This window comes from Thalassotalea hakodatensis, assembly GCF_030295995.1.
Taxonomy (GTDB): Bacteria; Pseudomonadota; Gammaproteobacteria; order Enterobacterales; family Alteromonadaceae; genus Thalassotalea_C; species Thalassotalea_C hakodatensis.
In genome coordinates, this window is record NZ_AP027365.1 from 1 (window position 1) to 57,671 (window position 57,671).

General features: G+C 39.2%; 46 protein-coding genes, 2 tRNA genes and 3 rRNA genes (1 of these 51 running past the window's edge). 33 read left to right on the forward strand and 18 right to left on the reverse strand.

Annotated elements, in window-relative coordinates; genetic code table 11:
* Positions 1 to 300: 300 nt before the first annotated feature.
* From dnaA to glyS, 6 genes are all read left to right on the forward strand, one after another.
* Complete coding sequence (gene dnaA / locus QUE72_RS00005) at positions 301 to 1,668, forward strand: chromosomal replication initiator protein DnaA (protein ID WP_074496263.1); 1,368 nt, start codon at positions 301 to 303, stop codon at positions 1,666 to 1,668.
* A gap of 29 nt (positions 1,669 to 1,697) precedes the next feature.
* Positions 1,698 to 2,801 (forward strand): DNA polymerase III subunit beta, encoded by a 1,104-nt coding sequence (dnaN, locus tag QUE72_RS00010; protein ID WP_074496264.1) that lies wholly within the window; start codon positions 1,698 to 1,700, stop codon positions 2,799 to 2,801.
* A complete protein-coding gene (gene recF / locus QUE72_RS00015; protein WP_074496265.1) occupies positions 2,801 to 3,886 on the forward strand; it encodes a DNA replication/repair protein RecF in 1,086 nt (361 codons plus the stop codon). The genes dnaN and recF overlap by 1 nt, the downstream gene beginning before the upstream one ends.
* A 9-nt stretch (positions 3,887 to 3,895) precedes the next feature.
* Positions 3,896 to 6,331, forward strand: coding sequence for a DNA topoisomerase (ATP-hydrolyzing) subunit B (gyrB, locus tag QUE72_RS00020; protein ID WP_286270743.1), 2,436 nt, complete (start codon positions 3,896 to 3,898; stop codon positions 6,329 to 6,331).
* A gap of 717 nt (positions 6,332 to 7,048) precedes the next feature.
* Entirely contained in the window at positions 7,049 to 7,963 is a 915-nt protein-coding gene (gene glyQ / locus QUE72_RS00025; RefSeq protein ID WP_286270745.1) for a glycine--tRNA ligase subunit alpha, read from the forward strand.
* Positions 7,964 to 7,966: 3 nt separating this feature from the next.
* Entirely contained in the window at positions 7,967 to 10,036 is a 2,070-nt protein-coding gene (gene glyS / locus QUE72_RS00030) for a glycine--tRNA ligase subunit beta (protein ID WP_074496268.1), read from the forward strand.
* A 76-nt stretch (positions 10,037 to 10,112) separates the two neighbouring features.
* Here the strand turns inward: glyS and tusA are convergent, their stop codons facing one another.
* Together tusA and QUE72_RS00040 are read right to left on the reverse strand one after the other, a co-directional pair.
* On the reverse strand, positions 10,113 to 10,355 hold the full coding sequence (gene tusA, locus QUE72_RS00035; protein ID WP_286270748.1) for a sulfurtransferase TusA: 243 nt from the start codon (positions 10,353 to 10,355) through the stop codon (positions 10,113 to 10,115).
* 13 nt (positions 10,356 to 10,368) lie between these two features.
* Positions 10,369 to 11,181: an SPOR domain-containing protein gene (locus QUE72_RS00040; protein WP_286270749.1), complete on the reverse strand. Its 813-nt coding sequence runs from the start codon at positions 11,179 to 11,181 to the stop codon at positions 10,369 to 10,371.
* A 153-nt stretch (positions 11,182 to 11,334) separates the two neighbouring features.
* Between QUE72_RS00040 and QUE72_RS00045 the strand changes: the two genes are divergently transcribed.
* From QUE72_RS00045 to QUE72_RS00060, 4 genes are read left to right on the forward strand one after another with little or no spacing between them, the layout of a single operon-like run.
* Entirely contained in the window at positions 11,335 to 13,245 is a 1,911-nt protein-coding gene (locus QUE72_RS00045) for a transglycosylase SLT domain-containing protein (protein ID WP_286270751.1), read from the forward strand.
* A 45-nt stretch (positions 13,246 to 13,290) separates the two neighbouring features.
* The gene (gene pepQ, locus QUE72_RS00050) at positions 13,291 to 14,610 is read left to right on the forward strand and encodes a Xaa-Pro dipeptidase (RefSeq protein WP_074496271.1); all 1,320 of its coding nucleotides are present in this window, start codon (positions 13,291 to 13,293) and stop codon (positions 14,608 to 14,610) included.
* Between the two features lie 5 nt (positions 14,611 to 14,615).
* A complete protein-coding gene (locus tag QUE72_RS00055) occupies positions 14,616 to 15,233 on the forward strand; it encodes a YigZ family protein (RefSeq protein WP_074496272.1) in 618 nt (205 codons plus the stop codon).
* Between the two features lie 12 nt (positions 15,234 to 15,245).
* Positions 15,246 to 16,697, forward strand: a complete 1,452-nt coding sequence (locus tag QUE72_RS00060; RefSeq protein WP_074496273.1) for a TrkH family potassium uptake protein — start codon at positions 15,246 to 15,248, stop codon at positions 16,695 to 16,697.
* A 16-nt stretch (positions 16,698 to 16,713) separates the two neighbouring features.
* On the opposite strand, the gene trkA is transcribed toward QUE72_RS00060, so the two are convergent.
* The 4 genes from trkA to def are packed head-to-tail and all read right to left on the reverse strand — an operon-like array spanning position 16,714 to position 20,915.
* Positions 16,714 to 18,093: a Trk system potassium transporter TrkA gene (trkA, locus tag QUE72_RS00065; protein WP_074496274.1), complete on the reverse strand. Its 1,380-nt coding sequence runs from the start codon at positions 18,091 to 18,093 to the stop codon at positions 16,714 to 16,716.
* A 19-nt stretch (positions 18,094 to 18,112) separates the two neighbouring features.
* Entirely contained in the window at positions 18,113 to 19,405 is a 1,293-nt protein-coding gene (rsmB, locus tag QUE72_RS00070) for a 16S rRNA (cytosine(967)-C(5))-methyltransferase RsmB (protein ID WP_286270753.1), read from the reverse strand.
* Positions 19,402 to 20,382 carry a methionyl-tRNA formyltransferase gene (gene fmt, locus QUE72_RS00075; RefSeq protein ID WP_286270755.1) on the reverse strand — a complete coding sequence of 327 codons (981 nt, stop codon included), beginning with the start codon at positions 20,380 to 20,382 and terminating at the stop codon, positions 19,402 to 19,404. Before fmt ends, rsmB begins: the two co-directional genes overlap by 4 nt.
* Before the next feature lie 20 nt (positions 20,383 to 20,402).
* A complete protein-coding gene (gene def, locus QUE72_RS00080) occupies positions 20,403 to 20,915 on the reverse strand; it encodes a peptide deformylase (RefSeq protein WP_074496277.1) in 513 nt (170 codons plus the stop codon).
* A gap of 116 nt (positions 20,916 to 21,031) precedes the next feature.
* On the opposite strand from def, the gene QUE72_RS00085 reads away from it, so the two are divergent.
* The 6 genes from QUE72_RS00085 (at position 21,032) to QUE72_RS00110 (ending at position 25,746) form a co-directional block, all read left to right on the forward strand.
* Positions 21,032 to 22,114 carry a LysM peptidoglycan-binding domain-containing protein gene (locus QUE72_RS00085; protein WP_286270758.1) on the forward strand — a complete coding sequence of 361 codons (1,083 nt, stop codon included), beginning with the start codon at positions 21,032 to 21,034 and terminating at the stop codon, positions 22,112 to 22,114.
* Between the two features lie 37 nt (positions 22,115 to 22,151).
* The gene (dprA, locus tag QUE72_RS00090) at positions 22,152 to 23,285 is read left to right on the forward strand and encodes a DNA-processing protein DprA (RefSeq protein WP_074496279.1); all 1,134 of its coding nucleotides are present in this window, start codon (positions 22,152 to 22,154) and stop codon (positions 23,283 to 23,285) included.
* A gap of 12 nt (positions 23,286 to 23,297) precedes the next feature.
* Positions 23,298 to 23,771: a DUF494 family protein gene (locus tag QUE72_RS00095; RefSeq protein WP_074496280.1), complete on the forward strand. Its 474-nt coding sequence runs from the start codon at positions 23,298 to 23,300 to the stop codon at positions 23,769 to 23,771.
* A gap of 192 nt (positions 23,772 to 23,963) precedes the next feature.
* Positions 23,964 to 24,377 (forward strand): alternative ribosome rescue aminoacyl-tRNA hydrolase ArfB, encoded by a 414-nt coding sequence (arfB, locus tag QUE72_RS00100; RefSeq protein WP_286270761.1) that lies wholly within the window; start codon positions 23,964 to 23,966, stop codon positions 24,375 to 24,377.
* Positions 24,378 to 24,780: 403 nt separating this feature from the next.
* Entirely contained in the window at positions 24,781 to 25,044 is a 264-nt protein-coding gene (locus QUE72_RS00105; RefSeq protein ID WP_286270763.1) for a hypothetical protein, read from the forward strand.
* 147 nt (positions 25,045 to 25,191) lie between these two features.
* Positions 25,192 to 25,746 (forward strand): DNA topoisomerase family protein, encoded by a 555-nt coding sequence (locus tag QUE72_RS00110; protein ID WP_407704940.1) that lies wholly within the window; start codon positions 25,192 to 25,194, stop codon positions 25,744 to 25,746.
* Between the two features lie 46 nt (positions 25,747 to 25,792).
* On the opposite strand, the gene QUE72_RS00115 is transcribed toward QUE72_RS00110, so the two are convergent.
* Positions 25,793 to 26,950, reverse strand: a complete 1,158-nt coding sequence (locus tag QUE72_RS00115; protein ID WP_286270765.1) for a 5-(carboxyamino)imidazole ribonucleotide synthase — start codon at positions 26,948 to 26,950, stop codon at positions 25,793 to 25,795.
* An 11-nt stretch (positions 26,951 to 26,961) separates the two neighbouring features.
* Positions 26,962 to 27,444: a 5-(carboxyamino)imidazole ribonucleotide mutase gene (purE, locus tag QUE72_RS00120; protein ID WP_286270767.1), complete on the reverse strand. Its 483-nt coding sequence runs from the start codon at positions 27,442 to 27,444 to the stop codon at positions 26,962 to 26,964.
* Between the two features lie 278 nt (positions 27,445 to 27,722).
* On the opposite strand from purE, the gene QUE72_RS00125 reads away from it, so the two are divergent.
* From QUE72_RS00125 to QUE72_RS00135, 3 genes are read left to right on the forward strand one after another with little or no spacing between them, the layout of a single operon-like run.
* Positions 27,723 to 28,268 carry an L-threonylcarbamoyladenylate synthase gene (locus QUE72_RS00125; RefSeq protein ID WP_074498527.1) on the forward strand — a complete coding sequence of 182 codons (546 nt, stop codon included), beginning with the start codon at positions 27,723 to 27,725 and terminating at the stop codon, positions 28,266 to 28,268.
* Positions 28,265 to 29,176, forward strand: a complete 912-nt coding sequence (gene hemF, locus QUE72_RS00130) for an oxygen-dependent coproporphyrinogen oxidase (protein WP_286270768.1) — start codon at positions 28,265 to 28,267, stop codon at positions 29,174 to 29,176. The genes QUE72_RS00125 and hemF overlap by 4 nt, the downstream gene beginning before the upstream one ends.
* Positions 29,177 to 29,180: 4 nt before the next feature.
* On the forward strand, positions 29,181 to 29,552 hold the full coding sequence (locus QUE72_RS00135) for a diacylglycerol kinase (RefSeq protein ID WP_074498529.1): 372 nt from the start codon (positions 29,181 to 29,183) through the stop codon (positions 29,550 to 29,552).
* 32 nt (positions 29,553 to 29,584) lie between these two features.
* Here the strand turns inward: QUE72_RS00135 and QUE72_RS00140 are convergent, their stop codons facing one another.
* A complete protein-coding gene (locus QUE72_RS00140) occupies positions 29,585 to 30,574 on the reverse strand; it encodes a GGDEF domain-containing protein (RefSeq protein ID WP_286270772.1) in 990 nt (329 codons plus the stop codon).
* Between the two features lie 231 nt (positions 30,575 to 30,805).
* Here QUE72_RS00140 and QUE72_RS00145 point away from each other — a divergent pair, with 231 nt between their 5' ends.
* Positions 30,806 to 31,507 carry an OmpW/AlkL family protein gene (locus tag QUE72_RS00145; RefSeq protein WP_286270773.1) on the forward strand — a complete coding sequence of 234 codons (702 nt, stop codon included), beginning with the start codon at positions 30,806 to 30,808 and terminating at the stop codon, positions 31,505 to 31,507.
* Positions 31,508 to 31,636: 129 nt separating this feature from the next.
* Here QUE72_RS00145 and QUE72_RS00150 read toward each other — a convergent pair whose 3' ends face one another.
* On the reverse strand, positions 31,637 to 32,068 hold the full coding sequence (locus QUE72_RS00150; protein WP_286270776.1) for a group II truncated hemoglobin: 432 nt from the start codon (positions 32,066 to 32,068) through the stop codon (positions 31,637 to 31,639).
* Positions 32,069 to 32,091: 23 nt separating this feature from the next.
* Here QUE72_RS00150 and aroE point away from each other — a divergent pair, with 23 nt between their 5' ends.
* Positions 32,092 to 32,910, forward strand: coding sequence for a shikimate dehydrogenase (gene aroE, locus QUE72_RS00155; RefSeq protein ID WP_286270778.1), 819 nt, complete (start codon positions 32,092 to 32,094; stop codon positions 32,908 to 32,910).
* 3 nt (positions 32,911 to 32,913) lie between these two features.
* On the forward strand, positions 32,914 to 33,147 hold the full coding sequence (locus QUE72_RS00160; protein WP_286270779.1) for a hypothetical protein: 234 nt from the start codon (positions 32,914 to 32,916) through the stop codon (positions 33,145 to 33,147).
* An 8-nt stretch (positions 33,148 to 33,155) separates the two neighbouring features.
* Here QUE72_RS00160 and QUE72_RS00165 read toward each other — a convergent pair whose 3' ends face one another.
* The gene (locus QUE72_RS00165; protein ID WP_074498534.1) at positions 33,156 to 33,692 is read right to left on the reverse strand and encodes a gamma carbonic anhydrase family protein; all 537 of its coding nucleotides are present in this window, start codon (positions 33,690 to 33,692) and stop codon (positions 33,156 to 33,158) included.
* A gap of 738 nt (positions 33,693 to 34,430) precedes the next feature.
* On the opposite strand from QUE72_RS00165, the gene QUE72_RS00170 reads away from it, so the two are divergent.
* The 5 genes from QUE72_RS00170 to QUE72_RS00190 all read left to right on the forward strand — a co-directional run bounded on the left by QUE72_RS00170 (position 34,431) and on the right by QUE72_RS00190 (position 39,821).
* A 16S ribosomal RNA gene (locus tag QUE72_RS00170) occupies positions 34,431 to 35,973 on the forward strand.
* 87 nt (positions 35,974 to 36,060) lie between these two features.
* Positions 36,061 to 36,136, forward strand: a tRNA-Ala gene (locus tag QUE72_RS00175).
* 442 nt (positions 36,137 to 36,578) lie between these two features.
* A 23S ribosomal RNA gene (locus tag QUE72_RS00180) occupies positions 36,579 to 39,458 on the forward strand.
* A 120-nt stretch (positions 39,459 to 39,578) separates the two neighbouring features.
* Positions 39,579 to 39,693, forward strand: a 5S ribosomal RNA gene (gene rrf / locus QUE72_RS00185).
* The 16S, 23S and 5S rRNA genes sit together here with 2 tRNA genes alongside, the layout of an rRNA operon.
* Before the next feature lie 43 nt (positions 39,694 to 39,736).
* Positions 39,737 to 39,821 (forward strand) — tRNA-Tyr (locus QUE72_RS00190).
* A 199-nt stretch (positions 39,822 to 40,020) separates the two neighbouring features.
* Here QUE72_RS00190 and QUE72_RS00195 read toward each other — a convergent pair.
* Positions 40,021 to 41,658, reverse strand: a complete 1,638-nt coding sequence (locus tag QUE72_RS00195) for a tetratricopeptide repeat-containing response regulator (RefSeq protein ID WP_286270781.1) — start codon at positions 41,656 to 41,658, stop codon at positions 40,021 to 40,023.
* A 270-nt stretch (positions 41,659 to 41,928) separates the two neighbouring features.
* Here QUE72_RS00195 and QUE72_RS00200 point away from each other — a divergent pair, with 270 nt between their 5' ends.
* Positions 41,929 to 43,293 carry a DEAD/DEAH box helicase gene (locus QUE72_RS00200; RefSeq protein WP_286270784.1) on the forward strand — a complete coding sequence of 455 codons (1,365 nt, stop codon included), beginning with the start codon at positions 41,929 to 41,931 and terminating at the stop codon, positions 43,291 to 43,293.
* On the opposite strand, the gene QUE72_RS00205 is transcribed toward QUE72_RS00200, so the two are convergent.
* Entirely contained in the window at positions 43,283 to 43,732 is a 450-nt protein-coding gene (locus tag QUE72_RS00205) for a YaiI/YqxD family protein (RefSeq protein WP_074495102.1), read from the reverse strand. The two genes, QUE72_RS00200 and QUE72_RS00205, sit on opposite strands and share 11 nt — an antisense overlap.
* Positions 43,733 to 43,827: 95 nt before the next feature.
* On the opposite strand from QUE72_RS00205, the gene QUE72_RS00210 reads away from it, so the two are divergent.
* Positions 43,828 to 44,304 (forward strand): acyl-CoA thioesterase, encoded by a 477-nt coding sequence (locus QUE72_RS00210; RefSeq protein ID WP_074495104.1) that lies wholly within the window; start codon positions 43,828 to 43,830, stop codon positions 44,302 to 44,304.
* A 56-nt stretch (positions 44,305 to 44,360) separates the two neighbouring features.
* Here QUE72_RS00210 and QUE72_RS00215 read toward each other — a convergent pair whose 3' ends face one another.
* The gene (locus QUE72_RS00215; protein ID WP_074495107.1) at positions 44,361 to 44,996 is read right to left on the reverse strand and encodes a thiol:disulfide interchange protein DsbA/DsbL; all 636 of its coding nucleotides are present in this window, start codon (positions 44,994 to 44,996) and stop codon (positions 44,361 to 44,363) included.
* 185 nt (positions 44,997 to 45,181) lie between these two features.
* On the opposite strand from QUE72_RS00215, the gene QUE72_RS00220 reads away from it, so the two are divergent.
* Complete coding sequence (locus tag QUE72_RS00220) at positions 45,182 to 45,928, forward strand: TIGR00266 family protein (RefSeq protein ID WP_286270791.1); 747 nt, start codon at positions 45,182 to 45,184, stop codon at positions 45,926 to 45,928.
* 25 nt (positions 45,929 to 45,953) lie between these two features.
* Here QUE72_RS00220 and QUE72_RS00225 read toward each other — a convergent pair whose 3' ends face one another.
* From QUE72_RS00225 to QUE72_RS00240, 4 genes are read right to left on the reverse strand one after another with little or no spacing between them, the layout of a single operon-like run.
* Positions 45,954 to 46,721 (reverse strand): sugar-binding protein, encoded by a 768-nt coding sequence (locus QUE72_RS00225; protein ID WP_074495112.1) that lies wholly within the window; start codon positions 46,719 to 46,721, stop codon positions 45,954 to 45,956.
* 1 nt (position 46,722) lies between these two features.
* Positions 46,723 to 47,232 carry a gluconokinase gene (locus tag QUE72_RS00230; protein WP_286270792.1) on the reverse strand — a complete coding sequence of 170 codons (510 nt, stop codon included), beginning with the start codon at positions 47,230 to 47,232 and terminating at the stop codon, positions 46,723 to 46,725.
* Positions 47,229 to 49,604 (reverse strand): GH36-type glycosyl hydrolase domain-containing protein, encoded by a 2,376-nt coding sequence (locus QUE72_RS00235; RefSeq protein ID WP_286270793.1) that lies wholly within the window; start codon positions 49,602 to 49,604, stop codon positions 47,229 to 47,231. Before QUE72_RS00235 ends, QUE72_RS00230 begins: the two co-directional genes overlap by 4 nt.
* 19 nt (positions 49,605 to 49,623) lie before the next feature.
* The gene (locus QUE72_RS00240; protein ID WP_286270795.1) at positions 49,624 to 50,958 is read right to left on the reverse strand and encodes an MFS transporter; all 1,335 of its coding nucleotides are present in this window, start codon (positions 50,956 to 50,958) and stop codon (positions 49,624 to 49,626) included.
* Between the two features lie 340 nt (positions 50,959 to 51,298).
* Between QUE72_RS00240 and QUE72_RS00245 the strand changes: the two genes are divergently transcribed.
* The 3 genes from QUE72_RS00245 to QUE72_RS00255 all read left to right on the forward strand — a co-directional run.
* Entirely contained in the window at positions 51,299 to 54,460 is a 3,162-nt protein-coding gene (locus tag QUE72_RS00245; protein ID WP_286270797.1) for a TonB-dependent receptor domain-containing protein, read from the forward strand.
* Positions 54,461 to 54,694: 234 nt separating this feature from the next.
* Positions 54,695 to 56,869, forward strand: a complete 2,175-nt coding sequence (locus tag QUE72_RS00250; RefSeq protein ID WP_286270800.1) for a putative bifunctional diguanylate cyclase/phosphodiesterase — start codon at positions 54,695 to 54,697, stop codon at positions 56,867 to 56,869.
* 225 nt (positions 56,870 to 57,094) lie between these two features.
* Positions 57,095 to 57,671 carry the beginning of a GH1 family beta-glucosidase gene (locus QUE72_RS00255; RefSeq protein WP_286270802.1) on the forward strand. It continues 758 nt past the right edge of the window, so the window shows 577 of its 1,335 coding nt (coding positions 1–577); its start codon is at positions 57,095 to 57,097; its stop codon lies beyond the right edge, outside the window.

Sequence of the window (57,671 nt, forward strand, 5' to 3'; positions counted from 1 at the left end):
TTTTTATCGATCCTGTACATATCCACAGTTTTCTAACATTTACGATTGTAATTCCATCTTTCTATCCCTTGTTTGCGTTTTTTCTGATGTTAATTTCTGCTCTTTTCAAGTGATAAATAAAAAATCAAGCCATTAAATAGCTGACTTTAACGATTATTTTTACTTTTTTGTAAAATAGTCAAAAGTCAATATTGAAGTTGTGGATAAGTAGAGGGATAATGCTTGGATATTATAAAAAAGATAAACAGGTTTATCCCTTTATTCTAATTTTAAAGTGGTAGATCAGCTAGGAGCCTATCGTTGGATCATTCTTTGTGGCAACGCTGCTTGTCAGTATTACAAGAAGAGTTGCCTGCTCAGCAGTTTAGTATGTGGATTAGACCGCTTCAATGTGTCGTAGATAATAATGTCATGACGTTGTATGCGCCAAATCGTTTTGTACTAGACTGGGTTCGTGATAAATATGTTAATCGTATTAATGAATTAGTCAGCTTGGAAGAAAGTGGCAATCCGCCTTTATTGCGTTTTGATGTTGGTAGTATTCCTAAAGTTAAGGTTAGTAGTAATAATACTGCTTCCATGCCTTCCGCGACGCTTAGTCAACCGAAAGCTCCGAATAACCAGGTTCCAGAATCAAACTTACCGAAAAAAACGAATGTTAGAGTTAATTATACCTTTGATAACTTTGTAGAAGGTAAGTCTAATCAATTAGCACGAGCGGCTGCCTCTCAAGTAGCTGATAACCCAGGCTCTGCTTATAACCCCTTGTTTATATATGGTGGAACTGGTTTAGGTAAAACGCATTTGTTACATGCAGTTGGTAACGGTATTTTGTTGAATAAACCTGATGCAAAAATAGCTTATATGCATTCAGAGCGTTTTGTTCAAGATATGGTTCGTGCATTACAAAATAATGCGATTGAAAAATTTAAGCAGTACTACCGTTCTGTTGATGCCTTATTGATAGATGACATTCAATTCTTTGCTAATAAAGAGCGTACACAAGAAGAGTTTTTTCATACCTTTAATGCGTTATTAGAAGGTAATCAACAAATTATTTTAACCAGTGACCGCTATCCAAAAGAAATTGATGGTGTAGAAGATAGATTAAAATCTCGCTTCGGCTGGGGGTTAACCATTGCGATTGAACCGCCGGAGCTTGAAACGCGTGTTGCGATATTAAAAAGAAAGGCACAAGAGAGTCACGTCAATCTCGCTGATGAAGTTGCTTTTTTCATTGCTAAGCGTTTAAGGTCAAACGTTAGGGAATTAGAAGGTGCACTTAATCGTGTAATCGCTAATGCTAATTTTACTGGCAGAGCAATTAATATTGATTTTGTTAAAGAAGCACTAAGAGATTTACTTGCCTTACAGGATAAGTTAGTTACTATCGATAACATACAGAAAACTGTTGCTGAATATTATAAAATCAAAGTATCAGATTTATTATCAAAAAGACGTAATCGTTCGGTAGCAAGACCAAGACAGATAGCAATGGCTTTATCGAAAGATCTCACCAATCATAGCTTACCTGAAATAGGCGAAGCGTTTGGTGGAAAAGACCATACAACGGTATTACATGCTTGTCGGAAAGTAAAAGCATTACGTGAAGAATCTCATGATATTAAAGAAGATTATTCAAATTTAAATAGAACGTTATCTTCCTAACAAAAAGAGTAATAAAGAGTAGGTAAAAAATGAAGTTTTCCTTAAATAGAGAATTATTGTTAAAACCATTGCTATTGGTATCCGGAGCGGTTGAACGTAAAAGTACCTTACCTATTCTTGGTAATGTGTTAATCGAAGTTAGTGAGCAGTCACTTACTTTGACTGCCACAGATTTAGAGTTGGAAATGGTTGCTTATGCAGATATCGATAATGCCGAAGCCAACGGTAAATTAACAATACCAGCACGTAAGCTTTTAGATATTTGTAAAAGCTTACCTGATGGAGCCTTGATTAGCTTCGAATCTACAGAAGATACTGTCACTATTTCTTCCGGTCGAAGTAAGTATTCATTATCTACTTTACCTGCAACAGATTTTCCTAATATTGAAGAGTGGAAAGGCGACGTTGAATTTAAATTAAGTAAAGCTCAGTTATTACGCCTCATTGAAAGTACCCACTTTTCCATGGCTAACCAAGATGTTCGTTATTACTTAAATGGAATGTCTATTGAAACAGAAGCTAATGAAATTCGCTCTGTTGCAACTGACGGTCATCGTTTAGCTATTTGTAAAATTTCAAATGATGAATTACAACTGCCAAATCGGCAGGTGATTGTACCTAGAAAAGGTATTTTAGAAATCATCCGTTTACTTGACCCAGTCGATGAAGAAGTTCAAGTCTTTTTAGGTTCTAATCATATTCGTATTATTGATACTGAATTTTCTTTTACCAGTAAATTAGTTGATGGTCGTTTTCCTGATTATCGCCGAGTTCTTCCGCGCAATGGTGACAAAATACTAAATGCAGACAAAGATCAACTTAAACAAGTTTTATCTAGAGCTTCAATTTTGTCGAATGAAAAATTCAAAGGTGTACGTCTGAATTTTGCTGACAGTGAATTAAAAATTACTGCAAATAATCCTGAACAAGAACAAGCAGAGGAAATTTTAGAAGTGAACTTTCCTTATGAAGATGTCGAGATTGGTTTTAATGTAAACTATGTACTTGATGTACTAAATGCAATTAAAGAGCAAGGGGTTAAATTTACTTTAGCTGATGCTAACAGTAGTGTTGTTATCGAAGGGCAGGATTCAAACGAAGCGTTATATGTTGTGATGCCTATGCGTTTGTAATGAGTATTAAAGATTTAAATGCATATCAATTTAGAAATTTAGTAGACGGAAAAGTTTCGCTTCATTCTGAATTTAATTTTATTCTGGGTGATAATGGTAGTGGAAAAAGTAGTCTTTTAGAAAGTATTTATTATCTTAGTCATGGAAAGTCGTTTAGAACAACGAATGTTAGTAATTTAGTTCGCAATGAGTCACAACGTTTTGTGTTAAGCGCTAAAACATCTACCGATCAAATGTTAGGCATTGAATATTCTCTAACGGGTGAAAAACGAATTAAAATAGACGGTGAACGCCAAACAAAACTTTCTGAGCTTGCAAGAAATTTAGCGGTACAAGTTGTTACACCAGAGAGTTTTAAGTTGTTTATTGGTGGGCCAAGAGAACGTAGAAAGTTTATCGATTTAGGATTGTTTCACGTGAAACATTCTTTTCCTGAAGTTTGGCGACAGTTTAATAAAACATTAAAACAACGAAATGCATGTTTAAAACAACGATTGAGTGATCAGCAATTACACTATTGGACAGATCAATTCTGCCAACTTTCAGAAACAATTGCCGCATTAAGATCGGAGTATATAAAAGAATTATCAACAGAAGTCACCAATTGGTTATCGGTGTTATTACCAGAAATTAACGATGCCATTAAACTTCAATATTTACAGGGATGGCACAGTAAAAAAGAGTTATTTGACGTGCTAAGTCAAAATAAAGAGAAAGAGCGTGAACGTGGCCATTCACTTTTTGGTGCTCATAAATTTGATGTTAGATTTCAATTTAATACACTATCGTTAGAGCAAAGACTCTCAAGAGGCCAACAAAAGTTGTTTTTACTCGCGTTAACTTTTGCACAAACAAAGTTAATTGAAAAAGTTAAACGAGTAAAGCCAATTTTATTAATTGATGATATTGGTGCTGAATTAGACATAAGTTCTAGAACAGCAATGTCTGTGGCAAATCAGTTATTGAATTGTCAATCAATAATAACCGCAATTGATAAAAGTGCAGTGGAACCATTGGTTCCGAAAAACAAAAATTATAAAATGTTTCACGTGAAACATGGCAATATTTCTTTAATGAGTGAGTAGGCTAAAGCTATGAGTGTAGAAAATGAATATGGCTCAGACAGTATCAAGGTTTTAAAAGGGCTGGACGCTGTAAGAAAAAGACCGGGTATGTATATTGGTGACACAGATGATGGCACAGGTTTACATCACATGGTTTTTGAGGTGTTAGATAATTCAATAGATGAAGCACTTGCAGGTCACTGTAGTGATATAGTTGTAACTATTCACCTTGATGGTTCTGTATCTGTAAAAGATGATGGCCGTGGTATACCAACGGATATTCACCCAGAAGAAGGTGTTTCTGCAGCAGAAGTTATCATGACGGTATTACATGCGGGTGGTAAATTTGGCGGTGAAGACTCTGGTTATAAAGTTTCAGGTGGTTTACATGGTGTAGGTGTTTCTGTAGTTAATGCATTAAGCCATAAACTAACACTTACTATTCGTAGGAACGGTGAACTTCACGAACAAGAATATAAATTAGGAGAGCCGCAAGCACCGTTAGCACTCGTTGGTGAAACAGATCAAACAGGTACTGAGTTAAGGTTTTGGCCAAGCGAAGAAACATTCACTGATGTAGAGTTTCATTATGACATTCTGGTAAAACGTATCCGTGAACTATCTTTCCTAAATTCAGGTGTCTCAATAAAACTCATTGATGAACGTGAAGAAGGTAAAGAAGAACATTTCTTTTATGAAGGCGGTATTCAAGCGTTTGTTGATTATTTAAATACAAATAAAACAGCGGTAAATGAAGAGATATTTTATTTTGACTTAGAACGTGAAGATGGAATTGCTGTTGAAGTAGCAATGCAATGGAATGATGGTTTCCAAGAAAATATACATTGTTTTACCAATAATATACCTCAACGTGATGGTGGAACGCATTTAAGTGGTTTCAGAGCGGCGTTAACTCGTACCATAAATAGCTACATGGTAAAAGAAGGGTTAAATAAATCTAAAAAAGGTGAAACAAATCCATCTGGTGATGATGCCCGTGAAGGATTAACAGCGGTTATTTCTGTTAAAGTCCCAGACCCAAAGTTTTCATCGCAAACTAAAGATAAGCTAGTTTCTTCTGAAGTAAAAACTGCGGTAGAACAAGCGATGGGTGAAAAGCTTGGGGAATATCTATTAGAGAATCCGGGTACTGCAAAAACAGTAATCATGAAAATTGTTGATGCCGCTAGAGCAAGGGAAGCTGCTCGTAAAGCGCGTGAGATGACAAGAAGAAAAGGTGTACTTGATATCGCGGGTTTACCTGGAAAGCTTGCTGATTGCCAAGAAAAAGATCCAGCGTTATCTGAAATATACATAGTGGAGGGTGACTCTGCGGGTGGTTCAGCTAAACAAGGTCGCAATCGTAAAAACCAAGCAATCTTGCCACTTAAGGGTAAAATATTAAACGTAGAAAAAGCACGCTTTGATAAAATGATTGCTTCGGTAGAAGTAGGTACATTAATTACGGCATTGGGTACAGGTATTGGCCGTGATGAATATGATCCTGAAAAGCTTCGTTATCATTCAATCATAATTATGACCGATGCTGATGTTGATGGTTCTCATATTCGTACTTTGTTATTAACATTCTTCTATCGTCAAATGCCAGAAATTATGGAACGCGGTCATGTTTTTATTGCCCAACCACCACTATATAAAGTTAAGAAAGGTAAACAAGAACGTTATATTAAAGATGACGATGCATTAATTGAATACCTCACAACACTAGCGTTAGAAAATGCCTCATTACATGTAAATGAATCGGCACCTGCAATTTTAGGCTTGGCATTAGAAAAATTAGTAAATCAATTTAGAAGAGCATATAACACGATTAAACGTGTTTCTCGCCAAATACCAGAAGATATTCTCATTAAGATGATCTATTCATCGACAATAAATATCGAAGATTTTTCAGATGAAGGGAAAGTTACGGCTTGGAAAGATAACCTGTTAAAGCAACTTCATGATCAAGATGGCAATGGTTCAATTTATACAGCTTCGGTAGAGCAAGATAAAGAGCGTAACATTTATTATCCTCGATTCAATGTTAGAAAACATGGAATTGATAAGGTATATAACTGTGGTTATGAATTTATACATTCTAAAGAGTTTAAAGAGTTAATTGACCTTAACGTTGCAATAAATGGCCTTATTGAAGAAGGCGGCTATGTAAAACGCAATGAGAAAATAAAGCCAGTTTCAACCTTTGATGAAGCGTTAACATGGTTAATGGCTGAATCAAAACGAGGGCAGTATATCCAACGTTATAAAGGTTTGGGTGAAATGAACCCAGATCAACTGTGGGAAACAACGATGGACCCAGAAACAAGGCGTATGTTGAAAGTAACGATTGAAGACGCCATTGCAGCAGATCAACTATTTAATACGTTAATGGGTGATCATGTTGAACCTCGTAGACATTTTATTGAAGAAAATGCGTTGAAAGTAGAAAACTTAGATGTTTAGTTTTAGATAAAAAAGTCAATACCGATCAATTAAGCAATTGATCGGTGGGAATAAAACGCTTATACGACCATAGCCCTATCTTTATGATAGGGCTATTTTTTTATGTAATTGATGTGGCTAGATGATGTGAAAACATTTGTGGTGCCTAAAGCGGATAAGTTTTTCAAAGGAGCTTACCGCTCCACAAACGGTAATAGTATTTTGGGGTATTGATTACTTATAAGTCCGGTTAGGTTGAGATAAGCGAGGTAGCTAAAGTGACAAATGAACCTGCGTTGTGGATCAGTTTCACTATGGTCTGCGTTATGTTCAAGGTAAGATACTCTGGTGTGCACAGACAGGGTAAAAAAGGTTGTAATGCCTAAAAAGCAAAAACAGGCCAAATCAAGGACCATTAGAATGTCAAAAAACAAACTATGCCTGCGAATGAAAACAACCTTAACGGAATGGTTTAACTTTTAATACCAACTCAATTAAATATTTAATAGAATTGGTATAAGTAGCTTTATATAACTGGCTTTATATACAGCAAGGAGAAGTATCCATTTGAAATAATGACCGGTCATGAAATATACGGTTTTATCAAAGATATAAATAAAAAGTTAAAATATTCGAGTTTTTGCTCAATTTATCACTGCTGTAAACTAGGCGAATAAACAGACAAACGTTATACTAGCGCCAGCAAATTAAAATTTTATATTATAAATACAGGCACGCATGAGTACGTTTAATAGCAAAACATTCCAAGGATTGATTTTACAACTACAAGATTACTGGTCTCGACAGGGTTGTGTCATTGTACAGCCTTTAGATTTAGAAGTTGGTGCTGGTACCTTTCATCCCATGACATTTTTGCGTGCGGTAGGACCTGAGCCTATCAGTAGCGCATATGTACAACCTTGTCGAAGACCAACAGATGGTCGTTACGGGGAAAACCCAAACCGCTTACAGCATTATTATCAATTTCAAGTGATGTTAAAGCCTTCTCCGAAGAATATACAAGAGTTATATTTAAACTCACTGAAAGAGCTTGGTATAGATCCTTTAGTACATGATATCCGTTTTGTTGAAGATAACTGGGAGTCGCCAACACTTGGAGCTTGGGGATTAGGTTGGGAAATTTGGCTAAACGGAATGGAAATCACTCAATTTACTTATTTTCAACAAGTCGGTGGTTTAGAGTGTGCTCCTGTAACAGGCGAAATCACTTACGGTTTAGAACGTTTAGCAATGTATATTCAAAATGTAGATAGTATTTATGACTTAGTGTGGACAGATGGCCCGATGGGTAAAGTCCTCTATGGAGATGTGTTCCATCAAAATGAATTAGAGCAATCGGCATATAACTTTGAGCATGCAGATGTAAAAGCGCTATTCGGCCAATTTGATCAGTGTGAAAAAGACAGTGAAAAGTTAATTGAAAAAGGCTTAGCATTACCAGCTTATGAACAAGTGATGAAAGCTTCACATGCCTTTAACTTATTAGATGCACGCCATGCAATTTCAGTGACAGAAAGACAGCGCTATATTTTACGTGTACGGGCATTATCCAAAGCGTGTGCAGAGGTTTACTATGCGACGAGAGAACAATTAGGCTTCCCACTGTGTGGTGATAAAAAGGTGGGAGAATAAAAAATGATTAAAGAAACATTATTAATAGAGTTAGGTACCGAAGAACTACCACCGAAAGCGTTACAAAAATTAGCGACCACTTTCTACAATCAAATAACGACACAATTGGAACAAGCCGAACTAGGTTTTGAACAAGCCTCTTGGTTTGCTTCTCCAAGACGTTTAGCCGTGCAAATTACACAATTAATCGAAAAGCAAGCTGATAAAGAAATTGAAAAACGTGGGCCTGCTATAAATGTAGCGTTTGATGAAGAAGGTAACCCGAGTAAGGCCGCCTTAGGTTGGGCAAAATCGAATGGTATCACTATTGAACAAGCACAACGTTTAAAAACCGATAAAGGCGAATGGTTACTACACAAAGCATTACAACCAGGGAAAACAATTCAGGAATTGATTCCTGAAATGGTTAATAAAGCAATTGCAAAGCTACCAATTCCAAAACCAATGCGTTGGGGTAGCTCAAGAACACAATTTATTCGTCCAATTCATACGTTAACACTAATGTTTGGTGAACACATTATAAAAGGTGAAGCGTTAGGTATTGAGTCAAACAACGTGCTACAAGGTCATAGATTCCATCATCAAGGTTTAGTTTCACTTGAGCATGCAAATGATTATGTTGCAACGTTAAAACAAGCGTATGTTGTTGCAGATTATCAAGAAAGAAAGCAATTAATCGTTGATCAGATTAAAAAAGCTGAGCAAGAGCTAAATGCTGTGGCATTAATTGATGAAGAATTGTTAGAAGAAGTTACCTCAATTGTTGAGTGGCCAGTTACTTTAATCGGTAGCTTTGATAAAGAATTTTTAGATGTACCACCAGAGCCATTAATCTATTCAATGAAAGATCACCAAAAATATTTTCCAGTTGAGGATAAGCAGGGAAAATTATTAAACAAATTTATTTTTGTTGCTAACATTGAAAGTAAAGATGCTAACCAGGTTATCTTCGGTAATGAAAAAGTAATACGTCCACGATTAGCGGACGCCGAGTTTTTCTTTAAAACAGATAAAAAGCAAACACTTGAATCAAGGCTTGCTAGTTTAGAGTCCGTTTTGTTCCAAAAACAATTAGGAACGTTAAAAACGAAGTCAGAACGAATTGCGTCGCTAAGTGAATATATTGCTGAAAAAATCAATCAATCACCTAAACTGGCATACCGTGCAGGCCTATTAAGTAAAACAGACTTAATGACAGAAATGGTATTAGAATTTCCTCAAGTGCAAGGCACCATGGGTAAATACTATGCGCAGCATGATGGCGAAGACGTTGAGGTAGCACAAGCATTAGAAGATCAATATCGACCAAGATATTCTGGCGATAGTATTCCTAAAGGTGTTATTGGTTGTGCGGTAGCTATTGCTGACAAAATTGACACTTTGGTTGGAATATTTGGTATAAACCAACCTCCAAAAGGCGATAAAGATCCATTTGCGCTACGTAGAGCTGCCATTGGCATGATTCGCATAATTATTGAAAAACAGCTTGATTTAGACATTGCTGATCTAGTGTCACGAAGTGTGAACTTATACGGTGAAGTGTTAACGAATGACAGTACAACCCAACAAGTGATTGATTTTGTGCTTGGTCGATTTAAAGCACACTATCAAGAGCAAAAAATTAGTGTTGATGTCATTCAGGCTGTTTTAGCTAACTCACCAACGGCACCACTAGACTTTGAAAAGCGAGTATTAGCTGTAAATCATTTTAAAACAATGGAAGCAGCACAAACATTGGCAGCTGCAAACAAACGAGTAGGTAATATTTTAGCCAAGTTTGATGGTCAATTATTTTCTACTTTTAATACTGACTATGCTACTGATGACAATGAAACAGAATTGGCTAATACTTTTGCAAAAGTAAAAGAAAAGATTCAACCATTAGTTGCAGCTCAAGACTACCAGCAGGCATTAGCTGAACTTGCCAACATTAAGCAACCCATTGATAACTTTTTTGATAATGTCATGGTAATGGCTGATGATGAACAAGTGAAAGTGAATCGTTTAACCCTGTTAAATGAAATACGTAATCGCTTTTTAGATATTGCTGATATTTCGGTATTACAAAATTAAACCATGTTGATTTAATTGTTAAAATAGAAACGCGATAATTAAGCAAAGCTATATTAAAAAGGGTAGTTGTTAACAATTACCCTTTTTTGATCACATATTGAAAAGGGAGGACATCGGTTTGTGAAGCAATAAGTTCGTGTTCCATAAAGCGACAAAAACTTGGAATATCACGGGCCGTAGAAGGGTCATCGGCAATAACCAATAAGGTTTCACCGGCACTTATTTTTCTTATATTCATCCTAATCATCATCACAGGCTCAGGACAGCGAAGCCCCAACGCATCTAGTGTATGATCGGTATTATTGAAAAGATTTTGCATAGATATATTCAGTCTATTTAACTTGACGAAGAAAACCAGATAAAGAATATTGAGATTTTAACATGTTGAGAAGTTGTTCTGCATTGGCTTTTTCTAAAAAATGCTGACTTACCACACGGTGAAGCTTTTTTTGGTAGATAATGCTCCAATGTTTTTGACCTATTTTTGTTTTTATCTTAGCTAATAATACTTCTGCATAGCTTTTTTGAGCAAAAGCACCTAATTGAACTTGCCACTGCGAACTGGTATTAATCGCTATTCGTTTTAGAGGTGTTTCTAACGGTTGCTTGAGCGTTCTTTTTGTCGATGGGGACTTAATAGTGGCAGATTTCGAGTCAGAAAAAAGCCAGGTTACTTGTGCATAAAGGTTGTGATTGGCATTTAATGTTGAGTGATCAAAATAACTAGTTTGTCCAAACTCAACTGCGAGCTGGTTGGTAAAGCGAAATTGAGTTGCCAAGTTAAGATAAGAAGAGACACTGTCCTTATTAATTAACGAAGGTTTATCAGAATGAATTAGATACCCAAAACCTGTGCCTGCTTTAATAGTGAGTTGATTATTTATTTGACGAATAAAGTTTACGCCAACCATTGCACGTTTAAGCTTGATGGCTTGTTGTTGAGCGTTTGTTTGTATCATGATTGTTCTATGATCAACAAAACGACTTTCTATAGCGAAGTTTTCGGAAAATTGCCATTGATAACTAAGATGAACACCGTTAGAAGAAGATTGCTGGTGATGATAGTCAACACCGAAACTAAGGCTATGTTCTTGAGCAAAACAAGATAGGCTTAAAAGTAAAGAAAGTAGCAAATAAGTACGCATTAGCACATAGAATAAAAGATTATGTAGATATACTACCAGTGGTTTATTAGTAACACTATTTTCTCTTTGAATTAGTGTAAATTCCTCATAACTACTTGCTTTGTAATGCTAGCCTGAATACTCTTAAACAGAATGTTTTTCTCAGGGTTATTTATGTTGCGTTTTTGTGTCTTCTTTTTCTGTTGGTTTAGTCTTTTTACTCAAGTCGCATTTGCTTTCGATAATGCGCAGATGCGTGATACGTTTTTAAAAGCTGAACGTCAATTATGGAAAACTGACTCGTCAACGTATCTTAACTTATATAAGCAATTACATTATTACCCACTACAACCGTACCTAGATCAACGCCGGCTGATGATTAAAATGCGTTTAACATCGGCAAAAGAAATTGAGCAATTCTTAACAAAATATGAAGGGAGCCCACTTGACTGGCCATTGAGGAAAAAATGGTTAGAGTATTTAATAAAGAGGAACAGGCAAACGTTGTTTATGGCGTTTTTTAAACCAACGTCTGATGTCAATTTAACCTGTCATTACTATCAATATAAACTCAATAGTGGGGCGGAAGAACAGCAAATATTGAAAAATATTGATCGCTTGTGGGTTGTCGGTAAATCACAGCCTAAGTCTTGTGATCCATTATTTGCGAAGTGGCAAAAAGCAGGCTTACGTACACAGAGTCATGTATGGCAGCGTTTAGTAAAGGCTGCTGATGGTGGCAAACATACCTTAATTCCATACTTGACCTCATTAATGCCAAAAAAGCAGCAATATCTAGGCAAGCTTTGGCATAAAGTAAGAAGAAACCCTGCCTATATTACGAAACTGAGTCGCTTTCCGACTAAGTCTAAGAAAGAAACTGAGATCTTCATTTACGGTATTAAACGGTTAATATGGCGAAGTCCAGACAATGCAATTGCTACATTCAACAAAGCGGCAAAAGTATTTCCAATCACAGATGACCAGTTGCAACAAGTGGCACTTAAGTTTTCATTAGCGCTTGCTAGTAAAAAACATCGTGCAGCAAAAACCTGGTTAGCAAAAGTAGCAGACCAGCACTTAACATCGAACATCGTACAGTGGAAAATCGCTGATGTATTACGCCAACAAGATTGGCATGCGATAAAGCAAGTGTTGTCAGCACTACCGAAAAACCAGCAAAGTACTTATCAGTGGCGGTATTGGTATGGTAGAAGTTTAATTGAAACAGGTGATGAAACTGCGGGTAAGGCACAGCTGAAAAGCCTTGCAGATCAACGACATTATTACGGTTTTTTAGCTGCAAGTTATTTGCAGCAGCCGATGAACTTACAGCATAACCCATTAGTGTTTTCTGAACTAGAAAAGCAATCACTATTTGAAAACTCCGCAGGTAAAAGGGCGTTTGAATTGTTTCGACTTGGTCGCTTTTATCATGCACGAAAAGAATGGAACTATTGGGTGTCGACACTTGATAAACGACAAAGGTTAGGGGCGGCGAAGTTAGCAAATGAAATAGGTTGGTATGATCGCGCTATTTTTGCGTTATCACGAGTTGGGTATTTAGACGATGTAGATTTACGATTTCCTCTAGCGTTTAATGAACAAATTACAACGTATTCAGATCAACATAAAATACCATCGGCATGGGCATTTGCCATCGCTCGTCGAGAAAGTTCATTTATGTCAGATGCAAACTCAGCTGTTGGCGCGAAGGGTTTAATGCAGGTAATGCCTGGCACAGCAAAACAATTAACTCGCAAGAAAAAAATATCAAACAGTTATTTATTTGATAGTGGAAACAATATTCGCTTAGGTACTAAATATTTAAAGAATTTGCTAGATAGATATGACGGTAATCAAATATTAGCAACAGCTTCCTATAATGCTGGGCCTTACCGAGTGAAAAAGTGGTTAGCCGCAATTGATAGCATGCCAGCTGATATTTGGATAGAAACAATTCCTTTTAAAGAAACGCGTGAATATGTCAAAAGCGTATTGGCTTATCAGCAAATTTATCAACAAAAAGTAGGCCAGCCAACACCATTATTTGAGCAATTACACCGGATGAATATAACGCGATGACTTACCATGTGTTAAGATCAAACTATGATACATTTGGACATGAAAATGATGACACTAGCAAGCTTATATCCTGCACATATTGATGAGTTACAACAACGCACTAAGCAAGTTTTAGCAAGAGAAAACTTGCAAGGGCTTGTGATTCATTCAGGCCAAGAGTTAAAAGCCTTTTTAGACGATACGGGTTACCCTTTTAAAGTAAACCCTCATTTTAAACATTGGTTGCCAATCATTGATGTGCCAAACAGTTGGCTTTTGCTTAATGGCGAAGATAAACCAACATTGATTTATTATCAGCCAGTAGATTTTTGGCATAAAGTAATCGCATTACCAGAAGATTATTGGAATGAGCATTTCAATATTAAAATGCTAAGTAAAGCAACAGATGTTGATAAATTATTGCCGTATGATAAAAAAGGTTACGCATACATTGGCGCGCATATTGAAGTAGCGCAAGCTCTTGGTTTCGAAACGATTAATCCTGAAAACGTGCTTAATTATATTCACTATCATAGAGCCTATAAAACTGCCTATGAGCAAGAGTGTTTAAGGCGCTCAAATGCCTTAGCTGTAATCGGTCATAAAGCCGCTGAACAAGCATTTTTAGCAGGGGCTAGTGAGTATGAAATAATGCAAGCCTATTTATTTGCTATGCAATATGGTGAAAATGAAACCCCTTACGGTAGTATTGTCTGTGTAAATGAAAATGCATCAATTTTACATTACACCATGCTTGATAAAGCGAAACCTGATGCCCATCGTTCCTTTTTGATTGATGCGGGCGCTAACTATCACGGCTACGCATCTGATATTACTCGAACCTATGCCTTTGAAAATAATCGATTTGCAGAACTTATTGCGCGTATGGATCGCTTAATGCTAACAACTGTGGATGGGCTAAAGCCTGGGGCAAGTTACGTTGATCTGCATATAGCAACACACTTACAAATTGCTCAAGTATTGAGTGAGTTTTCATTTATTAATGTAACTCCTGAGTCAGCATTAGAAGCAGGCATTGTTTCTACCTTCTTTCCTCATGGTTTGGGTCACCACTTAGGGTTACAAGTACATGATGTGGGTGGTTTTATGGCAGACGAGCGTGGTACTCATGTCAATACCCCTGATAATCATCCGTTCTTACGCACTTCGAGAATGGTTGAAGCAAACCAAGTGTTTACTATTGAACCAGGTATGTATTTTATTGACTCATTGCTAGCTGATTTAAAAAAATCAGCTAATGGTAGTATGATTAACTGGTCAAAAGTCGATGAAATGAGGCCATTTGGTGGCATTCGTATTGAAGATAATATTATTGTTCATCAATCACACAATGAAAATATGACACGAGAAAATGGCTTAGACTAACGCTTGTGGAACCTTATAATATTGCAGCGAGTAACATTATTGATGAAATCGAGGTTACTCGCAGTCGATTTATCTGTTATTTATCACCTTGTGATTCAACAACTGCGTTTAAACAATTGCTAAATGACGTGCAGCAACTCCACCCTCAAGCCAATCATCATTGTTATGCATTTGTTGCTGGGCATCCACAAGACAGTCAATGTTATGGTTTTTCTGATGATGGAGAACCCTCAGGAACGGCTGGAAAACCAATGTTGGCTGTTTTACAGGGCAGTGAAGTAGGAGAAGTAGCGGCCATTGTGGTTCGTTATTTTGGTGGCACGAAACTAGGTACTGGTGGTTTACAACGAGCTTATAGTGCAAGTGTAAGAAGTGCGTTGTCGTTGCTTGATGTAGCAACTAAAATCCCTAAGGTCTACAAAAGCTTAGCTTGTCAATATGCACAGGTCGATGACATACTGCACTTAGTGAAGCAAGCAGGTGCAGACATTTTGGCTCAAGATTTTACCGAAAGAGTTGATTTGACCTTGGCTATTCCTGAACAAGGTGTAGAATTGTTAGCGGAACAGTTAAAAACGATGTCTTCCGGACAGTTAACGCTGAATAAAATTAACAAAAAATAATAAGAATGCACAGTGCAGTATAAGAATATACTTAGAATTTTAGGGCTGTTAGTAACATTGCTGAGCGTTACTATGCTTCCGCCTGCGCTAATTTCATTACTCTACCGCGATGGTGGTGGTGTCGCTTTCATCCTTTCTTTTTTATTCTGTTTATTTAGCGGACTTATTACTTGGTATCCTCTTCGTAAAGAAAAAGGCGAATTAAGAGCACGAGAAGGCTTTTTGATTGTTGTGCTATTCTGGACTGTTTTGGCCAGCTTCTCTGCAGTGCCATTAATGCTGTTAGAAATGCCTAATTTAACCATTACAGATGCTTTTTTTGAAGCATTCTCAGGGCTTACTACAACTGGGGCTACGATCTTATCGCAAATTGATGGCTTACCACATGCTGTATTATGGTATCGCCAACAATTACAGTGGTTAGGTGGTATGGGTATCATCGTATTAGCAGTAGCTGTGTTACCTATGTTAGGTATTGGTGGAATGCAGTTATATCGTGCAGAAACGCCTGGACCTGTCAAAGATTCTAAAATGACCCCCAGAATCGCCGATACCGCAAAACACTTATGGTATATTTATTTATCGCTTACCGTGGCTTGCTCATTAAGTTATTGGGCAGCTGGTATGACGGTATTTGATGCCATTTGTCATGCATTTTCAACCATCGCAATTGGTGGCTTTTCTACCCATGATTTAAGTATGGGGTATTTTGATAGTCCATTAATAAATGCTGTATGTGTACTGTTTTTATTAATTGCGGGGGTTAACTTTGCCTTACATTTTGCGGTGCTTCATAGTAAATCGTTACGCGCTTATTTTTACGACCCCGAGTTCAAAGTATTCATTGCTATCCAATTGGTTTTAACATTGATTTGTGCGGTCGTGTTACTGAGTTATGGTGTTTATAGCTCAGGCTTTGAAGCCTTTGACCAAGCCTTGTTTCAGGCTGTTTCTATCAGTACCACCGCTGGATTCGCCACTACGTCTTTTGCTGACTGGCCAACACTGCTGCCTATTTTATTGATATTTTCTAGTTTTATAGGCGGGTGTGCTGGTAGTACAGGCGGTGGTATGAAGGTTGTCAGGGTTTTACTTCTTTACCTTCAAGGTATCCGAGAGTTAAATAAACTAGTACACCCGAAAGCTATTTTTACCATAAAACTGGGTCATAAAGCGTTGCCCAATAGGGTCGTGGAAGCTATTTGGGGTTTTTTTGCCGCTTACGCAGCTGTTTTCGTTATTTGTATGTTGATGCTTTTGGCGGCCGGTGTTGATGATATTACTGCTTTTACCGCCGTTGCTGCGTGTTTAAATAATCTTGGCCCAGGTTTAGGTGAAGTGGCAGCTAATTTCTCATCACTCGGCGACTTTAGTAAATGGGTACTGATCATTGCCATGCTTTTTGGTCGATTAGAAATATTTACTTTGCTGGTCTTATTTACCCCAAGCTTCTGGCGCTCATAAAACATCGAATGATGTTTTAAAAAAATTGTAACGGGTCTACATAAAAAAGCTTTTCCACATCTGAAATATATTTCTTATTCACTAAAAATAAAATGACATGATCTTCAGCATTAATCAGGGTGTCAGAGTGGGCAATAATAACTTCATCTTCCCTAACCACTGCACCGATAGTAGTACCTGGTGGTAACTTTAATTGCGCAATCGTACGACCAACCACTTTTGATGATCTTTCGTTTCCTTTTGCCACTATTTCAATGGCTTCAGCGGCACCACCGCGTAAGCTGTATACGTTATCGATACTCCCTTTACGAACGTGGGTTAATAAAGCAGAGATGGTTGCATGTTGTGGAGAAACGGCAATATCAATATTGCTACCATGCACTAAATCAATATAGGCGCTGCGTTGGATCAACACCATGGCCTTGCGCACACCTAAACGTTTCGCTAATAGTGACGACATAATGTTTGCTTCATCGTCATTGGTCACGGCAATAAAGACATCGAACTGATCAATATGCTCTTCAACAAGTAATTCTTGATCCGATGAATCACCTGAAAACACGAGTGTACCGTCTAATTCCGATGCTAGATATTCAGCACGTTTAGGTGAATGCTCAATAAGCTTAACCTGGTGATTTTTTTCTAATAAACGCGCTAAGCCAGCGCCAATATTACCGCCGCCAGCGATCATAATACGTTTGTATGCTGGCTCGAGTTTTTGCAGTTCATTCATGACCGCTCTAATGTGTTTAGATGCAGCAATAAAAAAGACTTCATCGTCAGCTTCAATGACTGTAGTGCCTAATGGACGAATAGGGCGGCCGTTTCGGTATATGGCTGCTACTCGAGTTTCAATATTAGGAATGTGCTCACGTAACGTAGAAAGGGCATGGCCAACCAGTAAGCCACCATAATAGGCTTTTACTGCAACTAAGCTGACTTTACCACGAGCAAACTCTAATACTTGCAGCGCGCCAGGGTAGTCGATAAGGCGAGCAATATCTCTGGTAACAAGTTGCTCAGGAGCGATAACATGATCAACAGGAATATTTTCTTGTTGAAAAAGTTGATCTTGATAACGTAATATTTTCGCGGAACGTATTCGCGCAATTTTGGTTGCAGTGTTAAACAGTGAATAGCAAATTTGGCAGGCGATCATATTGGTCGCGTCGTCACTGGTAACAGCAATGACCAACTCAGCGTCTTCAGCGCCAGCTTGTTTTAATACATCAGGATGTGAACCGTGGCCGGTTACCACACGTAAATCCATGCGATCTTGTAAATCACGTAAAATGTCAGCGTTGGTATCAATTAACGTAATGTCATTACGTTCGCCCACTAAATTTTCGGCGAGTGTTCCGCCAACTTGACCTGCTCCAATGATGACAATTTTCATATGCTATTAACCAAAACCGTTAGGTGTTGTTATTTTTCTTAAGCTTGGCGTAGTAAAATCCATCCATCGCTTGCTCATTTGGTAAAATTTGCCAGCCAATATCTTGTGTTGTTTGCTGAATTGGCTGTAATTGCGCATCTTCATTAGAGTCAATAAAGGTTTGTATTTGTTCTCTATTTTCTTCTGGAAGAATACTGCATGTTGCATAAAGCAAAGTACCACCGGGTTTTAGCAAAGACCATACATTTTTTAATATTTGTTGCTGTAGTATGGTTAACTTATCTATATCTGCCGCTTTACGAAGCCATTTTATATCAGGGTGGCGTCGAATAACGCCTGTGCCTGAACAGGGTACATCAAGTAAAATGCGGTCAAATAGTTTTCCGTCCCACCAATCTGAGTTGCTGGCATCACCGGTAATTGTTTTTGCGTTTAAGGATAAACGGGTCAGGTTTTCTGTTACGCGATCTAATCTTTCTTGGTCAATGTCTATCGCTGTTACATCAATAGATGTTGGAGAAATCTCTAAAATATGACATGTTTTACCGCCTGGTGCAGCACAACAATCAAGAATATGTTCTTGCGCCTGTGCTGATAATAATATGGCGGCTTGTTGCGCTGCGCCATCCTGTATTGAGACATCGCCGTCAAAAAAGCCTGGCAGCTTATTGACATCAATAGGAGAGCTTAGACAAACTGCTTCTGAATACTTATCAACATGTTGCACTGCAATATCTAGGTCGGATAATCGTGCAAGATATTTTTTAACGGTCTGCTTTTGTTGATTAATACGAAGCCACATGGGGGGCTTTTCCATGTTTGCCTGTAAAATTTGTTGCCATTGTTCAGGGTAGCCAGCTTGTAATTTTTTAATGAACCAACTTGGATGATTAAAAGTTATCGCATCAGGAACATTCTCTAATACAGGTGAAGCTTGACGCTGAAAATTACGTAGCACACCGTTAATTAAATTTTTCAAATGAAACTGTTTTAACGGTTTAGCACCATTCACTGTTTCTGCTACGGCTGCGTGATCAGGAATGCGCATGTATTTCAATTGATAAATGCCGACCAGAATTAAAAAGTGTGCAACGCGTTGTTTGCCTGTTAAAGGCTTAGCAATTAATTGGCGTGTGTAATGTTCTAATTCAGGAAGGTAACGTAAAACGCCATAACAGATTTCTTGTAATAGCGCTTTGTCTTTACCTTCTACTTTTTCTTGCAACGTTGGCAGTTCATCGCCAAGGCTTCTACCTTTATCGACTACAGAAAAACAACATTTAGCTGCTAATGCGCGAACGTTTTTATTCATGAATGTTGTTCCACGGTACCAGTGATCGATTTTCCAATAGTAAACCACGCCGAGCGAGCGTTTAATATGTCAGAAACTGGCATAGCTTTTTTTCCAGGTAGTTGAATATTTTTTAATAGTAATCCATGTTCACCCGTGGCAACTAAAATACCGTTTTTATCAGCGTCAATAATTGTTCCAGGTATGGCTTTTTTACACGTTACAACATCGGCTTGCCATATGCGAATACGGTGTTGTTTATCAGCCGCTTCGTTAAAGGTAAACTGTGCTACTGGCCAGGGGTTATAGGCGCGAATTTTACGGTCTAATGCCTTGGCACTTAATTGCCAGTTGAGCTCGGCTTCTGTTTTATCGAGTTTTGCTGCGTAAGTCGCTATATTGTCATCTTGAGGTGTCGCTTGTTGCGTATTATTGGCTAAATTGTCAAGCGTGTTAATTAATGTTTGCGGACCTAATTCTGCTAATTTTTCGTAGATGCTACTACTTGTGTCATTTGCCGTAATTTCGCAGGTAGTAATGTGTAGAATGTCACCCGTATCTAACCCTTCATTCATTTGCATAATGGTAATACCTGTTTTTGGATCACCACTTTCTACAGCTCGTTGAATAGGAGCTGCACCTCTCCACTTTGGTAAAATTGAACCATGTACATTCACACAACCAAGTCGCGGGGTTGATAAAATCACTGTAGGTAGTAATAAACCGTATGCCACTACGACCATAATATCTGCTTGATAGCTTGCAAGTGTTTCTTGGTCTGCCTGTTGCTTAAAGTTAATCGGTTGTTCAACGGTTAAGTTGTTTTCTTGTGCTAGTACTTTTGTAGCACATGCAGTGAGTTTTTTACCTCTACCTGCGGGTTTATCTGGCGGACAATACACGGCTACTACGTTATGCGGTGAATCTATCAGTGCTTGCAGGTGCTTGGCTGCAAAATCCGGTGTACCGGCAAAAATAATGTTTAATGGTGATGGCATATAAATGAAATATTTCTAAGTTATTGACGAGCGGCTAAACGAGCTTCTTTTTCTAACTTCGTTTGAATGCGCTTGCGCTTTAAAGGTGATAAATAATCGACAAACAACACACCGTTTAAGTGATCGAGTTCATGCTGAATACAAATAGCTAATAGTTCTTCACCGTCAAGTTCAAAGGTATTTCCGTCTCTATCGAGGGCACGAACCGTTACTTGTGTGTGTCGATCTACTTTGGCATAACAAGTTGGAACCGATAAACAGCCTTCTTCATTAACCATTGTTTCATCATTTTTTTTAATGATTTCAGGGTTAATTAAGACATACGATTGCTCTTTATCTTCTGACACATCAATAACGACAATGCGTTTATGAATATCAACTTGCGTAGCGGCTAAGCCCACGCCATTTTCTGCATACATGGTTTCAAACATGTCATCGACAATTTGTCTTATTTCGTCGTTTACTTCAACAACGGGTTCAGCTTTTGTTCTGAGTCTTTCGTCTGGGAAAGTTAGTACGTTTAATACAGCCATAATTTTATAAAAGAATTCGCGAAATTAGTCATAGAGTGTTATGTTTCAATTTTAACCATTAAATTACATTAATTCGAGTGCTTTGAGTTAATAACAATAAGAATAGGTGCTTTAGTATGATAAAAAGGTCATTATTAACACTAATTTTCTGTTTCTTGTCTTTAAGTTTACATGCTGATGAGCTTAGATTGCTGGCAGATGCACCTAAATCATATGTCGTGATTAAGGGAGATACCCTTTGGGATATTTCCGCAAAGTTTCTCAAAGATCCGTGGTTATGGCCAAAACTTTGGCGAGTAAACCCTGAAATTCAAAACCCCCATTTAATTTATCCCGGCGATCAATTAAACCTTGTTTATGATGCTCAAGGTATGCCGATGTTGGTGAAAGGAAAGCCAAGATTAAAATGGTCGCCAAAAATAAGAACATCATTAAAAGATCAACATCCAATTGAAACTATCTCACTAAAAACCATTGCACCTTACATTAATTACAACTCAATATTATCAGTAGACGATGTTGAAAATGGTCCTTATGTACTGGGCAGCGAGGAAGGGTATAAACTTTCTAGTGATGGTTTTAAATTATATGTAAGCCAGACATTACCTGTAGGACGTTCAATAGTTATTTATAACAAAAGTCAGCCAGTAACTTCACCAGAAACTGGCGATATACTTGGTTATCACGCTAAAGTTGTTGGGTCAGGTAAAGTAGTCCGTGCTGGGGATACTTCAAAAAATCAACCCGCTACCGTCTATATAGATAGTGCATTGAAAGAAATACGTTCGGGCGATTTAGTGAAAGTTATCAGTCGTGAGCAACTTATGCCTGCATTTTTTACCATGCAATCTGTTGCACCTTCAGTAAAAGGCATGATTGTTAAATCATCGAATGAAATGCGAGAGTTTGGAAAATTTGATGTTATTTATATTGATCAAGGTCGTCAGCAGAATGTAATGCCGGGTGACATTTTATCGATTTCTCGCAAAGGCCCTGAAATAGTCGAAACTGATGATGGGCCTATTTATGTTAATGATGCCTCAAAGTTACATCGGATGACGGCTAGCTCAGATTATAACATGCCGGAAGAAACTATCGGTAAAGTAATGGTGTTTAAAGTATTTGATCAGCTGAGTATGGCATTAATATTACGTTCTGAAAAACCGGTGAGATTGCTAGATAGCGTAATAGCACCATAAGCATATTACTTAATCATTAGGGAAGCATTTGTGCAACATGGAAGAGCACAACATATTGGCCTCAAGTACAGGCTGTGAAGAAGCACGTTATTGGCTAGCATTGAAGCTTGTGCCAAGATTAGCGATTGATAAAAAGCTGGCTTTAGTTGAACGTTTTTCAATTAAGCAGCTTTTTTCTGATCCACCTACACGTAATGTACTGAATCTTTCTGAAAAACAATATTGTGCAATTACTCGTCCTGATTGGCAGAAAATCGACCAAATTATACAGACTACCATTGCTGTTAAATCAGATATTCTTTATTACGGTCATCCGCAGTACCCTGAATTACTAAAACAAATATTTGATCCCCCACTTGTCCTCTTCGTTAAAGGCAATAAGTCAGTATTAACCAGCAATCAAATAGCGGTTGTTGGCAGTAGAAATGTGAGTATCTATGGTGTAGAACATGCTCAATTGTTTGCAAAGCAGTTATCTTGCAGTGGGCTCACAATTACCAGTGGTTTAGCGCTAGGAGTTGATGCAAAAGCACATTTAGCAGCCGTTAAATTATCTCGGCCAACCGTTGCAGTGATAGCTACAGGTATAGATATTACTTATCCGTCTAGGCATAAAACCCTTGCGAATAAAATACTAGATGCTGGCGGGACTATCGTGAGTGAATTTTTACCAGGCGTTACCCCTAAGCCGGGTCACTTTCCCAAACGAAATCGCATCATAAGTGGCTTAGCTTTAGGTGTTGTTGTGATTGAAGCGACCAAGCAAAGTGGATCATTGGTAACAGCCAGGTGTGCCCTAGAGCAAAACAGAGATGTATTTGCGTTACCGGGTAGTGTTATTAATCCACAAAGTGCTGGCTGTCATTGGTTAATAAAACAAGGTGCTAAGTTAGTAGAGTGTGCTGCCGATATAGTAGAAGAACTTCCTTTTATTGAAAAAAATGAACTAAACTTATTGAAAAGCAGCACGAAAGAAATGCGAACAAAAAAAAGTTGTCAACAGGGCTTGTCTAACGATCCATTGTTAGCTAGTGTGGGGTATGAAATTACACCCGTAGATATAGTAGTTTCTCGGAGTAAACTACCCACAGATGTAGTGCTAACCCGATTGATGATGCTCGAGCTAGGAGGTCTGGTAACTGCGGTGCCAGGTGGCTACCTTAAAATTTAATAGGGGCTGGTTATGTTTGATATCTTGATGTATCTTTTTGAAAACTATATTCACAGTGATGCCGAAGTGATGGTAGATCACGATATACTCACTGATGAATTAACTCGCGCGGGCTTCCACCAAGATGAGATTTATAAAGCACTTACTTGGTTGGAAAAATTAGCGGCATTGCAAGATACTGATGCTTATCCGTATTTTAAACGCGATGCTAAGCCGTCATTCCGTATCTATACCGAAGAAGAAAAGCAGCTACTTGATAAAGAGTGTCGAGGTTTTTTAATGTTCCTTGAACAAGTCAATGTATTAGACTTTACGACTCGTGAAATGGTGGTTGATCGGGTAATGGAGTTAGACACGAAATATTTTGCCCTCGATGATCTTAAATGGGTGATTTTAATGGTGCTGTTTAATGTACCTGGTAAAGAAAGTGCTTATTCACAAATGGAAGATCTTATCTTTGACGAACAAGAAGGGCCGTTGCATTAGGCTTGGCGTTTCGCTTTAAAGGTTAGATTTACCAGCTTGTTCAGCAAAGTGCTTAATGTGTAGCATTTTGCTGAATTTACTTTTCTTATTTTCTTTAGACAATTCAAACTGAACCATCAAAACTCCTTATTGAGTTCGTGAAGGCGTGAAATAATGTCATTGATTGAATGCCTTTTTGTAATAGAGTGATATATGTTAGACATTTCAAACAACGTAACCCTTGCGGAATGGGAAATCGAACTTAATGCTATTCGTTCTCAAGGCAGTGGAGGGCAGCGAGTAAATAAGGTTGCTACCGCCATTCATTTAAGGTTCGATATAAAAAGATCTTCATTGCCTAGTGTTTATAAAGAGCGTTTATTGGGGCTTTCTGATAGTCGTATAACCGCTGATGGCGTGGTTATTATCAAGTCTCAGTCACATAGAACACAAGACATGAATAAGCAGGAAGCTCTTGAGCGTCTCAAGGAATTGATACTTTCTGCAATGGTTGTGCAAAAAAAGCGTCGCCCCACTAAACCAACGAAAAGCTCACAGCGAAAAAGAATGGACAGTAAAACTAAAAAAGGAGTTACCAAATCATTGCGCGGAAAAGTAAATTTATAATTGCTTTGGATAAGAATATGAATAAATAAAATAGATGTTCTAGTCGAAAGTAAGTTGTTAACATGGAAGCTTATACCAATTCGCATAAAGATTAAGTCAGTTCAGAGCGATGTCAGAGGTGGGAGAATAAGCGAAACGTGTGCAGGTATAGTTGTTCTACATCAAACACGTTTTGCGCAATTATCTCGGCTCTAACAGGCTCCCAAAGGGCGAGTTTAAACGCTTCATAGCCTGTGTTGTTGATTTTGAAAAGGACGCTACAAGGATGTAGCTTATTAGAGAACGCAGAGCACGTTCTCCTGAATAACCATTCTCTGCAATCAACGCCGTGCCTCTAAAGCGTTTAAACTCGCTGAATGACCGAATATTTATGCGAATTGGTATTATTAGTTATGGAGTAAATATGAAAAGTTTAATCAGTATGGTCATTATGTTGTCGGCTACACAATTAGTGAGTAGCTGTGCTACACCGCAAGAGACTAAAAGCTATGAAGATGCTTACAGTGCCCAACAACAATGCAATGGTGAAATGGAAGTCACACACTCTATGGTGATTCATTCGAATAATGAAGAAGTCGAATCACCTACAGTTACCTCTGTATGTCAACCTTCAACCTACGAAACTCAAACTGATTTTGAAAAAGAAAATCGACGCGAAAATTATTAATAATTGAGCAGAATTATTATTTACGGAGCGAACGTTTTATTTCTGATCACAAGTAACCTATCCTTGTATTCAAAGTTTTAAAACGTTTACTCTACACTCGTATCGCGAGATAATTGAGCGATTCAAGTTTTAGATTATTGGAGAATCATGCCAAACGACGACTCGCTATTTACCCACCACGAACATGCCTTGGAAAAAGAGTATGAAGTCTGTCCAGAATGCGGCAGTGAACTTGTGATAAAAAAGAGTAAAGCGGGTGCCTTTTTTGGGTGTTCTTCTTATCCTAGCTGTGAGTATACAAGACCTGTACATGAACAAGAGAAAATGGAAGCGCAGGCATTGCCGGGAAGTGAATGCCCAAAGTGTGGCCATGAACTTGCCGTGAAACAAGGTCGTTATGGTATGTTTATAGGGTGTAGTAATTTTCCAGAGTGTCATCATATCGAGCAAGAAGAACAAGCCTCAGGCATGTCAGTGAAATGCCCATCTTGTAAGTCAGGTCAGCTTGTTGAGCGTCAAAGTCGGTTTGGAAAAACCTTTTATGCCTGTGACGGCTACCCTAAGTGTAAATTTGCCGTTAATCATGAACCTGTGGAAGGTAAGTGTATAACCTGCAGCTTCCCGTTATTATTGAAGCGTCAAATGGCTGCCGGTGAAAAGCTTCAATGCGCCCAGAAAAAGTGCAGTAAATTTCAGCCATAAAAAAAGCGAGCTGAGTGCTCGCTTCCATAAATAATCGTATAACGTATCAGCTTTGATTTTCTTGGTATTGTGCAGCAAAATGTGCAACCTCAGGAAATGCTTCTGTATCTAATAGCTGAGCAACAGTATTAAGACGCAAAGCAAGTTCTGCTTGTGTATTGCCACTGATATTTATGTGTCCCATTTTCCGGCCTGCACGCTTTTCTTTTTCGTACCAATGCATAGTAACGCTAGGAATAGCTAACACTTCAACTGGAACACTATCTTCACCAATGATATTAATCATCGCAGTAGGGCGATTCAATTCGGTATTACCTAATGGTAAACCGCAAATGGCGCGCAAATGATTTTCAAATTGACATGTATCAGTACCTTGTTGGGTCCAATGGCCTGAGTTGTGAACACGGGGGGCTATTTCATTCACTAGTAATTGCTCGCCAACTTGAAAGAACTCAATCGCTAAAATACCCACATAATCAAGTTTTTCAGTAAGCTTAGTAAATACTTGATGTGCCTGTGCTTGCAACGACTGAGAAACTGGGGCAGCTAACGACACGCTTAAAATACCATTAGTATGGTGATTCTCTGTTAGCGGATAAACGGCAATTTCACCGGTAGTGCTACGGGCCCCCACTAATGATAATTCACGTTCAAAAGGTACCATTTGCTCTGCAACAATGCCTTGTGGAACGGAAGCTTGGCTTTGTGCAATAAAGTCAGACATTTCTTGCCAAATTTGATCTGCTTGTTCAGCAGACTTTAAACGCCACTGACCTTTGCCATCGTAGCCTTCAAGTGCGCTTTTAAAGATAATTGGCAAGCTTAAAACGGCAATTGCCTTGTCAAAATCAGCTTTATTATCAATGATCACATGTTTTGCGTTTGCTACCTGACAGTTTTCTAATAAGGCTTTTTCTAAGCGGCGATCGCCACCTATTTTAATCGCTTGGCTACTCGGAAATAATTTTCCAGAGGCTTCACATTGCGCAAGCGTGTCATGAGCAACGTGTTCAAACTCAGCAGTAATAACATCAGCATTGTTAATGCCATCAGTTAAGTCTCCGTAAATAAGTTCTGCTGCTAATGGGTGCACAACCTTATTGGTACGAACATCAAATGCTTTTACATCCATGTTTAACGGTGAACCTGCAAGATCCATCATGCGTGCAAGTTGGCCAGCGCCTAATACCAAAACTTTTTTCATTAGCTTACTTTCTATTCCGCAGGGTTAGGATTACTTAATATAGTATCAGTTTGTTCTGTTCTGAATTTTTCAATATTCGCCATGATATCACTATCATGTGTTGCGATAATTTGTGCGGCTAATAATCCGGCATTTGCTGCACCTGCTGTACCGATAGCAAGTGTACCTACCGCGATACCTTTCGGCATTTGTACGATAGAAAGTAACGAGTCTTGACCACTTAATGCTTTTGATTGCACAGGCACACCCAAAACAGGTAGTGGAGTATATGCTGCGGTCATACCGGGTAAATGTGCAGCGCCACCAGCACCTGCAATAATTACCTTAATGCCACGATCTTTTGCATTTTCAGCATATTCTGCGAGTAAGTGAGGGGTTCTATGCGCAGATACCACTTTAGTTTCATAAGGAACATTTAATGAATCTAACATCTCTGCTGCATGTTGCATTGTAGGCCAATCTGATTTTGACCCCATGATAATACCCACTTTCATGATATATCACCTTGATTTGATGGTTGCTGAAATTACGGTATCTACCGCGACTAAAAATAAGCCGCGCATTATACCTGTGTTTACAAAAATACGGAAATTTTACCAATTTGGCCATTAAAAAGAGCAATTCGTTGTTTAGGTGTAAAAAAGGCGATGCTGCCTAACGTATCATTGATGACTCAATTACTTTCTTTTTTAAACAATAAAACAGCAATGAAAAATCTTTTTAAAACACCTATAATCGCCGCTATCAACTTTTTTGAGTGTGTAACAACATAATGACAACGGCAGTAGAAACCTTCCAACAAGGTGGTGTAATTGCTTACCCAACCGAAGCAGTATTTGGATTAGGTTGTGATCCAGACAATCAATCAGCGGTAGAACGAATATTGCAGATTAAAAATCGACCCGTTGAAAAAGGGTTGATTTTGTTGGCTGGAAATTACTCTCAATTATTGCCATATATTGAAGATAACGCCATTCCTCAAGATAAGCGCTTTACTGTTCTTTCGCGTTGGCCGGATGGTGTCACGCAAGTGTTGCCAGCTAAATCTTCTACGCCTAAGTATTTAACAGGTAAATTTACGAGCCTTGCGGTTAGAGTGACAAGCCAACCTGATGTTGTTGCACTTTGTCGGCAAACAGGTAAACCTGTGGTTTCAACAAGCGCAAACTTGTCGGGGCGACCACCAGCATTAACTTGGCAGGAAGTTGAGCGCACCTTAGCGAGTAGCGTAGATTACATTATTAAGGGTGATACATTAGGATTTGATAAACCGTCAACGATTATTGATGCATTAACTGGGGAAACTTTTCGTTCATGAAACAAGTTAATATTGAAACAGTCATCTCGTTTTTTAAGCAATTACAGGATGATATATGTACCCAACTAGAACAAGCAGATGGTCAGGGTAAGTTTGTAGAAGATGCATGGCAACGAGAAGAAGGCGGCGGCGGTCGTACTCGTGTATTAACAGGTGGGTCTGTCATTGAGCAAGGTGGTGTGAATTTTTCGTTAGTTTCTGGCAACAAATTACCTCCATCAGCAACGGCGCATCGTCCTGAACTAGCTGGCCGAACTTGGCAAGCATGTGGTGTTTCACTGGTCATTCACCCGAAAAACCCTTTTATCCCCACATCGCATGCAAACGTTAGGTTTTTTATTGCTGAAAAAGCAGGTGAAGAGCCAGTATGGTGGTTTGGTGGTGGGTTTGATTTAACGCCGTTTTATCCATTCTTGGACGATATAAAACATTGGCACCAAACCGCACATGATTTGTGTTCCCCCTTTGGTGAACATGTTTATCAAGAACACAAAGCGTGGTGTGATGATTATTTTTATCTCAAACATAGAAATGAAACCCGTGGTGTTGGTGGGCTATTCTTTGATGATTTAAATCAGTGGTCATTTGAACAATGTTTTTCTTATGTGAAAGCGGTGGGAAGTGGCTTTACTGATGCTTATATTCCAATTATGGAAAAACGTAAAAACACGCCTTTTCAGGATGAACATCGTCAGTTTCAATTATATAGACGTGGTCGCTATGTGGAATTCAATTTAGTGTTTGATCGCGGCACCTTGTTTGGTTTGCAGTCGGGTGGACGTACTGAATCTATTTTAATGTCAATGCCGCCACTTGCAAGGTGGGAATATAACTATCAACCAGATGAGGGGAGCGATGAAGCAATGCTCTCTAAATATTTAACAGCTAGAGAGTGGTTAACAGAGTAAAAGCATGACAGAAAAACTTAAATATGGTCACTTACAACGTTTTGGTCCAGCAATAAGAAATAGCTTTGTTGGGTTAAAAGCTGCTTATAATAATGAGATAGCGTTTCGACAAGAAGTGTACTTATTCCTGCTTTTATTTCCTGTTGCGCTTTATATTGCTGATAACTTTATTGAATTTTCGTTATTAATGTCAGCGATTATGGGCATTATGATCGCTGAGTTATTAAATTCTGCGGTAGAAGCTGCAATAGATCGCATTAGCCTTGAACATCATGAATTAAGCGGTTTAGCGAAAGACTTAGGCTCTGCTGCTGTTTTTGTCGCTATTTGTTATTTTGTATTGGTGTGGGGTTATAAAGTTTATACACTATTTTAATGTTCTATATTACTATTTGTACTTTTTAATCATTAAAGAAGTTTAGGCTTAGGTGAGCTAGCAAACGATACACAATTTCGACCGTTTTCTTTTGCACGATACAATGCTTTATCTGCCCGTTTGAACCACTTACTGGGACAATAGCCTGATTCTTGATACCCAGCTACGCCAATTGAAATGGTCACTTGCTGATTCTCTAACATTTCAGCTGACGCTATTTTGTGTCGCAATAAATGAGCGAACTTCTCTGCCGAATTCTGTGTAATACCATGAAATATAATGATAAATTCTTCGCCGCCAATGCGATAAAGTTCTGTGTTTTCTGGTAATATTGATTGAGCAATTTCTGTGATGCTGATTAACACGTTATCCCCAATATCGTGACCATAAATATCATTGATGTGTTTGAAGTTGTCAATGTCAAAAATGAGTAATACATGTTCTTCAGAATGCTTGATTGTTGTAGTTAATGTTGCTAAATCATCATTAAAAGCACGTCGGTTTTTTATGTTTGTCAATGGGTCGGTAACGGTTAAAGCAATTAGCTCCTGCTGGTGTTTGTGCCATTGATAACCAAATGCGAAAGAGCATATGCCAGTTCCTAAGTAAGTAAAAATCATGGTCATAAGTTCAAATAATGGCATTTTTTCGTGCATCAAAAATGCCATCACAGCAATAGATAGGATTGTGACTCTTGCTGCGATTAATGGCGTTGTTAGATAAAAAATAAGGGGAATAGCAGGGTAAAGCCAAACTGCTTGAGGTTTACCTTTTAAGTAAACGGTAATTAATACGGCACTAAAAACAAAAATACTTAATGCTTTCTTTGCAACATCAATATGGCGTTTCTCATATACATTGATGCTAAGCAAGATAAGTAAAAGCGTAACGCTTATATCAAAGATGCCAATTATCCAATCAGCATGTATTAGACGATAGGCCCCAAAAGGCGCAAGAATAGCCGCTATAGCTAATGACAGTACTATTAACACTTGTTCTTGAACTGGGCGATTTTTTAGCATAAGCAACCCCATGTTTTTCATTAAATATAACACAGGTATTTCTGGTTGATTTTTAAACGTGAATGTTTGTGCAAAAATTCACGAGAAATAATCAATAATATTGATTTAGATCAGTATATTAGTTTGTTTGAACTGTTCCCCCTCGATTAACCCTAAAAATGTTGCGTTAAATCAATTTTTTGCTGCTGAGTAAGTCATATGATGCCGTCAAATAATTTAGGAGTTACTCTCATGAAAAAAAGTCTTATTACATTAGCGGTTTTATCTAGTTTATCTGTTGGTGCTCTTGCGCAAGGCTATCAATCCGGTGATCTAGTGGTACGTGGTGGTGTAACCAATGTTAACCCAAATAGTGACAAAGCGGGTGTTTATGTTGGTGCATTAGGTGGTAATACACCTTTGTCGGTGTCAGTAGATGACAATTCGCAATTAGGTTTAAATTTTGTTTATTTTTATGACAATAATTGGGCTATCGAAGTACTAGCAGCAACGCCGTTTACTCACGACATTACTATTCACGATCCACAAGGTATTTCGTCAGGTATCTTTGATGTTAACGTTGATGGTGCGACGTTAGGTGAAACTACACATTTACCACCAACAATCAGTGCCATCTATTATTTTGATAGTGACACTGCTTTTAAACCATACGTTGGTGCAGGTTTAAACTACACTATCTTCTTTGATGAAGACTTTAAACAAGCGCCGAAATCACTTGGCTTTAACGATTTATCGTTAGACGGTTCTTTTGGTTACGCACTACAAGTTGGAGCTGATTACCAGTTAGATGACAATTGGCACTTAAATGCTTCTGTACGCTACATTGATATTGATACAGAAGCTACCTTTAAAATTGGTGATGACATTATAGGCTCTGCGGATGTCGACGTTGATCCTGTCGTATTCTCATTATTAGTTGGTTACAAGTTTTAAGCTTTATACCAATTGAATTAAAGGCTTGATCAACTTAGCGCGCTAAGCTTTACCACTCTATGGTTTGGTTATTGTATTAACAGTGTTTATTAATGTTTGAAAAGCCACTTAATGTTATAAGTGGCTTTTTTATTGGTTCACCATGTGCAATGCCAATTGCGTAAAAGATTGACGTAAATGCTTTTTTAACGAGTCATTATCAATTGTTTTATTTACGGCGTTGTTCATACACAACAACCATAACTCCGCTTGTTTTTTAGTGACAGCAACATGCATGTGCCGTTGGCGTAGGCGAGGGTGACCGTAAATTTCTTCATATAATGGTGGTCCGCCTAACCAACCAGATAGGTACTGAAAGAACTTTTCTCTGATATCGTCTAGTGGTTGTTTATGAATAGCCAGTAATTCTTGCAGGTGAATATTACTTTCCATTTCGTCATAAAAGGCATTGGCTAAAGCCCTTGTACCAGCTTCTTGTCCAATAAGCATATATGGAGTATTACTAGGAGATAACATTTTGGACTTGTTTGTTTGTGATAAAAGCTTTTTAATGCCTAACAAAGTGATAACCTTCTGATAATTTTATGGACAAATACGCTGTTTTTGGTAACCCAATTAGTCAATCTAAATCACCATTTATACATCAACAATTTGCTGAACAATCAGGCCAAGCGTTGCAGTATAACGCAATAAAACCAGAGCATGATGATTTTTGTGCTGCAGTTAAATATTTTATCGCTAGCGGTGCAAAAGGCTGTAATGTTACTGCTCCCTATAAAGAGCAAGCCTATAAGCTAGCAACTACTTTGTCTAAAGGCGCTGAGCTTGCTGGTGCAGTCAATACATTAACGTTCAATGAAAATGGTACTATTATTGGAGATAATACCGACGGCCCTGGGTTAGTGGAAGACTTAAAAGCCAATAACGCCAACTTGCAAGGACGCATTCTATTAATTGGAGCTGGGGGGGCCTCTCGCGGGGTGATTAAACCGTTGTTGGACTGCATGCCAGAAAAATTGGTGATTGTTAATAGAACAGAAGCTAAAGCAAAAGCATTAGCTGAACGATTTAAATCCTATGGTAATATAGAGGCGCTTTCGCAAGAATCATTAGTTCTCGAAGCGGGGTTTGATATTGTCATTAATTCAACATCTGCGAGTTTATTTAATGAATTGCCATCTGTGCCGACACAAATATTTACCAATAACACCCTTGCATATGATATGGCGTATCGCAATGAACCAACTATCTTTTGTCAGTGGGCGCTTGATAATAATAGTGCAAAAGCGGTTGATGGATTAGGAATGTTAGTGGGGCAGGCTGCGGTTGCTTTTGAAATTTGGCGTCAAGTTATGCCAGAAACTAAAAGCGTGTTAGCTAATTTACGAGCGGAATTAATATAAACAATGAATCAAGCCATTTTATTCAACGATGACTTAGTTTTTAACCAAGAAAAGAATGTGTGGTGCATGACTGGGTTGCAAGCAGGTGAATTGATCACGATTTATTTTCATTCTCCTAACTTGAAGCATCTAGCCAGCATTGATCAATGTACTAAATATGATCTTGAAGAGATCACCGAGCTTTGGCTAGAAAAGAATGAGCCAGAGCACGGTGAAATTCATATTTATGATATTTAAAGGTATCTTTATTCAAGGTACTCGTCTTTAGTGACAAGATAATTTAAAGCTGACTCCTTTAAAAAATTAACTTCAGCGTCTTTGAGCGGTCTTGCCTCTTTCATCGGGTTACCAACATAGAGGTAACCGGACCGTAACACTTTATTCGGTGGCACCACAGTTCCTGCGCCAATAAATACGTCATTTTCAATTTTTGCTCCATCTAAAATAATAGAGCCCATCCCAACTAGCACACGATCTCCTATAGTACAGCCGTGTAACATACATTTATGGCCAATGGTGACATCATCACCGATAATTAAAGGGTAGCCGTCTGGGTTTGATTTAGATGAACGCGTTACATGTAATACAGTACCATCTTGAACATTAGTTCTATCACCGATGGATATTTTATTTACATCACCTCTGGCTGCTACTAACGGCCAAACACTGACGTCATTTCCCATGGTTATATCACCAATTAATACGGCACTTTCATCAATATAACTATTTTTGCCAACAATAGGCATAATACCTTTATAACTTCTAAGAGGATTAGTAGACATAGATAACTCTCAACTTGTGTTTCACTAATTTATAGTAAAAGAATTGCAGTACTTAATAAAAGGGTACGTTGAAATTAGCTAAAATGCTAATAGAGATAATAAAAAGCTGTTTTCTAAGAACTTATCTAATAATTAACAATTGATTAATGTTTTACCTGATTATGGTTACTTTATACCAATAAACACGGGGTTTGTACAAAAACAAAGCAAACAAACAATTAATTGAAAATAGTTGTTGACGGCGCGGTAAAAATCCCTAAAATGCGCATCCACTTCTCGGGGACAAGCCAAGAAGGTGTTTTGATAAGTTTAGTATCACGAAAGCGGTATAAAACAACAAACCAAACATTCAAAAATAAACGAAAGTTTTTTAAGAAAAAGGTTGACATCAAAACAGGGTTGCGTAGAATGCGCATCTCGCTTGAGGCAACGGTCACAAGCAACTAATAAAGCGGTCTAGTAACGAATGAGATTATTAGTTCGCGTCGAACAAAGCGTTCATCGATGAACCGTTCGACCTACTTGCTTAGGCAAGCATCTTTAACAATTAGTTATCATGCAATTTGTGTGGGCACTCACAGTGATGATGTTTTACCAGTAACTTAGGTTACAAAAATGTCTTAGTGAATGTTCATACAAAAACTTATTTAAGTTTTATTGGTTTATATTACTTTTTAAAAGTAATGACCAAGTATCAGAATTCATTGAGCAGCATCTTCGGATGCACAAACGATTTTTTAATTGAAGAGTTTGATCATGGCTCAGATTGAACGCTGGCGGCAGGCTTAACACATGCAAGTCGAGCGGTAACAGAGATAGCTTGCTATCTGCTGACGAGCGGCGGACGGGTGAGTAATGCTTGGGAATATGCCTAGAGGTGGGGGACAACAGTTGGAAACGACTGCTAATACCGCATAATGTCTACGGACCAAAGGGGGGGCTTCTTCGGAACCTTTCGCCTTTAGATTAGCCCAAGTGAGATTAGCTAGTTGGTAGGGTAAGAGCCTACCAAGGCGACGATCTCTAGCTGGTTTGAGAGGATGATCAGCCACACTGGGACTGAGACACGGCCCAGACTCCTACGGGAGGCAGCAGTGGGGAATATTGCACAATGGGGGAAACCCTGATGCAGCCATGCCGCGTGTGTGAAGAAGGCCTTCGGGTTGTAAAGCACTTTCAGTCGTGAGGAAAGGGTAATGGCTAATATCCATTATCTGTGACGTTAGCGACAGAAGAAGCACCGGCTAACTCCGTGCCAGCAGCCGCGGTAATACGGAGGGTGCGAGCGTTAATCGGAATTACTGGGCGTAAAGCGTGCGTAGGCGGTTAGTTAAGTCAGATGTGAAATCCCGGAGCTCAACTCCGGAACTGCATTTGAAACTGGGTAACTAGAGTATTGTAGAGGGTGGTGGAATTTCCAGTGTAGCGGTGAAATGCGTAGAGATTGGAAGGAACATCAGTGGCGAAGGCGGCCACCTGGACAAATACTGACGCTGAGGCACGAAAGCGTGGGGAGCGAACAGGATTAGATACCCTGGTAGTCCACGCCGTAAACGATGTCAACTAGCTGTTTGTGTCCTTGAGACGTGAGTAGCGTAGCTAACGCGCTAAGTTGACCGCCTGGGGAGTACGGCCGCAAGGTTAAAACTCAAATGAATTGACGGGGGCCCGCACAAGCGGTGGAGCATGTGGTTTAATTCGATGCAACGCGAAGAACCTTACCATCCCTTGACATCCAGAGAATTTTCTAGAGATAGAATTGTGCCTTCGGGAACTCTGAGACAGGTGCTGCATGGCTGTCGTCAGCTCGTGTTGTGAAATGTTGGGTTAAGTCCCGCAACGAGCGCAACCCCTATCCTTATTTGCCAGCGAGTAGTGTCGGGAACTCTAAGGAGACTGCCGGTGATAAACCGGAGGAAGGTGGGGACGACGTCAAGTCATCATGGCCCTTACGGGATGGGCTACACACGTGCTACAATGGTACATACAGAGGGCAGCAAGACCGCGAGGTGGAGCGAATCCCATAAAGTGTATCGTAGTCCGGATCGGAGTCTGCAACTCGACTCCGTGAAGTCGGAATCGCTAGTAATCGTAGATCAGAATGCTACGGTGAATACGTTCCCGGGCCTTGTACACACCGCCCGTCACACCATGGGAGTGGGTTGCAAAAGAAGTGGCTAGTTTAACCTTCGGGGGGACGGTCACCACTTTGTGATTCATGACTGGGGTGAAGTCGTAACAAGGTAACCCTAGGGGAACCTGGGGTTGGATCACCTCCTTATCTTGAAGTGAAACAGATTGTTGTTGAGTGTTCACACAAATTGTATGATAACGAACGTAGAAGAAGTCACCCTGACTAAGTCTAAAAGGGGCTATAGCTCAGCTGGGAGAGCGCCTGCCTTGCACGCAGGAGGTCAGCAGTTCGATCCTGCTTAGCTCCACCAAATTCTTCGTTATGCGTCGTTGCTTAATGACTCGTTTAGTGAACTAAACGTCGCCATCAAGCGCCTAGCTTAACTCGAATTATTAACTTCTTCATAAAGAATGAGAGACCAAATTAAAGGTTACTTTTTAGTGATTTTCAATTTGGTTTTTTTAACCAAGTTTTTAACCGAATGCGTGTTAATTACGATTTCTTTAACAATCTGGAAAGCTGATATTTATATCCCGATATAAGTAGTTTTATCAACTAGTTATATCACGTTAGCTTTAGGTAAGTAACGAGTGTCGCGCTCATTACTTTAATGAATAAAGCTAACAACCGAAATAAGACTTCCTTATCTTATTTCATTCTAATTCAAGTGCTATTTATAGTACGTGAAAATGTCAGACATACATTGATACTCAGTTTTGTCACTGAGTAACCTAAAATATTTAGGGTTGTATGGTTAAGTGACTAAGCGTATATGGTGGATGCCTTGGCAGTTAGAGGCGATGAAGGACGTGTTAATCTGCGATAAGCTGTGTTAAGTCGATAAAAGACGTTACAGACACAGATTTCCGAATGGGGAAACCCAATGTCATAAGACATTATCATTAACTGAATACATAGGTTAATGAGGCGAACCGGGAGAACTGAAACATCTAAGTACCCCGAGGAAAAGAAATCAACCGAGATTTCGTTAGTAGCGGCGAGCGAACGCGAATTAGCCCTTAAGCGTATGGGCGTCAGTGGAACAAGCTGGAAAGCTTGGCGATACAGGGTGATAGCCCCGTACACGAAGACAAACATATTGTGAAAACGAGTAGGTCGGCACACGTGAAATGTTGACTGAATATGGGGGGACCATCCTCCAAGGCTAAATACTCCTAACTGACCGATAGTGAACCAGTACCGTGAGGGAAAGGCGAAAAGAACCCCTGTGAGGGGAGTGAAATAGAACCTGAAACCGTATACGTACAAGCAGTGGAAGCCTTCGGGTGACTGCGTACCTTTTGTATAATGGGTCAGCGACTTATTTTTAGTAGCAAGGTTAACCGATTAGGGGAGCCGTAGCGAAAGCGAGTGTTAACTGCGCGTACAGTTGCTAGGAATAGACCCGAAACCCGGCGATCTACCCATGGGCAGGTTGAAGGTTGAGTAACATCAACTGGAGGACCGAACACACGTATGTTGAAAAATGCGGTGATGACTTGTGGGTCGGAGTGAAAGGCTAATCAAGCCGGGAGATAGCTGGTTCTCCCCGAAATCTATTTAGGTAGAGCCTCGCACGAACACCATTGGGGGTAGAGCACTGTTAAGGCTAGGGGGTCATCCCGACTTACCAACCCTTTGCAAACTCCGAATACCAATGAGTGATATGCGGGAGACACACTATGGGTGCTAACGTCCATAGTGAAGAGGGAAACAACCCAGACCGCCAGCTAAGGTCCCAAAGTACTAGTTAAGTGGGAAACGATGTGGAAAGGCATAGACAGCTAGGAGGTTGGCTTAGAAGCAGCCATCCTTTAAAGAAAGCGTAATAGCTCACTAGTCGAGTCGGTCTGCGCGGAAGATGTAACGGGGCTAAACTAGTCACCGAAGCTGCGGATTTAAATCTTTGATTTAAGTGGTAGGGGAGCGTTCTGTAAGCCGTTGAAGGTGTGTTGTAAGGCATGCTGGAGGTATCAGAAGTGCGAATGCTGACATGAGTAACGATAATGGGAGTGAAAAACTCCCACGCCGAAAGACCAAGGTTTCCTGTCCCATGTTAATCAGGGCAGGGTAAGTCGGCCCCTAAGGCGAGGCCGAAAGGCGTAGTCGATGGGAAACAGATTAATATTTCTGTACTTCTATATATTGCGAAGGAGGGACGGAGCAGGCTAAACAGGCATGGCGTTGGTAGTCCATGTGAAAGTGAGTAGGTTGAGAACTTAGGCAAATCCGGGTTCTTAAGACTGAGACACGAGACGATACTCTACGGAGTAGAAGCTGTTGATGCCATACTTCCAGGAAAAGCTTCTAAGCATCAGATATATAGGAACCGTACCCCAAACCGACACAGGTGGTTAGGTAGAGAATACTAAGGCGCTTGAGAGAACTCGGGTGAAGGAACTAGGCAAAATAGTACCGTAACTTCGGGAGAAGGTACGCTGTCGACGGTGATGAGACTTGCTCTTTAAGCTGTTGACAGTCGAAGTAACCAGGTGGCTGGAACTGTTTATTAAAAACACAGCACTGTGCAAAATCGAAAGATGACGTATACGGTGTGACGCCTGCCCGGTGCCGGAAGGTTAATTGATTGGGTTAGCTCTGCGAAGCTCATGATCGAAGCCCCGGTAAACGGCGGCCGTAACTATAACGGTCCTAAGGTAGCGAAATTCCTTGTCGGGTAAGTTCCGACCTGCACGAATGGCGTAATCATGGCCACACTGTCTCCACCCGAGACTCAGTGAAATTGAATTTGCGGTTAAGATGCCGTATACCCGCGGCTAGACGGAAAGACCCCGTGAACCTTTACTATAGCTTGACAGTGAACATTGCTCCTACATGTGTAGGATAGGTGGGAGGCTTTGAAGCATGCACGCCAGTGTGTGTGGAGCCAACCTTGAAATACCACCCTTGTATGCGTGATGTTCTAACCTAGGGCCCTGATCGGGCTTGGGGACACTGTCTGGTGGGTAGTTTGACTGGGGCGGTCTCCTCCCAAAGAGTAACGGAGGAGCACGAAGGTTGGCTAAGTACGGTCGGACATCGTACGGTTAGTGCAATGGCATAAGCCAGCTTAACTGCGAGACAGACACGTCGAGCAGGTGCGAAAGCAGGTCATAGTGATCCGGTGGTTCTGTATGGAAGGGCCATCGCTCAACGGATAAAAGGTACTCCGGGGATAACAGGCTGATACCGCCCAAGAGTTCATATCGACGGCGGTGTTTGGCACCTCGATGTCGGCTCATCACATCCTGGGGCTGAAGTCGGTCCCAAGGGTATGGCTGTTCGCCATTTAAAGTGGTACGCGAGCTGGGTTTAGAACGTCGTGAGACAGTTCGGTCCCTATCTGCCGTGGGCGTTTGAGAATTGAAGAGGGCTGCTCCTAGTACGAGAGGACCGGAGTGGACGAACCACTGGTGTTCGGGTTGTCATGCCAATGGCATTGCCCGGTAGCTACGTTCGGAACTGATAACCGCTGAAAGCATCTAAGCGGGAAACAGGCTTTGAGATGAATTCTCACTGGAGATTTAATCTCCCTAAAGGGTCGTTGGAGACTACAACGTTGATAGGTCAGGTGTGTAAGGGTTGTGAGGCCTTGAGCTAACTGATACTAATTGCCCGTGAGGCTTAACCATACAACACCTAAATGTTTTAGGTATGTTTGATAACATCACGTACTGTGCCTTGAATTAGAATAACGATAGATATCAGAATTCCGAGATTGTGTTTACGAAAGTAGACGAAAAAAGATTATGCTTGATGACAATAGCATTGTAGAACCACCTGACTCCATGCCGAACTCAGTAGTGAAATGCAATAGCGCCGATGGTAGTGTGGGAGTTCCCATGTGAGAGTAGGACATCATCAAGCTTCTATTAATGGAAAACCCAGCAATGCTGGGTTTAATCCGTTTGGAGGGGTTCCCGAGTGGCCAAAGGGATCAGACTGTAAATCTGACGGCTCCGCCTTCGGTGGTTCGAATCCACCTCCCTCCACCATATAAACAAAGCTCGACAGTTGTCGGGCTTTTTTTATATCTGAAAAACAAGAAGATAACCACCGTCGATTAAATTGTCAGGATAAATGATATACAGATGAAATGTGTAGGACAGGAGTGCGAAATAACCCCCCTTTCCAGCGGATAAAACATTAATACAACATTTTATGCTGATGGTGATTAATATACGTTTCAGTAGATTAGTGTGTATTAAAAGCATTTAAGGCTTCAAATTTACTTCTAAGCTTTAAGAATCGTTTAAACGACTCACTTTCTGGAGATAATCCATTGAAGTGTTTAATCAATACTTTTGCTTGTTTAAAATCATCTACACGCTCTTTATTCGTTTCATAAGACACTAATAAAACCTGTAATAGATTAAGTTTAACGCCGATATGGTGTGGGAAGTGATAAAGCGCTTGATTAAGTTTATCGATAGCTAAAGTATAATGTTTTGCTTTATAAAGACTTACACCAACCTCTAACGCGGTTTGAGCAGCAATTTTATCTTTTTCACTGATAGGCCTATCTGAAAGAGCAACCACTTCTGAAAGAATTTCCATGTTATCAGGATGAGCTTGTGATAGGTTCTCTAATAGTACTTCTGCCTTCCCTCTGCGTTGCAAGGCAATGAGCGATCTTGCGATTTTAAACGTTCCTTCAGTAGTGAGGACCTTTTTATAGGTTTCTAACAATCTTTCGGCCTCTTTAAGTGCGTTTTGAGCAGGACCAACATCTTTTGCTTTATAATGTAAGCGCGCAATTAGAAATTGTGCAATGACTTTTAATTCATTCGCTTGAAAGTCACGTGTCATATTGTCTAATACAGTGAAGGCTTTATCATTTAATTTTCTTATTTGACTTTCAGATAAATTATCGGCGTGTCCAATTAAGGCCTCTGCAAATTGAATCGCGTTGTCTGGCTTTTTGTGAATTGAGTGGTAAGCAAGATCATTTGTTTTCGATAACGCAGACGTCGCTTTTCCTAAACTATTATTATTGAGGCAAATTTCAGCATATTGCTTTAAACGGGTAACTGATCTTGGTGAAACTAATAAGGCTTGTTCTAGGGTTTGCTCGGCTTTTTCATGGTCGTTGTTGTATATTTGTGATTTGGCTAACCAATCATACGCTGAAAGATAAAAAGGGTTATCATCAACAATGGCCTGAAAACACTTTTCAGCTTCGTGGTAATTTTGTTCGACTAACGCTATTTTACCTAAACCTATTGTAGCCCACTGGCAGTTAGGTGTGCCAACGTATGCTGAGTAAATTTTTCTTGCTTGCTGATATTCACCTAATTCAAAATGTTGCCTTGACCTTATCCCTAAACATTCGTGTTTGTAGGGACTATTTTTATAAGCCTCTTGATTACATAACTTGATTACTTTTTTGCGATCATTTGTATCCAGCGCATGATAAATTTTTGCCATGGCTGTTTTTTTTTCAAATGTACGAGTCAGTCGAATAGAAAGGTCTTTAAGGGTGTAGGGTTTGATGAGGTATTCATCAGGCTTATGTTCTAACGCCGCTAATACCATCGCTTGAGACACCTCAGCAGTAATCATGATGACGATACATTGCCGTGAAAGTAAATTTTTAGCTCTTAATTCTTCAAGAATTTGTTGGCCATTTTTTTTATTATCACCAAGATCATAGCCAAGTAACACTACGTCATATGCAGTTGCTTCACAAAGTGCAATAACGTCTGGTGCATGATAACTAGTTTCTACACTTAAGACTCCTAGGCTATAGGCAAATATTTTTAGGGTGTCTCTTGATTGCTTTATATTGTCGACAATGAGGAAGCGTTTGCTACCATAATCAATTTTAACCATGAAATCCCTTCATTATCAGTTACTACCTTGTTTTTAGCGGAAATATTACTTGTTGTCTAGTATTGCAGAACGAAAAGACAGTTACTATAGCTAACAAGAAGCAATGATACTTAAGGTTAATAGAGAAGAGTAAAAAGGTTATGATATATATGTCAGTCAGTAACAGGTATAATGTCGGTCTTACACTTTTAAAGCTAAGGGCTTAGCTAAAGCTTTACTGTGTATGTGATTGCGCTTTTCGAGCTTCTCTTTTTTAATCGGGTATACTTCATGTCTTTTTCGTTATTAAATTTATCTCAACCGGTTTTAAAGGCGGTTGATGAACAAGGTTATCACACGCCATCGCCAGTGCAACAACAAGCGATACCTGCTGTATTATCAGGCAAAGATGTTATGGCTGCTGCACAAACAGGAACAGGCAAAACGGCTGGTTTTACTTTGCCAATTATTGAAAGATTATTGAAGGGAAAACCTGCTCGCGCTAATGAAGTGAGAGCATTAATCTTAACCCCTACAAGAGAACTTGCAGCTCAAGTTGCTAATAATGTTGCTACATACGGGCAGCACACCAAATTGCGTGCAAACGTAGTATTTGGCGGTGTTAAAATTAATCCGCAAATGATGAAGCTAAGAAGCGGTAGCGATGTGTTAGTGGCAACGCCTGGTAGATTATTAGACCTTTATCAACAAAATGCAGTCAAGTTCTCGCAATTAGAAGTACTGGTATTAGATGAAGCGGATCGCATGTTAGATATGGGGTTTATTAGAGACATTAAAAAAATATTGTCATTTTTACCTGCGCAAAGACAGAATTTATTATTTTCTGCGACCTTCTCACCGGATATTAAAGCGTTAGCTCAATCTTTTGTACATAACCCTGTTGAAATTTCTGTCAGTCCTAGCAATAGTACGGCGAAAACTGTTGAGCAGGTAGTAGTGCCTTGTGATAAGAAAAAGAAGTCTAAATTACTAAGCTTTTTGATTAAAGAAAACCAGTGGCAACAAGTGTTAGTTTTTACAAAAACAAAACATGGTGCGAATCGACTAACCAAAGAATTAGATAGCCAAGGTATATCTGCATTGGCGATACACGGTAATAAAAGCCAGGGCGCAAGAACAAAGGCGTTAGCTAAATTTAAGAATAATGAAATAAGTGTTTTGGTGGCAACGGATATAGCAGCACGAGGATTAGATATCGACCAACTGCCTCAAGTGGTGAATTTTGAATTGCCACATGTATCAGAAGATTATGTACATAGAATTGGTAGAACAGGTCGAGCAGGTGCTGATGGCTTCGCAGTGTCTTTAGTCTGTGCAGATGAGCACAAATTACTGGAAGATATTGAATATGTGATACAACAACATATTGAACGTAGTATTGAACCAGGCTTTGAGCCTGTCAATGCGCTACCTGCTTCTCGGGCTATTCGACCGTTAAAAACGAAGAAACCCAAGAAAATTAAAAGTCAGAAATTAAACACACAAGAAAATAATCGTGGTGGTTCAACGGTAAAAAAATCAACTAGAGGTAAACCACATTCGAACAATACCAATAAAAAGCATACAACTAAGAAGCAGCAAGGACAAAGTCATCACGGGACTAAAAAAGTGGATCCGTATGCGGCTAACCGCTAGCGAGATTAAGCCATTTGTCTAGTTGATTAGCAAAGGCTTGTCTGTCTGCCTGACTGAGCGGCGCACTGCCGCCAGTTTCAATACCACTTGATCGTAAAGTATCCATAAAATCACGCATATTAAGCCGCTGTTTAATATTGCTTGTCGTGTAAAGTTCCCCCCGAGGATTTAAAGCGATACAACCTTCTTCTATTACTTCAGCCGCTAAAGGTATATCACTGGTGATAACTAAATCGTTAGGCGAACAACGTTTGACAATTTCGTTGTCAGCAACATCAAAACCACTACTAACACGCACAAAGGTAATGTAAGCCGAAGGTGGGATTTTCATTGCATGATTAGCAATTAATGTCGTTGGCATCTTTGTTCTTTCAGCAGCCCTAAAAATAATGTCTTTAATTGGAACTGGACAAGCGTCAGCATCTACCCAAATGGCCATAATCATCTCGTATTAAAAATATGTACAATATTAGTGTCTTGCCGCTATAGTAAAGTTAACATCGCCAACAGCCAAGTAGAATAATAGAGAAAATTATGAATGATCCTCAACGCTCACTAACGTTACGATTTTTAGCAGAACCACAAGATGTAAACTTTGGTGGTAAAGTGCACGGAGGAGCGGTGATGAAATGGATAGATTTAGCGGCTTATGCCTGTGCTGCTGGTTGGAGTGGTCGCTATTGTGTAACCGCTTATGCTGGGGGAATACGATTTGTATCGCCAATCCATGTTGGGAGTTTAGTCGAAGTGAGTGCTGAGGTGATCTATACCGGTAATTCATCCATGCACATTGCATTACAAGTACATGCCTGCGATCCAAAATCGTTAAATAAGCGAAAAACTACACATTGTATTGTCGTGATGGTTGCTGTTGATGAAACCGGCCATAAAGTGTCAATTCCACAGTGGATTCCTGAAACAGAAGAAGATAAAAAGCAATTAGAATCTGCGAAGAGACTCATGGAAATGCGAAAGGAAATAAGTGCTGAGATGGATCACTTAGTTTTGTAATTGTTTTGTTTAAGGAAGTGCTGATGAACTTAGCACTTCCTATGTTAGCTGTTTATTTAGTCTAGGGTAAGCAGGTAAGCAATAAGGTTTTTGTAATCTTCAATAAAGTTCTCGCTATCTATTGCTCTTGCATTAATTGCGTATTTACCATTAACCACAAAAGTAGGTACGCTACCGACATAACGACCTGCGGATAATTTGTCTTGAACTTTTTTATCGCGTTTTACCCGTGACATTAAGGCAAAACTCTTTAGCCCTTTTTCAAAGTCGCTTGCTTTACCACCCGCCGCGACATAAATTTTCTTCACATCATCGATAGAATCAATTGATCTTTTTTGTGTTTGTAAATAACTAAAAGCTTCAGCATTATATTGCTTAGCGATACCCGTTTTTTCGGCAATGATCATGCCTTTGCTTAACATAAATTGTTTTTCAGGTGCAGACTGTCCCATAAAGTCTACGTGTGTTTTGGTCAGTTTTGTACCATCGGGTAAGCTCTTTTTAATTTCAGGTAAATATGCCTCAAAGCCTCTACACGCAGGGCAATGGTAAGAAAAATATTCTCTCACTTCTGGCTTTTTAGTCGCTTGACCAGGTATGACTTTATAATGCTCTCCCTCTTCGTATTTTGCTGCATTTGCGGCAAGAGGAATAAATACAGTTGCTAATAAAGCGGCAAAAAATTTCTTCATAGGTTTAATTCTCTTCATAAAAGTAGCGTATGTGTGCGATATTATCATTATTCTGAGTAATTGGTAATATTGCATTGCGTAGATTAATCTATGCTGAATAGACCGTGCTTGCTTACCTTAACTTCAAGATAATATGTAAATAAATATTTTGTGTGTAACACAGATTAACAAGGAAGAAATATTCAATGCGAAGTCATGAAATAGATTACAAAATTATTGGCCATTCTATGCAAATGGTCGAAATAGAATTAGATCAAGGAGAAACGGTCATCGCTGAAGCTGGAGCGATGAATTATATGGAAGACGGTATTATTTTTGAAACTAAGATGGGTGACGGCTCAGATGTTGCGCAAAGTTTTATGAGTAAGTTATTTTCAGCAGGCAAAAGAGCTTTCACAGGTGAGTCTGTTTTTATGACACATTTTACTAGCCAGGTTTATGGCAAACGCAGTGTCGCATTTGCAGCGCCTTATCCGGGGGAAATTATTCCTCTAGATCTTGCGCAATTAGGTGGCAGCGTTACTTGTCAAAAAGATGCTTTTTTATGCGCAGCACGCGGGACTAAAGTTGATATAGCCTTTAATCGTCGTTTAGGGAGTGGGTTTTTTGGCGGAGAAGGGTTCATCTTGCAGCACTTGTCGGGTGATGGTAAAGCATTTGTTCATGCCGGTGGTACCGTGATAGAAAAACAACTTAATGGAGAAACGTTACGCTTAGATACCGGATGTTTGGTGGCATTTAGTGATGGTATTGATTACAGTATTGAGATGACATCAGGCTTAAAAAGTATGTTTTTTGGTGGTGAAGGGTTATTTCTTGCCACTTTGTCTGGTCACGGAAAAGTATGGATTCAAAGTTTACCTTTTTCACGGCTTGCTGATCGTATTATTTCACATGCACCTAACTTTGGCGGTTCAAGCCAAGGCGAGTAGTAAACGTGGAAGTAGGCGACAAGCTTTACTCTATGAGTAACAGCTTGTCGAAAACATCTGCGGTTATGTAACCTAAATTTTTACTTCCGTTCACGGGGGTAATATCTGTAGAGCCGATAAAGTGTTCTCGTTGTTCACTACCGTCATTATCACAGTATGCAAGCATAAAGCCGATTACCTTACCTTCAGTTAATTCAACGCTTGGATAGTTGTGCTGTTCTTCCATGGTGAATTTATCGTCATAGATTGATATAGCCAACTCCCAGATTACGTTATGAGGCTTTTTTTTACTACGTTTCCAGCGGCTTTTTATATGATCGTTTAAAGTAACAAAAGATGGTTGGCCATTGGGTAATTTACTCGCGATGTCGACAACTTGATTGTCTAATGCAATATGGTAAGCGAAGGCATTAAAGGAGTATTGATGGTTACCGCCTGATGCATCTTCATCTATGAATACTTCTAGGCAATCGTCATCCCAATAAAAATAAAGTGGATCAGCATGTTGGTCAAATAATACATCATCAGTAATTTCAGCAAGAATAAACAAAGTGCTGTTATTCCATAGTAATTTAAAACGTCCTTGAAAGTCAGTCTTATTCGGCATTTCTCCTAACAGCAAATGATTCATGCCTTGCCATGATGCGGTCGACCATATTTCTGTATCTATTTCTCCATCTATTTTGGGTGTTAACATTGTTTTATGTACTTTTATTGTCTGTGCATATGCATTGTTATTAATAAGCAAAGTGGTGATGCATAATGCTAAGTAAAGTAGTATATGGTGTTTCATATTAAGGTTTCTGCTGTTGAACAATACTGGAAATTTGTTGTTGGCTTGTTTGTTTCATCGTTAGTAATATTGTCTTTTCTGCTTCACTATTAGAGAGCGGCTCGAATTGATTCAGTTGATCAGTGAGTAAGTTTGGTGAAAAAAAATGTGTTTTTCTTTTCTGCAAACGTTCCTGCAATATTGCCTTGTCTGGTTGTATAAGCACATAAGTGAATTCATTTGCCAGTGCGCTTAGTGTTTTCCTGTGGGTTTGTTTTAAACCAGAATATGCTAATACGATATTTTTATTATCAAATTCTGTTGACGAAAAATGATGTTCCATGCGTTCAATCCACGCTTGCCGCATTGTGGGGTTTATTGGTACCCCCCTCTTCATAAATGAAATTGCTTGATCTGAATGAAAGTCGTCTACATCGAAGTAACAAAAATTAAGGTGTTTAGCTAACGCACTTGCCAATGTTGATTTTCCAGTGCCACTGACTCCCATAATTAATATCAGTTTGGCAATCATACTTTAGCCTCACTTACTGGTAATAAAATGCGTATGTTGTAGGTACTTCCTGAGATGACATTACGAATTATATTGTCATTTATTAATTGCTCATTAAGGTAGCAAGTTATTTCGTTGTATTTATTATCTTGTTGATAATGAATGTTAAATTTGGCGCCTAGGGCTGTGTACTGAATGCTTAGATTTGGCCAAGTGTTGGGTAACTTTGGTGTTAAATATACATTGCCTGCTTTTGTCACAATGCCACAGAGTTCTTCTATGATGCATCTGTAGATCCAAGCGACAGTACCCGTATTAAATAACTGACTAGATTTTCCAGTCATTTGAGGCATTTGAAAATAAGCACCACGATAATAATTGGGAATAAAATTAGGCATCTGTTCGCGTTTACCAGCATCTTCCTTCGAAGGAAGCATTGCTTTAATCACATCAAACGCTAATGACCCTTCGTTTTCTTGATACAAACTGTAAGCGAAAAAAGCGGAAGCATGATTATATATCGAACCATTTTCAGCAGTACCTGGAAATTTTTGAGTGACTCGACCAATATCTTCATGCATGTGTGTATATGCAGGTGATAGCATCATGACACCATAAGGTGTTAACAACTTTTCTTTGATGCTTCGTAACATACGTTGTTTTTGATTTTCATCTGCTGCATTACAAAGTAGTGCCCATGCCTGCGGATTTAAGAAAATCTCCCCTTCAGGATCAGATGAAATTCCAAATGTTCGCTTATTATCTGTGATCCCACGTGCGTACCAGTTCTCATGCCAAAAATATTGATTTATCGCGCGATTAAGCACTGTTATTTCTTGTTCATATGAAGCGATATAGTCTGAATTTACATGGTATAAACGGCATATTTTGTTCCATATCGCTAATGAGTAACTTGTCGCCATAGTAAGCCATGCAGATACCCCTTTTCCTTTATGACCAACCATATTCATTGGATCACACCAATCGCCTTGTTCAATCAAGCTTAGTCCTTGTTCATTCCGTGCTGCGAGTAAAAAATCAAACGCTAAGTTAATATGTTCAATTAAGGGGGCTGTTCTCTCTGAATCTTTAAAGCGTAAAGACTGATGAAGAATTGTCTTGTCGTTAGTTGTATTTAGATAGCTTTCAAGGCAAATGGTAAGCCATATACAGTGGTCGCTATGCGGCACTAAATTTATATATTTAAGCGTCGCGTTATCTGAAAGCAATATGCCGTCAGGCATAGCTCCAGAGCTTAACTGTTGTGAAACGGCAGTGATTATCGCTTGTCGGCAAAGGTCGGGAACTAAATAGGTAACGCCCATGGCATCTTGTAAGTAGTTTCGCGTTTGCGGATCGGTTGTTAGTCTATTGACATCACCATGATAAAATACCTGTCTAGGTAACCAATGATTCACAAACTCATCGAAATCGGGCTCAGGGCTATTTAATAGTAGCCTGTTATTCATCTTGGAAAAGTATTGCTGGTATGCAGATGCTGCTTGCTCAAAATCATCATCTTCGAGTAAGTATTTATTTTTTAATGCGATAACTTCTTGCTCATTGTTGGCTGGTCCGAAAATAAATTCATGAGCAATACTTTGTTGCGGAGCAAGTTGATGGCAAAATTGCATACAAGCAACGGGTGTTTCGTAAAGCGCTTGGGTTTTACTGAGGTGTTGTTTTTTTAGATCATCTGGAGCATATAGTCCTCCTTCCCCTTCGATACTTTTTTGATTTGCATTCCAGCTTTGACAAGGGTGTTTACTAATGAAAAATGTCCAATCTTTTAAGTGTTGATTATTGTAATAATCAGCCACTTGTTGATAAGGAGTAATTGAGCGGGCAATTATACCGTTTAGACTTGAGTTAAAATCAGCAGATTGGTTCATCCAAGACATGTAGCCAATGGTAAAGTAAGGGTAAAGTGCAATTGTTTTTTTTATATCGCTTTGATTTTTTATGCTGATCTTCCACAACTCAATGCTGTCTTCTGTGGGTAAAGATACCTGTATTTCAATTTTCAATTGCCAATGTTCTATGTACCACGATATATTTTGTTGGCCTGCGTTAAAGGTAAATCTATCTAGCGGTGCTTTGACCGGCTCGTAAGGCAATGAAATTATTTCATTGGTTTCTATACATTTTAGGTAAAAAAATCGCCCTGCATGGTGACTAAAATATTCTTGCTCTGGTTGCATGAACGTTTTCGCTTCCATATTAGGAGCATGAGCGTATTTTGAAGGTTCGGGCTGCATGAACTGTGCACTAGCAAAGCCTCTACAGTTCATATGTAGCATCATGTTTTTATTCCATAAAAAACTACTGGCTTTCGGCATCAATACAGGGTCGCTAACCGACAGTTGGTGATTCTGATAGTTAAATTCAAACATGCCAATGTTACTCCTGAACTTATGTTTTTTGTGTTAGTAGTGCTTGCTGGATATCTTCAACACATTGTTCTGAAAGAGGGTATCGCGTGATAATTCCTACACTGACAGCAGCGAATATTGCAGGTATTAATGTCATTAGTAATACGATTCCTGTTTGTGAATCTAAGGTTTGTATTTGATTGGCTACATAACCCATTGAAGCTAAAAGCCAACCAATCATCGCTCCAGCAACCGCACTTCCCAGCTTTTGAGAAAATGCAGCAGCTGAAAATACCATTGCCGTTGCTCGTCGACCGTGTTTCCATTCACCAAAGTCAGCTGAGTCTGCATACATTGAAAACACTAATGGAGACTTTGGTCCTAAGCAGAAACCAATAGCAATTTGTAGTAAGAAAATTAATGTGACTTGATCACTGGGAACAAAATAGAATGCGATAGATAGCACGGTAATTATGCTCATCAGTAGCATTAACAGTGTTTTTTTATCCAAAAATTTGGTCATAAAAGGAGTAGCAGCTGCACCGACAGCTAATGAAAGCATGTAACAAAGTGAAAAGCTGCCAATGAGATCTTCTCGATTAACGTAATACTTGAGATAGAAGGTGCCAGTGCTGCCTCTTAGCGTAATGGTCATCATAATAATTAATGATAATGTAAATAATATAAGCCAAGGTTTGTTGTGGGTTAAATCTTGAATATCTTGTAATACAGTGGATTTTTGAGATGCTGGCGGTGAAATTCTTTCACGTGTGGTGAAAAAAGTGATACAAAATAAGGCGGCAGCCAAAATACCGTATATGGCCATAGTGATTTGCCAACCGAGTACTTCATTTTCGGCACCGAAATACGCGACTAGAGTAGGGGTAAAATAGGCAACAATGCTGCCCCCAGTAAACGCACCTATAAAGCGAAAACTTGTTAATGTAGTTCTTTCTTGGCTATTGGCTGTTATTACACCTAATAATGCCCCATAAGGCACATTAATAAAGGTGTAGGCGAGCATCATAAAAATATAGGTAGCGTACGCCCAAATCAATTTATCGCTCCCTTGTAAATCAGGCACCGTAAACGTTAATATGCCAGCTGCTACGATCGGTAAAATACCCCACAGAAGGTAAGGCCGAAACTTTCCGTATTTTGTTTTGGTTCTATCTGCTAATGCCCCCATGAGAGGGTCAGAAAAAGCATCAATAACTCTTGTTACTAGCATCATAGTTCCGACTGCTGCTGGATGTAAGCCGAATACGTCGGTATAAAAAATAAACAAGAACACGTCAAAAACGCGCCAATAAAAATTAGAAGCTACGTCTCCACAGGCATAACCTATTTTCTCTTTTAATGTTAGTAATGCCATGACTGCTCCTTGATCTATAAACCGTAAGTACGAAAGTCAGTTTTGATTAAAAATCTAGCACTTTATTACCATATGATATTTTGTAAGCGCTTACAATAACCTTTTGTATTGATGAGAAAGTTAATTTTTAAGTAATATGTCTGATACTATATAATCTTTACTATCAGTGGGTTATTGGTTTTTTGGTAAACTATATTAAATATGTATTGACCAATTATTGCTCATAGCCTAACTTAATGTAAGCGCTTACAATTTTAGGTTGCATGAATCCCTTACACACGTTGGTTTTTGTTATCGGATTGTAAGCGCACAAAAATATAAAAATAAATGGGGAGATAACATGAAAGACATGAAATTTAAAAAAGGCGTGTTAGCGAGCTCAATCGCTATGGTGCTTGCTGGTGGTGCTGCACCATTAGCAATGGCTGAGCAAGGCGCTGATAAAGAAGTTGAAGTAATTGAAGTGACGGGTATCCGTGGCTCAACAAAAGCAAGTATTAACGGCAAGCGTTTTGCTGATTCGCAAGTAGACGGTATTGCCGCTGAAGATATTGGTAAGTTACCTGATGTAACCATTACTGATTCACTACAACGTATCACTGGTGTGCAAATTGAACGCGTTGCGGGCGAAGGTGGTGCGGTGCAAATTCGTGGTCTACCTCAAATTGATACCACCATGAACGGTGAAACCTTTTTATCTGCAACCACTATTGATACCTCAGGCGCTGATTTAGGTGATTTACCTGCGCAACTTTTTGGCGGTGTTGATGTGTACAAGTCAGCAACAGCTGATAACACAGCCCAAGGTATTGCGGGTGCAATTGATTTAAAAACTCGTCGTCCGTTTGATATGGATGAAGGGTGGACTTTTGTTGGTGGTGCTGAAGCGGCACGTGGTTCAATTACCAAAGAAACTGACCCAACGTTACATGGCTTAGCGGCATATAATGACGGTAAAATTGGTTTCTTAATTTCAGCAGTCACTCAAGATGTAACCCTTGCAACCGATTATAACGGTCATAACGATACCTCTGAAAACGGTGGTTTAGGCTGGACATCAAACAACTATGCGTGGAGTACTCCAGCAGAAGGCGCTGAATATCGCAACATTGTGCCACACGGTTTTACTGCGTTTAACAAAACAGAAGAGCGTGAGCGTGATGCTGTTCAAGCGTCATTGCAAGTTGATTTAGGTGAAGGTTTTACCTTAACCGCGGATTATTTCTATACGAACCAAGACCGTTTTAATGCACGCTCTGGCTTTAACACCAATAACCGTTGGCAAACCTTCGCACAGTATGCGTTTGCAACCAACTATACCGGTGATTCATACACCGATGGTGACGGTAATGAATGGCGTGGTGTTGATGCGTTTAAGATGCGTCCATACCGTATGCAATCATTCACACAAGTGAATGTTAATGAAGAAAAATCACGTAACTTTAACTTACAGTTAGATTATGACAATGGCGGTGCGTTAACCGGTCAAGTACGTTTCACTGATGCTACTGCGACAGCAAAAATGCGTCATGCCTACGGCGAAGGCGATATCATGAGTATCGATGAAGGTGCGTTGGTATTAGGCCCAGGTGGCTTTACCTCGGCTGAACACTGTACTAACGGTGAAGAAATCGTTGGCTCAGAAGGCGGTTGTTACGGCCAGTACTCACAAGGTATTGAAACGGGCGACTTCTTCTTAACCCATGATGCCAGTGGCGAGTTTCCAACGTTTGGTGGTTTTGACCAAGTGGTTGCTGGTGGTCAAGGTGATATGTCGGTTGCGGATTACATGGCAAGTTTAGATTCATATCATGTGGGTGCGTTTTCATCAGAAGGTAACACCGATGATGAAGCGGATTTACGTACCTTTAGCACAAAGTGGAATTACGCGTTAGAAGATAACGATGTGATCACCAGTGTTGATTTTGGTATTCGTTATTCACAACGTGATGTAGACCATGACCAATTTACCTATACTTCAGACTTTGGTAATGGTTGTGATATTGCGCAATGGAAAGCCGTTGACCAAAACTTAGACAGAAGTACGAGTAATGCGCCTGATAATGCCTGTTATGGTATGGCTGGTACCGGTGAATATACGGCAGCAGAGCAAGGTAACTTTGCTTATAACGCAGAAACAGGTGAATACGAAGAAACTTCTCACTATCAGTATGATGAAAATACGGGTGAGAGAATGTATGTACCGAAAGTTGATGGAAATGGTGACCCAATCTATGGTGACTTTACATGGACACCATACACACTTTTACCACCAACACGTCTAGACGACCATACAACGGTTTCATGGCAAACAGACTTTGGTAACGTAAAAGGTATTCCAGGCGTTTGGGTGATTGACCCAAGTAACTTCCGTGACCCACGTCAATGGCATAAAGACACGTTTGGTAATGTACAACGTACTGAAAATGGCGGTGCTACGTATGATGTAGGTTTAGATGAGTTATCTTACTTCTTACAAGCGAACTTTGAGTACGGTAACCTATCAGGTAACGTTGGTTTGAAAGTCATTGAGACCACATTATTTGTGAAGCAAAACCTTATTGGTGGTAACTTACCGCATTCAGGTTTAGGGCCAGATATTGGTGATGAAGTTACAGAGCGTAAGTATAAAGACGAGCTACCGTCAATTAACTTAGCATACCAAGCAACAGATGACGTGGTATTACGTGCTGCATTTTCTGAGAACATGCAAGCGTTGAATCTGGACCAATGGGGTGCAGGTAAGAACGTTGGTATGGTGTTCAACAATAGTTGTGGCTGTATGCGAGTACAAACAGTGACGTTAAACGGTAACCCGGCGTTAAACCCATGGCGCTCAGAGAACTGGTCATTATCAGCTGAGTGGTATGCTGGTGAAGCGTCAATGTTCTTCGCCTCAGCATTTGGTATCGATATTGCTGAATTTACTGAAAGAAAAACAGAGCAACGTAGCGAAGAGCCGGATAGTGATGGTGTGATCCGTGGTCCACACCCAACAACCTTTACGGCACAATCTGAAGGTGGTGAAGTCGCTGGTTTTGAATTAGGCGCGAAAGTCGCGTTAAGTGACTTCTTAGGTGAAGACAGCATTCTTAAAAATGTTGGTTTTGACGTTAACTACACGTATACCGATTCAAAACAAGAAGCGAAAGACGCACTTGGTGATGACTTACCGTTCCAAGGGATGTCAAAAGATACCTACAACGCGGTTGTATGGTATGAAAACGATACATTCTCAGCGCGTTTAGCGTGGAACTCACGTAGCCCACGTTTAATGACAGCGGGTAGTGCAGGAACAGGTGGACAATCGTTATACCAAGACGATTACTCACAGGTAGACTTTAATGCCACGTATAACTTCAGTGAAGACATTAGCTTTTATCTGAATGGTTCAAACATTACTGAAGAGTATCAGCAAGCTTATATTGAGTTTGAAAAGCAAAAAGCTTTCCAAAACGTTTATGAAGCACGTTGGACTGTAGGTACACGCGTTAAGTTCTAATCGAACAACTCTGGACTGAATCAAAAACCGTCGCTTATGCGGCGGTTTTTCGTTTGGCGAACAGACTCTAATAGTACCATGATTAAAGCCCCTGAATTAATAATCCATAAGCGGCCAATAAACGTGAAAAACATGATCTGAATCTATTGTTGGCGTAATAATATTGAAAAATGCAGTTAAAAAGCGTACAAGGTTAGATGTTATTATTATCTTATTTTTATTGGAGCTGTAGCAGTGGTAGAAGAAAAAATTAAATCAATTATTGATAATCTATCAACTTCTGCCTCAACCAATTATATCGATGTGATTTGTGTGTCATTAGCAAAAGCGATAAATGCTGATTATGTGTTTGTTGCACAGTTAAATGCGGGTAGCACTACAGCGACCACTCTTTCATTAGCTACACAGCAAGAAGTTATTGAAAACTTTAGTTATCAACTAAAATCTACACCTTGTGAAATCGTGGGAGAAGGAGATGTTTGTGCCTTTCCTTCTGGTGTTCAATCGGCATACCCAAATGATCAATTACTTGAAGACATGGGCATTGAAGGCTATGTGGGGGTGCCATTAATAGACGATGGCACTAAAGCTCATAGCATTTTAGTTGCGCTATTTTGTGATGAATTTAATAACCAAAATGAGATTACCTCTTTATTCTTATTATTTAGTGGTTTGATTAATAAAGAGTTAGAAAAACAGAAAGTCATGACTGAATTACGTACGCGAAATGAGGTGATAGAAGAAAGCAAAGAAGCGATCATGATCTGTGATAAAAATAATACCATCATTAGTGTTAATAAAGCGTTTACTCGAATGACTGGTTATAGTTTTCGCGAAGTAGTAGGGAAAGATCCAAAAATTTTAAGTGCATACAGACAACCAGATAGTTTTTATCAAAAAATGTGGGCTGATATACAAACAAAAGGCAGTTGGTCTGGTGAGCTAAGTAACCGTAAAAAAAGTGGTGAAGAATTCCCTGAATGGTTGTCAATAAATACCATTAGAAATGAATATAATGAAATAGAAAATTATGTCGCTTTTTTCTTTGATATTTCTGAGCGTAAGGCAGCAGAAGATAAAATTTATCAGCAAGCAAATTACGATTTACTAACAGGAATAGCCAATCGTTATAAATTTTTAGAACAGTTAACAAAAGTTATTGATGCTAAAGCTATTGCAAGCTTTGAGTCGGCATTATTGGTTATGGACTTAGATCTTTTTCAAGAAGTCAATGACGTTTACGGACATGATTGCGGTGATGCATTATTAGTTAAAGTGGCTGAGCGCCTCACGCGGTTTATTAAACCTGAGAATTGCTTAGCACGTATCACCGGTGACGGCTTTGCGATATTACTTAATAATGTGAATGAACGAAGTGAAATTGATGATTTTGTCGCTCGAATACTGATTGAATTTAGTAAACCTTTTTATGTTGATGAACATGTTATCAATTGCACCTTAAGTGTAGGAATTATTACTTTTTCAGACAACACACTTCAAGCAAGTAGCTTGATGAAAAAAGCTGAAAGAGCAATGTCTCATGCGAAAGAGAATGGTCGAAATTCATCGAGTTATTTCACACAAGAAATGGAGAACATCGCTCGCTATCAAATTCAAATGAAAGCAGACTTAGAGAAGGCTTTAAAAGAACGTAAACTGACTTTAGTGTTTCAACCCATTGTGTCTACACAGTTAAAACAAGTCACAAAATTTGAAGCATTACTGCGTTGGAATAATAACGGTAGATGGGTTTCGCCCGTTGAATTCATTCCCTTAGCAGAAAAAAACAATTTAATTAAACCGCTTGGAGAGTTTGTACTGTCTGAAGCTTGCTTACAGTTGAAAAAATTGAAGAGTTTAGGCTATCAAGATATCGTATTCAATGTGAATAGATCCGTGTATGAAATACCGCTTAATCAAAATGAAAATGCCTATTGGTTAATGATGATTAACATGTATGGTTTACAACCTAGAGATATCTGTTTTGAGCTGACAGAAAGTGCTTTAGCTCCAGAAAAACGCAATAATGAAATGTTATTTAATCAATTACGTGAGGCGGGCTGTCAAATAGCACTTGATGATTTTGGTACAGGTTACTCCTCGTTAAACTATATTCGTCGTATCCCATTAGATTTTATTAAAATTGATAAATCATTCATCAGTGATATGAGTGAAAACCCTGACGATAAAATACTTGTTTCTACTATTATCGCCATGAGTAAAGCACTTGGTAAACAAGTGGTTGCTGAAGGGGTTGAAAGTATAGAGCAAGTGCATTGGTTAGAAGAGTTAGGTTGTGACTACATACAAGGCTTTTATTTTTCTAAACCATTACCATTTGAACAACTATCTACGTTTATTGATAATTTTAATTATCAAAAGGCTGTAAATGCAGCAATACCAAATTAAACGCATAACGTTATATTATTCTGGTGGATTATAAAGCTAAAACTTTAGTGGGATTATTGCTATTACATTAAAATATTGTTGCTTTTACATCCTACTTTACATAATATCTCTATATTACGATGTAAGCGCTTACATCGTTATGAGCTTCACGGCTATTAAAGATTGCATATTTGCCAATTATCAGCGCTTTTAAAGTTATTTAGTAAATAGTAAGGTTAACAATACATGACATTCACGCTTCCTAAAAACTCTTCAATGTTATCATCAACATTTACCTATGGCGTAGCAACGGCTTCATTTCAAATAGAAGGAGGAATTGAAAATCGCGCTCCATGTATATGGGATACTTTTTGTGCTACTGAAGGTAAAATTATAGATGGTTCAGATGGTTCAGTTGCCTGTGATCATTTTCATCGATGGCAAGATGATGTTGAGTTAATTGAGTCGTTAGGTGTTGACGCATACCGACTTTCAATTTCATGGCCAAGGGTCATGAATGAAGACGGCAGTGTAAATCAAGAAGGTATGGCGTTTTACATACAATTACTTGATCGCTTAAACGAAAAGAATATAAAGGTGTTTGTCACATTATATCATTGGGACCTGCCGCAATATTTAGAAGATAACGGTGGTTGGCTTAATCGTGAAACGGCATATAAATTTCAACAATATACTGCTGAAGTGGTCAAAGCGTTTGGTAAACGTGTTTATGCTTACGCCACATTGAATGAGCCTTTTTGTAGTGCTTATTTAGGTTATGAAATAGGTGTGCATGCGCCAGGTATCATAGGGAAAGAATACG

Bases quoted from the DNA above. Each gene is read 5' to 3' on its own strand.
- QUE72_RS00145 (WP_286270773.1), top strand. From the start codon at position 30,806: ATGAAAAAAAGTCTTATTACATTAGCGGTTTTATCTAGTTTATCTGTT.
- hemF (WP_286270768.1), top strand. From the start codon at position 28,265: ATGAAACAAGTTAATATTGAAACAGTCATCTCGTTTTTTAAGCAATTA.
- recF (WP_074496265.1), top strand. From the start codon at position 2,801: ATGAGTATTAAAGATTTAAATGCATATCAATTTAGAAATTTAGTAGAC.
- def (WP_074496277.1), bottom strand. From the start codon at position 20,915: ATGGCTGTATTAAACGTACTAACTTTCCCAGACGAAAGACTCAGAACA.
- QUE72_RS00110 (WP_407704940.1), top strand. From the start codon at position 25,192: ATGCCAAACGACGACTCGCTATTTACCCACCACGAACATGCCTTGGAA.
- QUE72_RS00215 (WP_074495107.1), bottom strand. From the start codon at position 44,996: ATGAAGAAATTTTTTGCCGCTTTATTAGCAACTGTATTTATTCCTCTT.
- QUE72_RS00245 (WP_286270797.1), top strand. From the start codon at position 51,299: ATGAAAGACATGAAATTTAAAAAAGGCGTGTTAGCGAGCTCAATCGCT.
- QUE72_RS00240 (WP_286270795.1), bottom strand. From the start codon at position 50,958: ATGGCATTACTAACATTAAAAGAGAAAATAGGTTATGCCTGTGGAGAC.
- QUE72_RS00205 (WP_074495102.1), bottom strand. From the start codon at position 43,732: ATGGCCATTTGGGTAGATGCTGACGCTTGTCCAGTTCCAATTAAAGAC.
- QUE72_RS00140 (WP_286270772.1), bottom strand. From the start codon at position 30,574: ATGCTAAAAAATCGCCCAGTTCAAGAACAAGTGTTAATAGTACTGTCA.
- QUE72_RS00045 (WP_286270751.1), top strand. From the start codon at position 11,335: ATGTTGCGTTTTTGTGTCTTCTTTTTCTGTTGGTTTAGTCTTTTTACT.
- QUE72_RS00160 (WP_286270779.1), top strand. From the start codon at position 32,914: ATGAATCAAGCCATTTTATTCAACGATGACTTAGTTTTTAACCAAGAA.
- QUE72_RS00230 (WP_286270792.1), bottom strand. From the start codon at position 47,232: ATGATTGCCAAACTGATATTAATTATGGGAGTCAGTGGCACTGGAAAA.
- rsmB (WP_286270753.1), bottom strand. From the start codon at position 19,405: ATGAATAAAAACGTTCGCGCATTAGCAGCTAAATGTTGTTTTTCTGTA.
- arfB (WP_286270761.1), top strand. From the start codon at position 23,964: ATGTTAGACATTTCAAACAACGTAACCCTTGCGGAATGGGAAATCGAA.
- QUE72_RS00135 (WP_074498529.1), top strand. From the start codon at position 29,181: ATGACAGAAAAACTTAAATATGGTCACTTACAACGTTTTGGTCCAGCA.
- QUE72_RS00115 (WP_286270765.1), bottom strand. From the start codon at position 26,950: ATGAAAAAAGTTTTGGTATTAGGCGCTGGCCAACTTGCACGCATGATG.
- trkA (WP_074496274.1), bottom strand. From the start codon at position 18,093: ATGAAAATTGTCATCATTGGAGCAGGTCAAGTTGGCGGAACACTCGCC.
- pepQ (WP_074496271.1), top strand. From the start codon at position 13,291: ATGATGACACTAGCAAGCTTATATCCTGCACATATTGATGAGTTACAA.
- QUE72_RS00085 (WP_286270758.1), top strand. From the start codon at position 21,032: ATGATAAAAAGGTCATTATTAACACTAATTTTCTGTTTCTTGTCTTTA.
- purE (WP_286270767.1), bottom strand. From the start codon at position 27,444: ATGAAAGTGGGTATTATCATGGGGTCAAAATCAGATTGGCCTACAATG.
- QUE72_RS00225 (WP_074495112.1), bottom strand. From the start codon at position 46,721: ATGAAACACCATATACTACTTTACTTAGCATTATGCATCACCACTTTG.
- QUE72_RS00220 (WP_286270791.1), top strand. From the start codon at position 45,182: ATGCGAAGTCATGAAATAGATTACAAAATTATTGGCCATTCTATGCAA.
- QUE72_RS00095 (WP_074496280.1), top strand. From the start codon at position 23,298: ATGTTTGATATCTTGATGTATCTTTTTGAAAACTATATTCACAGTGAT.
- dprA (WP_074496279.1), top strand. From the start codon at position 22,152: ATGGAAGAGCACAACATATTGGCCTCAAGTACAGGCTGTGAAGAAGCA.
- QUE72_RS00165 (WP_074498534.1), bottom strand. From the start codon at position 33,692: ATGTCTACTAATCCTCTTAGAAGTTATAAAGGTATTATGCCTATTGTT.
- glyS (WP_074496268.1), top strand. From the start codon at position 7,967: ATGATTAAAGAAACATTATTAATAGAGTTAGGTACCGAAGAACTACCA.
- QUE72_RS00235 (WP_286270793.1), bottom strand. From the start codon at position 49,604: ATGTTTGAATTTAACTATCAGAATCACCAACTGTCGGTTAGCGACCCT.
- glyQ (WP_286270745.1), top strand. From the start codon at position 7,049: ATGAGTACGTTTAATAGCAAAACATTCCAAGGATTGATTTTACAACTA.
- QUE72_RS00040 (WP_286270749.1), bottom strand. From the start codon at position 11,181: ATGCGTACTTATTTGCTACTTTCTTTACTTTTAAGCCTATCTTGTTTT.
- dnaN (WP_074496264.1), top strand. From the start codon at position 1,698: ATGAAGTTTTCCTTAAATAGAGAATTATTGTTAAAACCATTGCTATTG.
- tusA (WP_286270748.1), bottom strand. From the start codon at position 10,355: ATGCAAAATCTTTTCAATAATACCGATCATACACTAGATGCGTTGGGG.
- fmt (WP_286270755.1), bottom strand. From the start codon at position 20,382: ATGCCATCACCATTAAACATTATTTTTGCCGGTACACCGGATTTTGCA.
- QUE72_RS00200 (WP_286270784.1), top strand. From the start codon at position 41,929: ATGTCTTTTTCGTTATTAAATTTATCTCAACCGGTTTTAAAGGCGGTT.
- QUE72_RS00105 (WP_286270763.1), top strand. From the start codon at position 24,781: ATGAAAAGTTTAATCAGTATGGTCATTATGTTGTCGGCTACACAATTA.
- QUE72_RS00210 (WP_074495104.1), top strand. From the start codon at position 43,828: ATGAATGATCCTCAACGCTCACTAACGTTACGATTTTTAGCAGAACCA.
- gyrB (WP_286270743.1), top strand. From the start codon at position 3,896: ATGAGTGTAGAAAATGAATATGGCTCAGACAGTATCAAGGTTTTAAAA.
- aroE (WP_286270778.1), top strand. From the start codon at position 32,092: ATGGACAAATACGCTGTTTTTGGTAACCCAATTAGTCAATCTAAATCA.
- QUE72_RS00125 (WP_074498527.1), top strand. From the start codon at position 27,723: ATGACAACGGCAGTAGAAACCTTCCAACAAGGTGGTGTAATTGCTTAC.
- QUE72_RS00195 (WP_286270781.1), bottom strand. From the start codon at position 41,658: ATGGTTAAAATTGATTATGGTAGCAAACGCTTCCTCATTGTCGACAAT.